We start from the raw sequence: 54,843 nt of genomic DNA, 5'->3' as shown, positions 1-54,843 counted from the left end.
ATGGCCATAAAAAGCGATGCATTAATACACAGCCCTACTATTAAATAATAAAAGCTAACAGGGATGAATTTCCCTAAGCACAGCCGCCAAATAAAAATAACGGCAATGGTGACGACATCAAAGGCAAATAATTGAAGATAAGGCGCTGGAGTATAAGCGTCTATGTATAAACTCAACGTATAAGAGACCATCATAATGAATGACAGTTGAGTTCGGCTATTATCAGGTTTATTAATCGCTGCAGAAAGGTTATATAAAAAAGTAAAAACAAATAACCACGTAATAATTATACCTATGAGCTCGCTTATTGCAGCGAGACTCCACATAAAATCTACCAAACTACACTTTCCTTATTTCACCGGCTTTATTTTTACGATTTATTACTGTATTTTTTAATTTAACCAACCCTAAAATATCTTTATTGACAATAAGTACTACAGCCATCGTTAAATCAACAAGTGGTACCACTAATCCGTATACCGCCCATAACCACCAATATCCACCATAAAGCTGTATTATTGTATCAATATGCATAGCCATAAAAAGCGATGCGTTAATACATAGCCCTACAATTAAGTAATAAAAGCCAATAGGAATAACTTTACCCAAGCACAGCCGCCAAATAAATATGACGGCAATAGTAACAACGTCAAAGGCAAATAATTGCAAAAACACCGATGGCGTATACGCATATATGTACAAACTCAACGAATAAGAAACCATCATAATGAATGACAGTTGAGTTCGGCTATTATCAGGTTTATTAATAGCCGCGGATAAATTATATAAAAAAGTAAAAACAAATAGCCACGTAATAAAAATACCAAGAGGCGCACCAATCTCAGCAATGCTTAGGAATATACTTTCCAAATTACTCCCCATTAAATAGCTGCCGGTGTTTTACGATTCAACATAATGTTTTTTAATTTAACCAATCCTAAAATATCTTTATTTGTAATAAGTACTAGAGCCATTATGAAATCAACAATAAGTGTTGAAAAGCCATAAAGCATCCACAACCACCAAAATTCATAATTTGAGCTTACTATTATATCAATATGCATGGCCATAAAAAGCGCTGCATTAATACACAGTCCTGCTATTAAATAATAAAAGCCTACAGGGATGACTTTACCTAAGCACAGCCGCCAAATAAAAATAACGGCAATAGTGACTACATCAAAGGCAAATAATTGTAGGTACCGTAATGGTGTGTATATGTTTATGTACAAACTCAACGTATAAGAAACCATCATAATGAATGACAGCTGAGTGCGGCTGTTGTCTGATTTATTGATGGCCGCAGACAGGTTATATAAAAATGTAAAAACAAATAACCATGTAATGAGTATGCCCAAGAGCTCGCTAATTTCAGCGAGACTCCAAAAAAAGTCCTCCAAAAAACTACCCATTACCTAGCCACCGGTGTTTTACGATTCAACACAACATTTTTCAATTTAACCAAACCTAAAATATCTTTATTAGCAATAAGTACTAAAGCCATTATTATATCACTAGAAACCTGTCCAATAGCATACAATCCCCAACCCCACCAATAATCATAATTAGCCGAAACAGCATAATCGTAATGCATAACCAAAAACAGCATAGCGTTAAGACTCAAACCAAGAATAAGATAATAATATGCAATTGAGTAAGGCGCTTTGTAAAAGTGTGAAAAGGTCACGATTGCAAAAATAGCAACCACGTCAGATAGAGCAAAATCTAAATAAAACGAAGTCGTAATCATTAACTGCGCTTTTCCCATTATTAAGGTCAGCGTATACGACACCATCATTATTAAAGACAGAAACATAGCGCTTCTGTTTTTAACATTTATGCTTATTGTTAAATTATAAAGAAATGCAACAGTAAAAAACCATGTGATAAAAATACTCAAATGGTCATTGATTGAACCAAGCATTAATGTGGCATGTTCAAGCATTTATAAACTTCGACTCAATTGTTTGTATATGTATGATTTTGCTTTAACCAAACCCAAGAAGTCTTTTTTAATGAAGAAAACGGCAACCATGGCAAAGTCGTTAAAGTTGACTAGCCAAGAGTAAAGTACTGTAAAAAGCCACGGTTCGTAGTTATTATAAACCACGGTATCTAAATGCATTCCTAAAAATAGGATAGCATTCACTGAGAGCCCCGTTGATAAATAGGCGGATATAAGCCTCTCTTTAATAAATAAATTAAGTACCACTAGGGCAAAAATAGTAGCTATATCAAAATAAAAAAAATCGAGGTACTGAATTGTTTGAATATCTATAAAAAGGCTTGATAGATATGAAACCGTCATCACTAGAGATAACCAAACACGCTTTTTGTCAGGTGTATTAATGCTAGAAACGAATGAGTACAAAAAGGCCATTAAAAAACCCCACTGTACCAATGCTCCAATATAAAAACTTACATCTGGGGTTAACATCAGGTCATCTAACATAATAATCGCTAATGTAATAAGAGCAGGTCATTCTGGTCGGTAAGTACATATTTAATTGAATAGGTTTGTATATGCTTGAAGCTAAGGGGGATAAAAAGGACATACAAAAAACCTATATTACAAATACGCTAATATAGAAAGATAGTTGGAACTAGTTTTAAAGCGTTTCATGATTAGGTTGTTTACCAAATTTAAGGAGTATTCTTTTATTTTACAGTCTAAAGCTAAGTGACATGTGGCTTATACTTTATGGTGCGTGTTTGTCGTAACGTAGTCACTTTGAGTAAAGTTACCGCACTTCAATTTATGCTTTGACGTTTTTTCATCGCAAAAATAAAAAATGAATTTTAAGCTAGGGCTCTTTTGAATTAGCGCTTGGATTTAGTAATGTGCGGATTGCATTTTTAAGTTTATGCAGCCCTAAAATATCTCTATCAATTATTAATGCAACAATCATAATAATGTCTATTGAGTTCATAGCGTACATATAAACCTCCCAAAACCACCAATGATGTTTATTTTCATAAATGTCAGTGTCTAAATGCATTAATAAAAAGAAAATGGTATTTATACTGAGGCCTAATACTAAATATAAGAAAGATGGCGTGGTTTTTTTTACTATTTTGTATAAGCACAGAAGAGCGGTAATTGTAGCGATATCATATAAGGCGAAATTTAAGTAGAATGAATTTTTAAAAGAAAGCCAAGTAAAAAAGTAATCTGATAAGGTGTATGAACACATCATTACAAAAGAGCTAAATAAAAGAGTTGTGCCTTTTTTTAAACCGATTGTATAAATAAATACATTAAAAAAAAAGGCCATTAAAAAGCCCCACATAAAAAATGCAGAGAGAGAGAATAGCCCAAATAACTCTTGTAAAAACATTAAACGCCTTAAATTATCACTTTGGTTTAATCATGTCAGGTGGCAAAACACCAGCACGCTGTAGATCAACACTGGCCGCACTTAAACCTTCTTGCGAGAAACTTACTGTATCAGATTGTAGGGTTTTAGTGCTACTAGTTTGTTCAGCCGCAGGCTGTAATTGTTGTGTTTTGTTGTATGCTTGCATTTGCACTTGGCTATTAGCTGAAATTTGCATGTAATTGATCCTTATAAAAGTTTAATTTAATTGGCGTAAAAATAAATCACACCATTGTGTAGGTATATGCACTACTCATGGTAGTAGTTGCTATTTATAACTACATAGCTATTTGCAAGCTATGTACCAACTTTTATTTAAATTTTATTTTTAAGTAAATTTACTAGAAGTTGAGACAACCAAAACACCTCCGACCAGATAAGTTCAGGCATAAAAAAACGCACAGGGGTAACCGTACGTTTTTTGTATCCAGGGAGTTTAAGCCACGAATTTACACGGGATCGCCGCTTTATTACTTGGCTTTAAAATGTATTCCATTGCTACTTCGTCGCAGTTTTCTTTACGAAGGCACAATTCACAATCTTTCATTACTTTTTCTGGCAGGCTGTCTTTACTGCAAAAAGCAAAATCTTGTTTTTCAAAAAAGTCTGGCACGCGAGTAAGTACAATTACGCGATTAAGTGCCAATTTTTTGGCTTTTATTAGTAAATGGTCAACTAATTGCCGCCCTTGCCCAGTTACTGCACTTTGCGGGTCAATACCCAAAGAGCGTATCTCTGCAAGGCCGGTATCGTATATATACAGCGATGCACAGCCCGACACTTTGCCGTCTATTTCGGTTACAGCAAATTCATTAATCGAATGCACCATGTCGCTTTTAGCACGCGGCAAGTTTTCGCCGACAGTTGCCCAGTGTTGAATAAGTTTTGCAATTGATTCAACGTCGTCTAGATTGGCATCACGAACCGTTATCTGCTGTTTTTTTTTGGCTGCTTTAATTGCGCTAGTGACTTGCTCAATGGAGGTGCCGCCAACTGCTTGACGTGCTTTAATACAGGCGTCTATTTCAAGTACAGGATAAACATCGTCTTCAAACACATCATTTACTGATTTATATTGTTCAAGTGAGAGCTCCTCAAGGGTTTTATCTTCACTTATTGCAAGCTGCACCAACACACCTACAATATGATGCCCCTCTCTAAAAGGTACCCCCTTAGCAACTAAGTAATCAGCCAGCTCGGTTGCATTTGCATGGCCACCTTTTGCCGCAGCTAATGTGCGCTCACCTTTTACCTTTACGCCTTTAATACACGCTTGTGCCATGTGAATACACGCAAGCCATGTTGGCATCGCATCAAAAATGCCTTCTTTGTCTTCTTGCATATCTTTATTGTAAGCAAGAGGGAGTGCTTTAAGGGTCATCATCATGGCGCTAAAGGCACCAAATACACGACCTGTTTTACCACGGATAAGCTCAAGTGCATCTGGGTTCTTTTTTTGCGGCATTAAAGACGAGCCAGATGTAACATTGTCGGCAAGCTCAATAAAACCCGCTTCACCTGAGTTATAAAAAATTAAATCTTCAGACATACGCGATAAGTGAATCATTGAAATAGACGCACAACTTAATAGCTCAACAACAAAGTCACGGTCAGATACACCATCAAGGCTGTTTTTAGTTGCACCTGTAAAGCCTAAGCCTTGTGCAAGTGTTTGGCGGTCAATTGGGTAAGCAGTGCCTGCCAATGCGCCGCTGCCTAGCGGGCAATAGTTCATACGGGCTTTAGCGTCCTGCAAACGGCTTTCGTCGCGTTCTAGCATTTCAACATACGCCATACACCAGTGGCTAAATAGTACGGGTTGTGCACGTTGCAAATGGGTATAACCAGGTAAAATAGTACCTAGTTCGCGTTCAGCCAACGCAACAAATTCAGCCTTTAATTGCGCAATGGCTTTTAAAATATGATCGGCAGTATCACGGCACCATAATCTAAAGTCGGTGGCTACTTGGTCATTTCGACTGCGACCTGTGTGTAACTTTTTAGCTAAGTCACCCACTTTCTCAATTAGAGCCGCTTCAACGTGCGAATGAATATCTTCAGCACCTGAGGTAGCTACAGCCATTGGGTCTGCTTTTACCTCTTCGAGTAGCTCGTATAATACCGATACTAATTCTTTGTGCTCATCGTTTGATAGCACGTTAACTTGTTCAAGTGCGCCAGCCCATGCAACAGAGCCAATAATATCTTGCTCTGCTAGTTGGTAGTCAAATGGAAGTGAGTCGTTAAATTGTTTAAACGCCTCGTCTGGACCCGTAGAAAAACGTCCGCCCCATAATGCCATGAAATATCTCCAAACCCTGAAATGCCCCTTTTACAAGGGGCGTAAAATTTACTTTTTAGACAACGCCGAAATTCTGCTTGAAAGCGAGAATAAACGAATAAAGCCTTCAGCATGTGATTGGTCATACACATCATCTTCGCCAAAGGTCGCAAAGTCTTCGCTGTATAGGCTGTTAGGTGATTTTTTCTGAACCGCAGTCACTTGGCCTTTATAAAGCTTAAGTACCACTTCACCCGTTGCTAATGTAGATAACGCCTCGGCGCCCGCTAAAATAGAGTCTTTAAGCGGCGTAAACCAACGTCCGTCGTACACTAGGTGCGAAAATTCGCCGCCTAATACTTCTTTCCACTTACGGCTTGATTTATCAAGTACTAGCTCGTCTATTGCTTGAAGGGCCGCCATGATCACCGTACCACCTGGGGTTTCGTAACAACCACGAGATTTCATGCCGACTAAACGGTTTTCTACTATATCAACACGGCCAACACCATGCGGTGATGCAATGTCGTTTAATTTAACTAAACAATCATAAGGTTTAAGCTCTTCGCCATTGACGGCAACCACTTCACCTTCAACTACTTTTAATGTTACTAGCTCGGCTTTATCGGGTGCTTGCTCAGGAGAGTTAGTCCAAGTCCAAACTTGGTCGCTAGGCTCACACCATGGATCTTCAAGCTCGCCACCTTCGTGGGAAATGTGCCATGCGTTAGCATCACGGCTGTAAATTTTTGTTGCTGAAGCAGAACACGGAATATCACGCTCGGCTAAGTAATCTAGTAGTGATTCACGGCTTGATAAGTCCCACTCTCGCCATGGTGCAATGACTTTTAAATCGGGTGCAAGCGCTGCAAAGCACGATTCAAAACGTACTTGGTCATTACCTTTACCCGTACAACCATGCGAAAGTGCATCGGCACCTACTTTACGTGCAATTTCAACTTGCGCTTTAGCAATGATTGGACGCGCCATTGAGGTACCTAGTAAGTAAGTACCTTCATAAATAGAACCTGTTTTAAGCGTTGGGTAAATGTATTCACTTACCATTTCATCTTTTAAGTCAACTACGTAACACTCTGATGCGCCTGATGCGATGGCTTTTTCTTCAACGCCTTCAAGCTCTTCTGCGCCTTGGCCTACATCGGCAACAAACGCGATTACTTCACAGCCGTAATTTTCTTTTAACCATGGCACGATAGCCGATGTATCTAGACCACCTGAATAGGCTAAAACGACTTTTTTAATTGAACTCATAGGTGTTCCTTAACAAAATTTGGATTTAGTAATGTAACTAGCAGAGCATTTTGCGCATGCATGCGATTTTCTGCTTGTTGAATAATTTTTGATGCTGGGCCGTCCATTACCTCAGAGGTAATTTCAAACTCACGGTGTGCCGGTTGGCAATGTAATACCGTAGTCGCCCCTGTTTGATCTAGCAATGCTTGGTTTAACTGATAAGGCATATATTTTTCTTTAACTTGCTCAAGCGGGGTATCGTCCCCCATTGAAACCCATGTATCGGCGTAAACAACGTTTGCGCCAACCGCCGCCTCAACCCTGTCACTTACCATTACTGATGCGCCATTCATAGCTGCTATTTGCTCTGCTTTTTTAAGAATTTGCGAATCAGGCGAGCTGCCTTTAGGCGTTACTGCCACAAAATCAGTACCAAGCGTTGCCGCTAATAGCATAAGTGAATGAGTTACATTATTGCCCTCTCCTAGGTAAGCTACTTTAAGCTCGCTCACATCGCCATGCACTTCTTGAAGCGTTAAAAAGTCTGCCAATGCTTGGCAAGGGTGATACAAGTCACACAAGCTATTAACCACAGGAACAGAAGAGTACTCACCTAAGGTGGTTAACGTACTATGCTGGTTTACACGCGCTACAATACCGTCGGCCCACGTTGAAATGTTAAGGGCAAAATCTTTTACAGATTCACGTGCGCCCATAGCGCCATTTTGCTGATCTAAATAAACCGCATGACCACCTAAACGATTAATACCAATATCAAACGACAAACGCGTACGTAAGCTCTGTTTTTCAAATAGCGTAACAACTGACTTGCCCGCTAGTACTTGACTGTATTTTTCTGGCTTTGCCTTTAAATCACGCGCCAGCTTTAATAAATTAAGTGCGCCTTGTTGGTCTAATTCTAGACCCGTTAAAAAATTCTCTAACATGGTAACCCTATGGTGTAATCTTTGTTCCGACATGCTCGCCTTGCAGCAAAGCAGTTAAATTTTCTGGCTTTTGCCAGCTGGAAATATACACACCGCGTCGTAAGTGTAGGGCAGCGTGAAGACTGGTCTTAACTTTGACCTCCATCCCGCCCACAATTACTCCCTCTGCAATTAAAGTCTCAATGTGTTTTGTATCTAATTGATGTATTGGCTGCTTATTAGCGTCAAGAACGGCCTCTACGTCAGTCATAAAAATAAGTTCTGCATTTAAATTATTGGCGATAGCTGCCGCTGCCTCGTCTGCATTAACGTTGTACCAAAGCCCTTGCTCGTCAAAACCTATAGAGCTAACAATTGGTAAGCGCCCGACGTTTAGTAAGTCGTTAATAATAGAGTCGTTGTTACTTTCGCACTTTCCTACTAGGCACAATGCTTTGAGCTTTTGCGATGCGGTTACGCCTGCTTCGTAAAGGCTTAAACCAACAGGTTTATGGCCAGAAGCAATAGCTTGAGCCATTAACTGCTTGTTTGCACAACCTGCAAGTGCACCAACTATATGGGGCATTTGCTCTGCCGGGCTAATACGTAAACCTTGATGCTTAGCGCTAACAAAACCGGCTTCTTTTAACCATGTATCGACTAATGCCCCGCCACCATGCACAATTACAAAGTTATGACTTGGCTGATTAGACAACACATCAAATAACGCACGAGCAGCATTTTCAGTATTAAGTACAGCGCCGCCAAGCTTAATAACCCACGTTTTTTTAGCCATTAAAACGCTCCTTTTAAGCCTGTGGAGTGGTCTAAATTCATTGATAAATTAATACACTGCAGAGCTTGCCCTGCAGCACCTTTTAGTAAATTATCAATGGCTGCCATAACAATGAGTTGAGAGCCTTGCTGCTGCCAACCAATATCAACATAAGGCTGCTTTGCAACTCCCTTAATTGACGGGATCTTACTACCTAACAAGCGGATTAAAGGCTCGTTTTCAAGCACGCTGTAGGCCTTAGCCACTTGCTCACTTGTAACATTAGGTTTTAGTTGCACGTAAATGGTTTCTAAAATACCGCGAGCAAAGTTACCTAAATGAGGGGTAAATAAAACCTGGTGACCAAGGTGTTGCTCTATTTCTGGTCCGTGGCGATGATTAAATAAACCATATGGCGCTAGCGACACTTCACAAAAGTGAGTACCTACACTGGCTTTACGCCCTGCGCCAGTTACACCCGACACTGCATTAATAATAATTTTGTCGTCGCTTAACAAACCTGCTTGCTGAAGTGGCTTTAACGCATTCAGCGCCGCGGTAGGATAACAGCCAGCAACAGCCACTAAATTTGCATTTGCAATGTCGTTGCTATTCCATTCAGCTAAACCATAGGCCGATTCATTTAATAACTCAGGGTGCTTATGTTCAAAGCCGTAATAAGTAACGTAATCATCATTGCTTGCTAGGCGATAACCACCCGATAGGTCAAACACCTTTTTGCCCATCGCTAAAAATTGCGGGGCTAAATCTACACTTACTTTATGGTCGGTACACAGGCATACGTAATCTGCATTCGCATTAATGTCGTCGAACGCTGACTTTGTAAGAGGAAGTAAAGGAGTATCAAGTAAACCTAAGTGCTCTGGATATAAATCACTCAGTAATTTGTGTTTATCTAGGCTTCCTTCAGATACATAGCTACCTGACAGTTTTAAATTTGGGTGTTTAGCCACAAGGCTTGCTAGTTCTGCGCCGCTGTATCCACTTGCGCCAATAATCGCTACATTCATTATTTACTCATTCTCTTAAAATCTATTACTACTTATTTGTGTGTTCGCTTACACTAGCTTAGGTGCTAAGTAAGTCTTTTTTGTTAATGAATTTTGATTATCGTCGCATTATCATCATTGCGTTACTTAATATATTTATGCTTAAAAAGTGAATTGATATTCATAATAAATACTTTTATATTGTTATGCAATTAAATTGAATAGTTATTTTGGAATTTTTTATGTCTTTGCCTTCGTTTATTTCTATGTACCAGCAATTAATTGCAGCCCCGTCTATCAGTGCAATTGAAGACAGCGAATGCATGAGTAATAAAAGCGTTATCGAGTTACTTGCCATCTGGTGTGAAACGCTCGGTTTTACTTGTGAAATAATAGAACTGGAAGGTAAAAAAGGGCGTTATAACTTATTAGCTAAACGTGGCGTCGGGGATGGTGGTTTAATGCTTGCTGGGCATACCGACACAGTGCCGTTTGATGACAGCCGCTGGAATCATGATCCGTTTAAATTAACAGAACTCGACAACAAACTGTATGGGCTAGGTAGTATTGATATGAAAGGATTTTTTGCTTTCGTATTACAAGCTATAAGCGAACTAGATGAAAAACAACAAACACAGCCAATTTTAATACTTGCCACTGCAGATGAAGAAACCACCATGGCAGGCGCACAGCAAATTTGCAAACATCCTAACTTAAAGCCGGCACGCTGTATTATTGGCGAACCCACTGATATGACACCAGTATTTACACACAAAGGGCATATGAGTACTGCAATAAGAGTTGTCGGTCGTTCTGGCCATAGCTCCGATCCCGAACGTGGTCTTAATGCCATTGAAGTTATGCATAAAGTGACTTCAAAATTACTGATCTTAAAAGAGCAACTAAAGAATAAGTATTCACTAAGCCACTTTGAAATACCTTATCCTACTTTAAATTTGGGTAATATTCATGGTGGTGACAACGCAAATAGAATATGTGGGTGTTGTGAAATGCATATTGATATGCGCCCATTGCCAGGGTTGAGCGTACAAGAGCTACAAGCACTGCTGCTAGATGCAACAAAAGACATAAACGAGCAATACCCAAACTCAGTAAGTGTTATTGACCTACATGACCCAATACCCGCATTTACTGGCAGAACCGACAGCGCGCTAGTTCAACTAGCTGAAAAGGTAGCGGGCCAAAAAGCCATTGCTGTTAATTACTGCACAGAAGCACCTTTTATTCAGCAACTGGGTTGTGAAACCATAGTTATGGGACCAGGTTCTATTAATCAGGCGCATCAGCCTGACGAATTTTTAGCAATGGAAAAAATAAAGCCTTCACAGCACATCATTAGCAATATTATAAAAGCCTGTTGCTTTTAGCTAAGCAATAAAAAAAGACGCTTAACAGCGTCTTTTTTTATAAATGCTAAATTTACTATTTCATGTATTTGCTTAAATACTTTTTAAATACTGGGTCTGTTTTAGCAAGCTCTTTTTGCTCAGCTAATATCTCTTTTAAAATCACACCCGAGGTAAGCGGATTAGCCAGTACAACCCTAAACACAACCGTAGGTTGATTATCGTATTGAGCTGGAGTCAAACGAGTACGCGATACAAACGAGCGTCCAGATTCACGCTGGCGTTTTTGCATACTGGCTGTAAAACGATTTAGTGAAGCAAAAATATCAATCCGTGTTTTTTCATCAGCCTCAGCAATCGCTTGTTTTATTTGCTTAGGCACATAGCGATAAGTAAGCAAACATAGCTCAGGCTCTGAAATAAGTTCAAAATCTTCGTCTGCCTTGATTAAATCAGCAAAATACTTTGCCTTTTTTATACTTCGATCGATTAGCATTTCATAGCCTTTACGGCCAATAACACGTAAGCAAGCATGCACTAACATAGCCATACCAGGGCGGCTACCCTCTAGTGTGTGGCTACCTAAATCTTTAGAGCCCTTACGCAATATATACTCAGCATGATGCTCTATTGCATCGGTTGCAGCGGGATCTTTAAACAGCACTAAACCTGCACCCATCGGGACATACATTTGTTTGTGGGCATCAATTGTTATTGAGTCTGCTCGCTCAATACCATTGAGCAGAGGACGATAAGTATTAGATAATAACGTTGCCCCACCCCAAGCAGCATCAACATGAAAATGACAGTTAATCTCTTGCGCTAAATCAGCCATTTCGTTGAGGGGATCAATATTGCCGGTTTCGGTTGTGCCTGCAACACCAATAATTGCCATTACTTTAATGCCTTTAGACTCAAGCTCGCGGGCTTTGTCTCGCATGGCATTTACATCGACCTTGTTGTCATCAGTTGTTTTAATACCAACTAAGTTGTCGCGCCCTATCCCTAATAAATCAACCGATTTACCTAATGAATAATGACCACGTTCTGAAATTAATACCGCAAGACCTCTGTATCCATAGTGCAGCATACCTGCCACAATTCCTTGCGATGCAATACCGGTAAATTCACCATCGGCTTTTAACAAACGATTTCGAGCAATCCAAAGCGCAGTAATGTTTGCAACCGTACCACCAGAGCAAAATGCACCTAATGACGTTTTAGCGCTGTGCATCCATTTAGAGTAAAACGCATCGTTTTGGCCATAGGCTAAATGATGCATCATACCTAACACCTGTCGCTCAAGGGGGGTAAACGCCTTAGATGTCTCAATTTTTACTAGATTTTGATTTAGTCCCACCATCAACTTTGAAAGTGGCAGTAAAAAATGCGGTAAAGCTGATGTCATATGACCAATAAAACTTGGTGCAGCCGTATGCACAGAATGAGCAACAAGTTGCTCCATTATGTCTTGAGCATAAGCAGATACAAACGTTGGGTTTTCTGGGATCACCGCAGCTTGAAAGTCTTTTTCAATTTCATGTAATGGTTTTTCGATTGCCGCTATATTTTCGTTTAAAAAACCTGCTAAATTACTCGATATTTCAAGCTCAATTTTGCTTAAAGTTGAGTCAGGCGCTTCAGGTACAGTAAATATACGCTTGAGGCTTTCTTTAGAGGCGACGGCACAACGCTTTTGATCCATCTTAATACCTAGTGTGTGTGTTGCTAAAACACCTGTTTAACTAGTAAAAACGCCCAAATATGGCGGTAAGTTAAGCAATAGTGTTTCTAAATAATTGCTCTAACTGTACTGCAATATAAGTAAAATGTCTCGTTAAAAGCCTTAAAAGCAACACCACGCATGACAAAAAAGTGTTAATTTAATTAAAATTTTATTTAATCTAATAAATACTAATTATTTATTGGGCAATTTTGTATTTTAAGTATAATCATTAAAACAACAAAAAAGGGACAGGCAATGCTTAAGGGAAGAGTGAAAGTGAGCTGGTTAGTGGCTGGTTTTGCTTTATTTTTAGTCAGCTTAGTGGTCTATATTTACTACACCTACCACACAACCCGCGCTGAAATTATGGAATCTGTTGATGCGCGCCTTCTTAATGCCGCAGCCAGTGTTAAGCATATACTCGGTGATGACTACCTAAATACCATGAATCAAAACGGTCAAATTAATTTTTTTGACTATGAAGTCAAAAGCAGGCAACTTTCTGAGTTTGCACAAGCGCTTGATGTGGCATATGTATATGCAATGATATTAAAAAACAACCGCGTATACTTTACTGCATCAAGCTATACGCAAGACGATATGAACAATGGCAAAATAACGCAATATTTAGATATATACCCAGAAGCAACTGATCTCAACATAAGCGCTTTTTACTCCACTGAGCCGGTATTTGAAGTGTCGGCCGATCAATGGGGACACTTTAAAACTATATTTATCCCTTTTGTTGACGATAAAACTGGTAAAACTTACCTTACTGGCGCTGATATAACGATTCTTGATCTTAACCAAAAGCTAAGCGAAAGCGTCTCCAAAGCAGCAGCTATGGCAAGCTTCTTCTTTTTTATAGCTATCCTTGTTGCCGCTATTTATGTTTACTTACTTAAGCGCTCATTAGCAACCGACTCCAGTACTGGGTTTGAAAACCACATTGCGTTGGAGTACTTACTTAAAAAAAGTAACAGTCATCATATGCAGTTAGCTGTTGTCTGGGTTAATGAAATTGAAGATATAAATAGCTTTTACGGCACCGAAATTGGCGATAAAGTAATGAAAAACTTGCTTATGCATTTTAAGAGCCGCTGCTCTGCCAACTGTCATTTATACCGCTTAGCCACCAATAAATTGGTGCTGCTATCACCTAAAGAAACACCTTATGAAGAGCTGAGCGATTTAATCGAAACCTATAATGCCAATACGCCTTTATTAACTGATCCATTTATATACATTACATTGTGTGCTGGTATTGCGACGGGTAATAAATCGCTATTACTTGAAAATGCTCATATTGCTGCACTACAAGCAAAGCAAGGTAGGCACACAGTTATTAATTATTCTAAAGCACTTCACGATGTTAAAACTCAATATCAATATAATGTAGAAATGGCCAAAGAAGTGCATGATGCATTTGATAACAACCGTATTGTGCCTTACTTTCAGCCAATAATAGATACCAAAACAAATCAGATAGTTCAGTACGAATGTTTGGCGCGAATGGTTACTGCAAGCGGAGAAATTTTAAAACCCGATGCGTTTTTAAATGTAGTTACTCGCTCCAGAATGGACGGGTTATTAACCCGCACTATATTTTCACAGTGCATTAGCCGCTTTAGAAAAACAAACATTTGTTGGAGCTTAAATATAACAGCGCAAGACATGTTAGACCCAAGCTTGAATGAATTCATCACAAACGAGCTTAAGCGCTATCCGCACCCAAGCAATATCACTTTAGAGTTAATAGAAACCCAAGCGATTGCAAATTATTCTGAAGTTAAAGCATTTATTTCTATGGTTAAAAGTAAAGGCGTTAAGGTAATAATTGATGACTTTGGTAGCGGTTATTCAAATATTTCAAATGTCCTAAAACTTGAAGTTGACGGTATTAAGTTAGATGGCGGATTGATAAAACAGATAATACACGATAACGACATTTACTTGTTTATTGAGCATATAGCGGCATTTGCTAACCAATTAGATTTACTGCTTATAGCTGAATCTGTCGAAAATGCAGCCATTGTAAATGCGTTAGAAAAAGCAAATGTGACGCTCATGCAGGGTAACCATTTTGCCCAACCTGCGCCACAATTTGCTACACCAGAAAATGCTGACTTAATCAGTTAATTAACCAAACGTTAGTGATAAAGCTATTTTTAGCCGATAGAAAAACGCTTAAACATAACTTAGGTTAAATCAATAACAAGCCGGTGACTTTGTTGGCCACTGGCCCAATACTTTCGCTCAAATGGGGTGATTGCATCGTCGCTGTGATAAGGCTGCACTTCGCAAATATGGCTGGTTAGTTCAAGCGCCCTTGCAAATTCTTTAACATATATATCCCAGTTACTGCGTACTTCTAATAAGCCACCTAACTTAACAATATAAGGAAATATAGCTGCTCCGTGCCATCTGCGTTGAATATGTTTAGATTTAGGCCATGGATTTGGATACAACAAATAGTGGTGGCTAGGCTGCCAATTTGCTGCAACTGCTAAGCGCCAAAAATCATTTAAATCAGCCTGTACCAAAATATACTGACCACTGTCGCTTTGCTTATATTGAACGTCGTGTTTATCAAGCCTATGCGACGACTTATCAATCCCGACCACAAGAGCTTCAGGGTGAAGCTTAGCTAAGTTAGCTGTACTTTCACCTACACCACAGCAAGAGTCTAAAATAAGAGGGCCATTGAATGCCTTAACTTTTTCATTAACCTCATCAAATGCCGCTTGCGTGTGTGCTGCAATGGGCTTTTTAAACTCGGCGCTTAAATGCTTATTTACTATTTCATCAAGCTTTTCGTGAATACCGGCCTGATTAGATACAATACTTCGAGAATTTGCATCACTCATTAGTGTCTTAGCCCCACACCTTTTTTGATTAATGTAAGCGCAACAGTAAATAGCACGGTAATAAACACTAAAATAACACCTAATGCGACGGTTAAATCAACATCCGATACACCTAAAAACCCGTACCTAAATGCGTTAACCATATAGATGATGGGATTGATTTGCGATACGTTTTGCCAAAACTCAGGTAGCAAAGTAATTGAATAAAATACGCCACCTAAGTACGTTAGCGGAGTAAGTATAAATGTAGGAATAATACTAATGTCATCAAAGCTATTAGCGTAAATAGCGTTAATTAAACCACCTAGCGCAAACACCGCCGAGGTTAAAATTACCGTTGCCATAATTACAAATATATTGTGTATTTGAATATCAACAAACAACAGCGATACACAGGTAACAATAAAGCCCACCATCATGCCGCGAGTCATACCACCGCCCATATAGCCTAGTACTATTATGTAATTAGGCACTGGCGCAACAAGCAGCTCCTCTATACTTTTTTGAAATTTAGTTGAGTAAAAACTAGAAGCTACATTAGAGTATGAATTTGTAATAACCGACATCATTATTAAGCCCGGTACAATAAACTCCATATAACTAAACCCACCCATTTCACCAATGCGCGAACCTATGAGGTTACCAAAAATAACAAAATACAAACTCATTGTTATGGCAGGTGGTACTAGAGTTTGCACCCAAATACGTAGAAAACGAATACACTCTTTAATCCATATACTTTTTAGCGCTACGCCATATTTAAACATTTATTCGCCCCGCCCTTGCTCTAGTAATCCTACAAATAGCTCTTCTAATCGATTGGCCTTATTACGCATACTTAATACAGTATTGCCTTGCTCTGTAAGCGCACTAAACACTGCATTTAAGCCCTGTGATTTAGCTACTTCAACCTCAATTGTATGATCGTCCGTCATGGTAAATTTATAACCTTGCAACGTGACTGGCTTAGCTGGCATTTTTAAATCAAGTACAAACGTTTCTTTATCAAGCTTTGCAAGCAGTGCTTTTATCGTCGTGTTTTCAACAATGCGACCGGTATCGATAATGGCAATGTTTTTACACAATAGTTCTGCTTCTTCTAAGTAATGGGTAGTTAAAATAATAGTTACGCCTTGTTCATTAATTTTGCGTAAAAACTCCCACATAGAGCGTCGTAACTCTATATCTACACCCGCTGTTGGTTCATCAAGTATAAGTAGCTTTGGCTCGTGCATCAGTGCGCGTGCAATCATTAAACGACGCTTCATACCGCCTGATAAAGTACGCGCTTGTTTATCTTTTTTCTCAAGCAAACCAAGCTGGGCTAAATATTTATCAGCACGCTTATGTGCCTCGCTACGCGGTACACCGTAATAACCGGCTTGGTTTACTAATATTTGGGTCAACGTTTCAAATTGGCTGAAGTTAAATTCTTGTGGTACTAAGCCTAAATGCGCCTTGGCAGCTTCAAGATGGGTATCTATATCGTAACCAAATACCTCCACTTTACCTTCAGTTTTATTGACCAAAGACGAAATAACACCAATCGTTGTTGATTTACCTGCGCCATTTGGCCCAAGTAATGCAAAAAAGTCGCCCTCTTCTACTTGTAAATCAACACCTTTAACAGCCTCTACGCCGTTTTTGTATACCTTGGTAAGGCCTTCAATATTTAATGCAATACTTTGCTTACTCATTACTTACCCTCACCATAACCCCAACGTTTTGTTAGTGTATGCTCAATGTTTAAATGATCTAAAATGCGAGCCACCATAAAATCGACTAAATCTTCTATGCTTTGCGGCTTATGATAAAAGCCCGGCGCTGCAGGCATAATGGTAACGCCCAAACGCGATAGCTTTAACATATTCTCTAGATGAATCTCGCTAAAAGGCGTTTCACGCGGTACTAAAATAAGCTGGCCACGTTCTTTAATCACTACATCGGCCGCACGCTCTAGTAAATTATCAGATGCGCCTACAGCAATCGCCGATACTGACCCCGCACTGCATGGGCACACAACCATTTTTTTAGGCGCTGCAGAACCAGAGGCTACAGGACTAAACCAGTTATCTTTACCAAATACTTGTAATTGTTGTGGCTGTGCATCAAATAGCGTATTTAACTGCTCAGTGGCTTTATCTTCATTTGCCGAGAGCTTTATGTTTGACTCAGTATCGAGCACAACGCGGGCTGCGCTCGAAATAAGTACATACACTTGGTATTGCTGCTCTAATAACACTTCAAGCAGCTTTAAACCATATGGTGCGCCAGAGGCACCACTAAACGCTAAGGTGATTTTATCTTTAAATTGCAAATTATTCTCCGCTGAATTTATCAGCCAAACCATCTACTAGTTGCTGATGAAGGCCGTTAAAACCGCCATTACTCATAATTAAAATATGTTGATAAGGCTGCACATTTTCAAGCACCGTATTTATAATAGCTTGCGTACTATTAAAGCACTGCATGCCCGCTTTTTGAGCTTGCTCGTTAAGCGACCAGCCTAAGTTATCTGGTTCAAACAAAAGTACGTCATCAGCATCAGTTAATGAAGCAAGAAGCGTATGTTGGTGTACACCCATTTTCATGGTGTTTGAGCGAGGCTCTAAAATAGCAATAATTTTTTCATTGCCGACTTTAGCGCGTAAACCCGCCAAGGTTGTTTTAATCGCTGTTGGGTGATGAGCAAAATCGTCATAAACCTTAATACTGTTTATGTCGGCCTTGAGTTCCATTCGCCTCTTCGGACTTATAAACTCGGCAAGTGCCTCAATACTGTGGCTAACAGCAATCCCTACATGGCGCGCTGCAGCAATTGCCATAATCGCATTTTTAACATTATGTTCGCCAATTGCGCCCCAATTAACCGTACCTTGGTGTTCATTATTCAAAAGTACATTAAACTCGCTGCCATCGGGTTTAATTAGTTCGTAACCCCAATCAATGCCTAGCGTTTCGCTTTCACTCCATAACCCTTGCGATATAACATCTTCAAGTGCTTTGTCTTGTTTTGGCCAAATTACTTTACCGCTGTGAGGTAGTGTACGCATTAAGTGGTGAAATTGTTTTTTAATTGCGTTTAAATCATCAAAAATATCGGCGTGATCAAACTCTAAATTATTCAAAATTAATGTACGCGGTAAGTAATGGACAAACTTGCTGCGCTTATCAAAAAAAGCGGTATCGTATTCATCTGCCTCAATAACAAAAAAAGGGGTTTCACCTACCTTTGCCGACACACCAAAATTTTGCACTATGCCGCCAATTAAAAACCCCGGTTTTAAACCAGCATATTCTAATATCCAGGCAAGCATACTCGCTGTGGTTGTTTTACCATGCGTACCAGCTACCGCAAGCACCCACGAGTTTTGCAATAAGTTATGCTTTAACCACTCTGGGCCGGAGGTATAAGGTAAGCTGTTGTCTAACACATATTCAACACACGGATTACCTCGGCTCATCGCATTACCAATCACTACCATATCGGGTTTTGGCTCTAATTGAGATACGTCGTAACCTTGAGTGAGCTCAATACCAAGTTCTTCAAGCTGGGTGCTCATAGGTGGGTAAACGTTTTGGTCTGAACCTGTTACTTTATGGCCAAGCGACTTAGCAATGGCTGCAATACCGCCCATAAACGTACCGCAAATGCCCAAAATATGAATATGCATATACTTTCCTTAAACCGTCTGCTCACTTTGCAGCTGTGCAAAGTTTAATGGCGCTATAATGCCAAATTTCGCGCTTACTTGCCATTATATGTAGGTATTTTACTAATGCTTAAAATCATTATTACAAACAAAAAAGCCTTCTAAATTAGAAGGCTTTTTGCAAAGTAAATTAATCTACATACTTAAAAAAACAATTAAACCCAAGCCTAAAACTAACCGGTAAATTACAAAAGGTAACATTCCCATTCGTTCAATCACTTTTAAAAATAAATAAATACACGCATAGGCAGATAAAAAAGACAGTACCACACCTAGCAGCAATGTACCCCATTCAACAACGTGGTCACCCAATGCAAGTTCTATTGTGTAATAAAGCCCCATCATTGAAATTACAGGAATAGCGAGTAAAAACGAAAAGCGCGCTGCACTTTGCTTATTCATGCCTAGCATTAAACCCGCTGTCATTGTAATACCTGAACGAGAGGTACCCGGGATCATAGCAACGGCTTGCGCCAAGCCAATCATTAAAGCCGACTTCCAATTAAGTTGATAAATTGTTTTAACTTGTTTCCCTTTAGCATCTGCGTACCAAAGCAATAGGCCAAAAATAATCGTCGTGGCTGCAATGACCCATGCACTTCGTAGGTATAACTCAACAAAATCCTTAAGTAACAAACCAAGTACAGCAGCAGGTATTGTCCCTAAAATAATCCACCAGCCGAGTTTACTGTCGTCTGTTTTGCCTTGTGTGCCAAACGATTTAAACCACGCACTAAGAATATCAGCCACCTCTTTACGAAAATAAATAACAACCGCTATTAATGTCCCTACATGCACTGCAACATCAAAAGCAAGTCCTTGGTCTTCCCACCCTAATATTTGTGAGGGTAAAATTAAATGTGCCGAGCTAGATATGGGTAAAAACTCAGTAAAACCTTGAATTAGCGCTAAAATTATTATTTCTAAAATACTCATGGGTTAGAAAACTCCACCTTCCATAGTTTTTGTTGAGGGTTATTATATGCATTCCATAATTGAGCAATTGTTTGCTTAGCTACAGGGTGATAAAAACCGGGGGCAACCTCACTGAGAGGCTGTAATACAAATGCATTCTTAGTTATTTCGTCACGTGGTAATTGCGCGGGGCTATCGCAAATCACATCATCGTAAAACAATAAATCTAAATCAAGGGTTCTTGGGCTGAACTTTTTATCGTTCGGTGTGCGACCATTATCACGCTCTATTTTTTTTAGTAATGCACACACTTCAGCTAACGGCTTATCTGTTTTTGCCCCAACGACCGAATTATAAAAGTTATTACCTACGAAACCGACAGCTTCGCTTTCAAAAACAGACGAGTGCTCTATATTCGTAAAATGCGTTTTAAGTGCTTTTAAGGCACTTTGCATATAGTGCTCTTTGTTAATATTTGACCCAAGGCTAATAAATATTTGCGCCATTTAAACGCTTGCCTTATTACGTGTTATTTCTACTCCAACAGTTTGCGCTTGCGCAACTGCAGCAGGTTTACTCACTCTTATTTTAACTTGTGTTGTATTAAACTCAGTTAAAATAATGTCTGCCAATTGTTCAACAAGTGTTTCAAGTAACTCAACAGGTTTAGCTGTGCTATGCGCAATGACACGCTCGCTTACTTTTGCGTAATCAAGTGCTAAATTAATGTCATCATTTGCGGCGGCTGGTTTAATATCACTTAGCATTTCAATATCAAAATAAAGGCTCTGTTTACTTTCTTTTTCAAAGTCGTACACTCCAATAATAGTGTCGACGTGCAATTGAGATATAAATACCTTATCCATTGATACTCCAAAAGACCAACAACTGTTCTAACCACATAAACTAATTATAAATTAATATTGTATATGCTTTAATCAGTGTTTAAATATGTAAAAATTCCTTCTACAATAGCAAAATAACGCGTTTAGCTAAATTTGGTAGAAGTATATTAATTTTCACGATAAATTTTGCCGCCAATAATAGCCCAAAAACGATGTTAATTGCATTAAATGTAATGGGTATAACGATAAAAATATAAGGAACTATGTGTTAGCTATTTTGATGTTTGTTTTAGCGTACCTACTTGGGTCGATTTCATCGGCTATCTTAGTGTCGCGTCTATTTAAACTTCAAGATCCCCGCACACATGGCTCAAATAATCCAGGCGCAACTAATGTTTACCGCTTAGGTGGCGCTTTTCCTGCTGTTTTAGTTCTTGTTTTTGATATTTTAAAAGGCACGATACCCGTGTGGGGGGCTTATTTTTTACAACTTGAGCCTTTGGTACTTGGCTTAGTTGCCGTTGGCGCCTGTTTAGGCCACATGTACCCTGTATTTTTTAATTTTAAAGGAGGTAAAGCCGTCGCAACAGCATTTGGGGCTTTACTCCCAATAGGTTTATCCCTAGCTGGGTTATTAATTACTACTTGGCTAATTATAGTCGCAGTGAGTCGCTATTCTTCTCTTGCCGCCCTAGTCACCGTTTTACTCGCACCGCTTTATACGTGGTTAATTAAGCCACTCTATACACTGCCAGTGGTTTTTATTACGGTGCTTATTATTTTTCGCCATCGAACAAACATAGTGAGACTATTTGCTGGTGAAGAACCAAAAGTGGGAGCTAAAAAAGCCCCCACTGATGAAAACAAACCAACATAACCAAGCACTTAAATAGGCTCGAGGCTGTCTATTGGCCACCGAGGCTTAGTTTTCATATCAAGGGTTGCAAACTGCCCTGCTTTTAAACGTTGCATACCGGCATAAGCAATCATTGCACCGTTATCAGTACAAAACTCCGTACGCGGATAATACACTTCGCCCTTCATACCCTGCATGACTCTTTCAAGCTGAAGCCTAAGCTGGGTATTTGCACTTACACCGCCCGCAATCACTAAACGCTTGATACCTGTTTGCTTTAGCGCTCGCTTACATTTAATAACCAAGGTATCAATAACAGCGGTTTGAAATGCATGCGCGATGTCTGCTTTAGTTTGCTCGTCATCGTCATTTTCACGAATGGTAATCGACGCCGCAGTTTTTAATCCACTAAAACTAAAATCAAGTCCGGGTTTATCTGTCATTGGGCGAGGAAAGATAAATCGCTTTGGAATACCTTGCTCTGCTAATTTTGCTAAGCGGGGACCACCCGGGTAATCAAGACCTAATAACTTAGCTGTTTTGTCAAAGGCTTCACCTGCAGCGTCATCAACAGACTCGCCCAATACTTCGTATTGGCCAATTCCTTCAACTTTTACCATCATGGTGTGGCCACCAGAAACAAGTAAAGCAATAAACGGAAACTCTGGCACCTTGTCTTCAAGCATGGGAGCAAGTAGATGCCCCTCCATATGATGAACCGCAACAGCAGGGATATCCCATCCGTAAGCCAATGAGCGACCAATTGAAGTACCCACTAATAGCGCCCCAACTAAACCAGGGCCGGCTGTATAAGCAATACCGTCTAAGTCTTCAGGACCACAACCAGCTTGAGCAAAAGCTGCATCAATAAGCGGAAGCGTTTTACGAACATGATCGCGTGACGCCAGCTCGGGAACCACGCCACCGTAGTCAGCATGTACTTTTACTTGGCTATATAACTGATGAGCTAATAAGCCTTTCTCGTCATCATATATTGCTATACCTGTTTCATCACATGACGATTCAATGCCTAAAATTCGCACTGTACTTCTCCTGCTTTTTTATCACTACTTAACCAAAGTTCAAGTTACTTAATTTGTTTATAACGCCAAACCAATATTTGTTTGACCATCAACAACAGCAAATTTTTTCAGCGCCTTTACACTTTCTGAAGTAATACGCCCCATACTTTCAACAAAGTCAATAAGCTCGGCTAGCACTTCAATTTCGTACTGCATTAAAGGGTGCTCCCTAACAGCCGTGTTGTCTGCAATTTCACCTTCAACTGTCATCTGGTATTCAATAAAGCGCGCAACGGTTGCTTGCGAAATTTTACTTACACTTACAAACTCTTTATCGTCTTGTGCCATTAAACCATGCATCAAGCTCAGTAATGACGTTGCCGCATCAATAGCTGGGTATGTACCAAACATATCAAAATCAGCGAGTTCTGGAACATTAGGTTCCACTTTTTCAACTTGCTTTTCTAAGTCAATCTTACTTTTTGGCAGTAAGATTTTTTCCCAACAAACATTAAGCGCATTACGAAGTAACGTTTCATCACCAAACCCCGTAGCCTCACTAAATAAACCATAATTTGGCAACATACGTTCAATTAGCGCACTTGCTAATACCGCTTTTTGTAAATAGTTTAGCTCTCTAATACGCTGAAAATTATTTGCTTTAGTCATTCTTTAACGTCTCACATGACCAACAAAAATCAAATGTTGATCCATTATGCTCATTACAGTTAGGACAAACCCAATCTGGAGCGGATTGTTTTACTTGCTGATAGTTTACCAATATTTGTCGCGCATGGCGCTCTTTTATCGCATAAACCTGCACACTCACTTGCGCCTGATCGAAAGGAATTTCCCCAAGTGCACCTTGAAGCATTTCTCCTGCAACTTTACACTCTATTCCACCCGCTTGAATTAACCCCTTAACAATATTAGCCTCTAACGTGTTGGCTGCCTTATAAATTGTTATCCAATTAAAAGCACTATCTGTTGTGTTTTTATAAGTTTGCAATATCGACCTCGATTATTTTGTGTGTACAATACCTTAAGGTATTGAGAAATTTATTAAACAATATTCAAAAAGGCGCAAGCATGACACTTACAACTCCGGGTCTACTTTTTCCAGCTATATCTTTGTTACTTCTTGCTTATACAAACCGATTTTTAGTACTTGCGCAATTAATAAGAGAGTTAAATGCCAGAGAAGGCGAGTCAATTCGCCCTGTGGTGGTTGCGCAAATTACCAATTTAAGAAAGCGCATAAAGCTCATAAGAACTATGCAAGTTTACGGTGTAGGCTCTTTTTTATTATGTACCTTGTCTATGTTTGCTCTTTTTATTGAGTTTAATACCACAGGAATTATTTTATTTGGCGTAAGCCTAACCTGTTTAAGTTTATCTTTACTAACGTCTTTATTTGAAATTCATATTTCATGTGATGCAATAGAAATTGAACTTCAAAATATTGAAAACAAACCATTAAGTAACAGAGCAAACAAAAACTTTGATAATAAAACAAGCTAAAAGACTAAAATTCGTGCAAATATTTTAATTATTGCTTAATCAATGCCCTACTTTGTGGCATACTTTTTCATTAATTAGCATAATAAATTTACCTAATATTTTTATTTATAGATTTATACCTGCTTTTTAGTATTAACTTTGCCAGATAAGGATGTTAGGTAAATAAAAAATTATTAGTCTTTAGTCTAAAGGTTAATACTTTTTAACATCTTTACACTTTTATTATTGTGCAAACAAATATATTGTGTAGTTTATCTTTTTTAAATTTAGATATATTTATTAATAGCTTAGACTGACAGAAAATTGATGTATTAGTACATCACAACTTACTTATAAAAAGGGACTATAAAGTGAGATTTGACCAATTAGAACAATTTGTAGCACTGGGTGTGTTACGCCACTTCAGACAAGCCGCAGAAAAAACAAAAATTAGTACTTCTGCACTTACCCGCAGTATTCAGACCCTAGAAGATGAAATGGGCTATGAGTTAGTTACGCGCTCAACCCGCTCAGTAAAACTGACTCCTGAAGGCGAACTATTTTTAGATTACGCCAAAAATACACTTGGCGAATTAGAAAACACCAAAAAACGCCTGTTTCAGTCTGTTCATGGCAATGCCGATGAAAAACTCATTATTGGTTATACTAATAAAGCGAGTAACATTGTGCCTATTTCATGCGGTCAATTTTTAGCGCAATACCCACATGTAAAAATCGAAATGCAATTGCAAGAACAGCATGAGTTAACACGCAAGCTTCAGGAAGGTGAAATAGACATTAGCGTTTATTCTCAAGCTGTAAATAGCATTGGTAGTGATATTCATTTACCTGATCAGCTTATTTTATTTGTATCTAAGCATCACCCGCTTGCCCAAAAAAATGACATAAGCAAACACCAACTAGACTCCTATTCAGCCTTTGGTTGTTTCTCTCAATCAAAACAAGTTCAAAGCATGCTGAACGAGGCCATTGATTCTTTAAATAAATCATCAACTATCAAAATGGGCAGTATTGAACAGGTTATCTCTGGCATTATTAAATCCGATAGTTTTGCAATCGCCAGCATTGAGCATGCAAACACTGTGGCAGAACACACCGATCTTGTTCAGTTAAAAACGAATAAAGATTTAAGCCATGAGCAACTAATTGTTCAAACAAACCAACAAACCACAGTTACGGAGCACTTAGCACATTTGCTTTCGCTTATTAAAAAAGCAGCCACAACCCTGAATTAATTCAGCGTTCTTTTTTGAGACAGGTGCGACATAAAACAATAGCTTTTTACTCTTTTTCGGCTAAACTGGCGCACCTTCAAAAAAAGAACCTCCTAAATGATCAACTTTTCAACCGATGGCCCGTTTTATAACGATATTGAAAGCCGCGGTTATACAGTTATTCCCAATGCCTTAAACAAAGAATTGATAGCTAATTTAATGGCTGATTGTTATCGCATAAATCCGCATTTTAGCCATGCTGGTATTGGTCGCTTAAATCATTTACAAATTGACGATAATATTCGAAAAGATAAAACTTATTGGTTTGATGGTTCGTCCCAAGCACAATTAACCTACCTAGCTGTTATGGAAAGTATTCGCACAACGCTCAATCGCACTTTTTTTATGGGGCTGTTTGATTACGAATGCCACTACGCAAAATACACTCACGGTGATTTTTATAAAAAACATGTCGATGCATTTAAAGGACGATCTAATAGAGTATTTACTAGCGTTTTATACTTAAACACGCCCAATGCGGGCGGTGAGCTTGTTATTTATAAGCCTAAAAGCAAAGTGGTTGAAGTGAGCATTTCGCCAGAAGCGGGGACATTAGTTTTATTTGAAAGCGAACGCTTTGTTCACGAAGTATTACCAGCAGTAGATAATCGGTATTCAATTGCTGGCTGGTTTAGAAAAAACGCATCCATTAGCGGAATAGTTGATCCACCTCGTTAATATAGCTAAATGTTAATGGGGTACGAGAGCAATAAACCAATAAAAATAGCCATACCAACATAATGATTATTTAAAAAAGCTTTAAAGCATTCGTTTCTATTACGCTTTAAAATTAATACTTGTTGGTAAACGAGTAATGCTGTGGCTATAAGTAATCCAGCCCAAAAAGCCATATTTAACTGGTTAATTACCCCAATATAAGCAACAAGTGCGATAAATAGAGCATTTAATATAAAAATGATATGGCGGTCAAAGCGACCAAATAAAATAGCGGTAGATTTAACACCAATTTTAATATCATCATCTCTATCGACCATGGCATACATGGTATCGTACGCAACCGTCCAGCATACATTAGCAACAAACAGCAACCAAGCCTGAAGAGGTAATGCATCAATAGATGCCATATAAGCCATAGGAATTGCCCAACCAAATGCTGCACCCAGCACGACTTGTGGCAACTGGGTATATCGCTTCATAAACGGATAGCAAAACGCGAGCGCAAGTGCTCCAACAGACAATAAAATAGTGTTAACGCTCAGCATTAAAACCAAAATAAACGCTAAAGTGATCAGTAATAAAAATAGACTTAGCGCTTCGCCGCTTGCGACAGTACCAGATGCAAGAGGACGTTGGGCTGTGCGTTTTACAGAACCATCTATTTTTCTATCTGCAAAATCATTTATCACGCAGCCTGCACTACGCATTACTACAACCCCCAAAGTAAACACTATAAAATTAATTAAGCTCGGCATCCCACTATTTGCGAGCCATAAAGCCCAATAGGTTGGCCATAAAAGCAATAAAGTACCTATGGGCTTATCAACACGCATAAGCTGTAAATAATAAGAAAAATGTTTTGCTTTTAAACCTGCTAATTTCATGAGTAAAGGTACGCCCCAGGTAAAAATACTTCCGCCACCAAAAATTGGTAATCATTTAACGAAAACACGCTACGCCTGCCTAATAGAGTTTGAGTTGGTAAATTTAGCTGGGTAACCAAATTCTGTAATGAATGTTTGCTATCAAAACGCGCGATTTCAATATTTTGACGAACAAGCTCAGGTTGTTGAAAAATAACATCGCCTAAAGGGCGCTCCCCCATATTATGAAGCGAGTTGTGCGTTTGGTTATTTGGCAGCCAACTTTGAGCGTAAACCATGGGGTTACTATCGCACAACAGAAGCACCTCTCGGTTTAACGCCGATGACGTTTTACAGCCTAGTAATTGCTGTTGTTCATGACTTAAATTAAACGCCTGTTCGCTGAGTACTTTTACACTAAAAGAGGTTGCTTTACTTTTTAGCTTAGCGGTTAAAGAATGCGGCTCAAAAAGCCATTCTTGCTCTGTAGGTGTTAAGTCATCGGTTTGTATATCCGATAGCCAGTTAGCTGATAAAGATAAAGGAAAAGTTGTCACAATAACTCAATAAAATATAATCCAAGCAAATGATAACATTGCCTAAGCATTTGAAAAAGTGCCTATTCACCAACCTAAGTAACTAATATAAATAATTGCTTGGCGCTGTTTATTACCTATTATTAAGTATAAACTATTTACAACAGGTTTTCGGAAACGCTTTAAATATGAAAAAAATAGTATACGTAGGTCTTTTTACATTAATTATGAGTTTAGTGAGCCTAAGTGCCCGTGCAGAGTCAACGGTTGGTTATTTTGGTTTTGAACCTGACATAATTACTAATTATATTGGCGCATCAAGTAAAAAAATGGGTTACGTGCGCGTTACCGTTGACCTAATGCTTAGTAACAATTCAGACATTGCCATTGTTGAACATCATACCCCTTTATTAAGAGATGCTATTGTAGAGATTTTTTCGAAAGAGCCAGAAGAAAAAATAAAGTCATTGACTGGTCGAGAAGAAATTCGCGCAAAATGTATAGAAAAATTAAAAAGCCTGTTAAAAGAAGAAACAGGCCAAGAAATTATACGTGAAGTACTATTTACAAAGTATTTGTACCACTAAATTCAACTATTTGTATGCTTTTTAGTAAACAGTTGAGCGGTGTAGGCAAACGCCATTCCGCTCACTAGCCCTCCTAAATGTGCCCAATTAGCCATTCCAATAAACAACACATCAGCAAAACCAAGTACTAACCAAACAAGCATAAAACCTATAATTGAGGTACTCACCAATGCGGGTTTTTCTGGATTTAAAAAGCTATGGATCCAGCAATACCCCAGTAAGCCGTATACCACGCCACTTAGCCCACCAAAATTAGGCCCAACAATTAAATATTGCGCCCAACTACTAATTAAAGCAGTAATAAAAAACAGGCCAATTAAGCTCAATTTTCCGCATTGTTTTTCAATATTGTCACCAAGCGATATCCACCAAATTAAGTTAAACACAATATGTATAGCACTAAAGTGAACCAAGGCTGGCGTAAACCACGTCAATGGGTATGAGGGGTTAAACTGTAATGCAGAATAAATGCTCTCGAAACCACCCAGTAAAAATGCAACATAAATAACAATACTGAGTACACTTACCGATTGATTAAGCCAACTCAGCGCTTTGAACCGCGCTTTAAGGTTAAGCGATTGCCCTTGGTATTTTAAAGGTGATTGCGTACTACCTACACTCCAAGAAGCTTGCTGGTAACGAGAATGGCCTGGGTTTTGAGTAAACTCAGCCCAAAGCGGCTGTACCTGATGAAAATGCTCTTCAGATACGCTAATAATAACGTGACTACCATCAGTTGAATGTAAGTGCCCGTCTAAACCTTGGCTTTTTAAATAATCTATAAAGCCTTGTGCGGCACGCGGGTTATTTAAACTGCCAAGCTCTATCATCGTTCAACATTCTCGCTGTAGGCCGCTTCCCAGGCTGTAAAACCACCATCCATGCTATATACATCCTCAAAACCTTGCTCAACTAAGTAACTTGCAGCACCTTGCGAGCTCATGCCGTGGTAACAAACAATAATAATGGGCTGATCAAACTCTTTTTCCATCATAAACTGGGCAATATTTGCGTTCGATAGTGCCTCGGATCCCGGAATATGACCTGCTTGATACGAGTTAGGATCGCGTATATCTGCAATTACTACGTCTTCTTTGTCTAATAACTCATGCGTTTGCGCAATAGATATATGTTTAAATGCCATTGAACTCTCTTTAATAAATAAAATAAAAAAGGCGGCCATAGCCGCCCTTCTTGCAATTTTTTATGGAATTAATCCCAGTTTAAAATTACTTTTCCTGACTGACCTGAAATCATCATATCAAAGCCAGCTTGGAAGTCATCTACAGAATATTGATGTGTAATGATTGGGCTTAAATTAAGACCTGACTGTATTAAACTTGCCATTTTGTACCAGGTTTCAAACATTTCGCGACCATAAATACCTTTAATCACTAAACCTTTAAAAATAACTTGGTTCCAATCTACTGCCATGTCTGATGGTGGAATACCGAGCATGGCAATTTTGCCACCATGGTTCATATTGTTAAGCATTGAATTAAATGCACTTGGCACGCCCGACATTTCAAGACCAATATCAAAGCCTTCTGTCATGCCTAGGTCGGTCATAACATCTTCAAGCTTTTCATTTGCAACATTCACCGCGCGAGTTGCGCCCATTTTGCGGGCAAGCTCTAATCGGTACTCGTTAACATCAGTAATTACTACATGACGCGCACCTACATGTTTTGCAACAGCTGCAGCCATAATACCTATAGGACCGGCACCAGTGATTAGTACATCTTCTCCTACTAGATCAAACGAAAGGGCTGTGTGTACAGCATTGCCAAATGGGTCAAAAATAGAGGCTAATTCGTCAGATATGTTGTCTGGAATTTTAAATGCATTAAATGCTGGAATGACTAAGTACTCAGCAAACGCGCCTTCGCGGTTAACACCAACACCTGTGGTATTACGGCATAAATGCACACGTCCAGCACGACAATTTCGACAATGCCCACAGGTAATATGACCTTCGCCAGATACCCGGTCACCCACTGAAAAACCGCGAACTTCTTGACCCATATCAACCACTTCACCAACGTACTCATGACCAACAACCATAGGTGTAGGAATTGTTTTACTCGCCCACTCGTCCCATTTATAAATATGAACGTCGGTGCCACAAATCGCTGTTTTACGTATTTTAATTAACAGATCGTTATGGCCCACTTCAGGCTTAGGTGCATCTGTCATCCAGATACCCGGTTCTGCTTTTAATTTAGATAATGCTTTCATAATTTACGCTCACAAAAACCAAGTCATTTCTTAGTTTTAAAAAATTAAATAACGCCCATTTCTTTGCCAATGCGGGTAAAGGCTGCAATCGCTGTATCTAGCTGCTCTATACTGTGCGCTGCTGATATTTGCGTACGAATACGTGCTTGGCCTTTTGGTACAACAGGGAATGAAAAGCCAGTCACATAAATACCTTCTGCAAGTAATTTATCAGCCATAAGTGAGGCTACTTTAGCGTCACCTAGCATTACAGGAATGATGGCATGATCTTTACCTGCACAGGTAAAGCCTGCTGCTTCCATTTGCTCACGGAAGTACTTCGCATTTGACCAAAGCTTAGCGCGAAGTTCGCCGCCATTTTCAAGCATCTCTAGTACTTTAATTGATGCAGTTACAATTGAAGGCGCTAATGAATTTGAGAATAAGTATGGGCGAGAACGCTGACGTAACCACTCAACAATTTCTTTTTTACCTGAGGTGTAACCACCTGATGCGCCGCCCAGCGCTTTACCCAATGTACCAGTAATTATATCTACACGGTCAAGTACGTTACAGTACTCAGGTGTGCCCTTACCGTTTTCGCCAACAAAACCTACAGCGTGAGAGTCATCAACCATAACAAGCGCATCGTACTTATCTGCTAAATCGCACACGGCTTCTAAATTACAAATTACGCCATCCATAGAAAACACACCGTCAGTGGCAATTAACTTTGTTTTAGCGCCCGCTTCGTCTGCGGCAATTAATTGCTTTTCTAGGTCAGCCATGTCGTTATTTGCATAGCGAAAACGCTTAGCTTTACATAAACGAACGCCATCGATAATCGAAGCATGGTTAAGTGAATCAGAAATAATTGCATCTTCAGCACCTAAAATAGTTTCAAACAAGCCTGTATTAGCATCAAAACAAGAAGAGTATAAAATGGTGTCTTCGGTTTCTAAAAATGCACTAATTTTTTGCTCAAGTGTTTTGTGAATGTCTTGCGTACCACAGATGAAACGCACAGAGGCCACACCAAAACCGTGGTCGTCTAAACCGCCTTGCGCTGCTTTAATTAACTCAGGACTATTTGCTAGGCCAAGGTAGTTGTTAGCACAAAAGTTAATAACTTTATCGCCAGATGCTACTTCAATTTGAGCTTGTTGCTGCGAGGTAATTATACGCTCGCTTTTATAAAGGCCTTGGGCTTTAACGTCTTCAATTTGCTCTTGTAATTGGCTAAAAAAAGCAGATGCTCTCATCTGTAGTCTCCATTTAATTGAACGGGTAAACAACAACGTTTATGCCACTGTTTATGATGGTGTGTATTGTAAAAGTTTAACGAGAAAAATGCACGGTTTGCAGTTCGTCGCAAACGCGCTCAATGTAAGGAATATGTGCCAGTTTACACGCTTAAATAAAGCGTGTTTTCATAACGGTAAACGTTTAGTTAAATCATCTATTGAATCAATCACTAAATCAGCATGTTGCTTTGCGCTTTCGTCAAAGCTTTGCCCCGAGCGCACTAATACTCGGGTTGCAATACCGGCTTTTTGAGCGGCTTGCATGTCACTGAGCTTATCACCAACCATAATACTCTGCTCAGGATCAATATTATGCTCCTTTATGCCCTGCAGCAACATGCCTGGGGCTGGCTTTCTACAATCACATTGCTTTAAATATTCGGGCAACGCCTTTTTAGGGTGATGCGGGCAAAAATAAACATCGGCAATTTTAATGTCGTGGTTACTAAATTGCGTTTTCATCCACTGAGTAAGCACTTTAAATTCAGCCTCAGTATAATAACCTCGCCCAATGCCTGATTGGTTTGTGACTACTATAATTTTATAGCCCGCGTCGAAAAATGTTTTACAGGTACTAAAAATGCCTTTAATAAATTCAAACTTTTCATTTTGATATACATAGCCGTGGTCTACATTTACCACGCCGTCACGGTCTAAAAAAAGCGCTTTATGTAGTTTAATACTCATTCAAGCCCCTCTTTGTTCACAACATGGTCAAACATTGTTTTTACGCTATCTGTCGTTATTTGGCTCATTAAATCATCCCCTTTAACTCGGGTACCCCAGGGGACTTGCTGCGCAGTTTTACCCGTTTGATCAAGTAAATTTTGATGATAAACCTCTACCACATAATCTTGATATAAATAAGGGCCAGTGCGTGCAGGGTTCGAGTGAGCATATAAACCAACAACTGGTGTGCCAACCGTTACTGCCATATGAGCAGGGCCAGTATCGGGGGCAAGGACTAAATCAGCTCTTTTTAAAACACATAGCAGCTCTTTAAGCTTTGTTTTACCAACTAAATTTAAAATTGGGCTATTGCTATGTTTTATAATGTTATTCGCTAAATTTACTTCAAGCTCAGTAGGCCCGCCGGTTAAAGCAACATTAAAACCTTGCTCATGCGCGTAGTCAGCAAGTACAGCATAACGTTCAGGCAACCAGTTTCGCTGAGCTTTACTAGCCGCTGGCGAAATTACAAATAGCTTGTTGGCTAAATACTCTTGCCCTAGTAACTCATCTGCTTTGTTTTGATCTTGTGCGTTGTAAGGCATTCGCCATGTAGGCGTGTAATCATCTACACCAATTGCACCCGCAAACCCTTTAAATCCCTCTAGCACATGCGCTTCTTTTTGTGGGGCTATACGTTTATTTATAAACAAACTGTGTAGTTCTTTTGAGCGTGCCCAATCAAAGCCTATTTTTACTTTTGCAGGTATACAGCGTGCTACAAAGCCTGCTCTTAATGCCACCTGCATATTAAGAAGCACGTCAAACTGCTTACCATTAAAGGTGTTTTTTAATTTTTTAAGCGCAGCCTTACCTTCTTTTTTATCAAAGATCACCAGCTCTACGCCTGGTAAATCAGCAAGTAACATAGCCTCTACTTTACCCATTACCCAGGTTATTTTTGCATTAGGGTGCGCTTTTTGAATTGCTTGAACAGCACTAACAGCATGGCATACATCACCAATAGCAGAGAGTCTTAAAATACAAATAGAGGAGTAGTTAGGCACTTGAGTCACGCATTCCGTTAGGCTTTAAATAGTATGCTGGGATCTTAAATTATACTCGCGTTAATGCAAGCACTTATCCTGCGCCATAAAACACGTTAATATATACCTATTATTGAATTATTTTAACGAGCTATGTTTAAAACACTAACGCAAGGCAAGCACACTATTTTAAGCCATCCAGATTATTTTAACCTTGTTGATATAAGCTGGTTTGATGCAACTTATTGGCAAAAACAAAATAAAATAGTGGGCGCTAAAAAAGGCCGCGCTACAGCATGGTTTTTTAAACACGATGATTTAACTGCTGTACTTAGGCATTATTGGCGTGGCGGTTTGGTTGGTAAGGTATTGAGCGATCAATACCTTTATCCTGGCCTTGAAAGCACCCGTGTGTATAAAGAGTTCAGCTTAATGATAAAGCTTATTGAACTCGGTCTAAATGTACCCAAGCCAATTGCAGCCAGAGTAAGCACAAGTGGTTTGATTTACCGCGGCGATATAATTACACAAGCGGTTAGCGGCGCTAAAAGCCTGCTCGACGTCCTAATTGAGCGCCCTTTAAATAGTAGTGAGCTTGAAAGCATAGCCAACACTATTGCGCTATTTCATAACAAAGGGGTGTATCACGCCGATTTAAATATCAATAATATTTTATTTAATGAAGACGGCGACGTATACATTATCGACTTTGATCGCGGGGAGTTAAAAGCACCTAACCCGCAATGGCAACAAAGTAATATGGCGCGCTTAAAGCGTTCATTCTCAAAAGAGCAACGCCGTAATAGCGTCTTTAATTGGCAAAGCAATGATTGGGCAACGTTAAATGCCCTTTATAGCCAAAAACTATCTGCGTAGAGCCAAATACTGCTGAGCTACTAGCTTAGCATCCACTTTTTGCAAAATATCGGCGCTTTCCACACTCGGCTTATTTGCTAAAACGTGTTTTATTTTAGCCGATAGCTCTTCGCTATTTCCTATAGGTACTAAGTAATTAGTCAGCTCGCCTGTTAATATTTCGCTAGGCCCAAACGTACAATTAGTACTTACTACCGGCGTGCCAACAGCTAATGCTTCAATTAATACTGTTGGCAACCCTTCAAAGTCAGAGCTCAACACCAATGCTTCAGCCTGCTTAATCCAATTATACGGATTTTGTTCAAACCCAGGGACAATCAGCTGCTCTTCAATGCCATACTCTTTTGCAAGCTTAAATGCTTTACTAGGCTTGTTACATAAAAGAACCAATTTGTATTTTTTATCAAGCTTGGCAAATGCCGCAAATAAAATATCGTGGCGTTTTTGCTTAGCTAAGCGCCCTACATGAATCAAATAAGGCGACTGCGGAATAGCTATATTAACGTCATCAGATTGGCGTTTTATTTCGGCTAAATTAAAGGGGTTATAAATAGTGGTTATTGCACTTGGCGTAATTAAATTGCCTTGAGTGATTTCTTGCTCTACACCTTTAGATACACAAACAAGTGACTTACCATTTAAGTTTTGCTTTGATTTTTTAAGATAGCGATAAGAGAACGGACCTAACTTTTTTTGCCTAGCAAGCTCTGAATTTACTGAGTTATGCACAACAAAATGCACATTTTTAACCGTGCTTTTAGCGAGTAAATTATTACTTCTATCGAGGTTTGAAAGTACTAAATCTATAGTACCTATATCTCTTTGTTTATTGTTAAACCAGGCTTCTAACTTCGCAACGCTTTTATTTATGTTCCAAAAGCGATCGACTTTTGAAGCCCTATCAGGAAATAAACTATCGACATTAATGCATTCAGGGATGTCATATTCAATGGAGCTTGCAATTGACAATAAAGTAACGTGATGCTCAAGTTCAACAAGTTGCTCAGCTAAAGTAAGCATAACTTTTTCTGCACCACCGCCAACAAGGGAGTCAATAACAATCACAATGTTCATGCACGGCTTCCTGCAAGCATATTTTTTACCGCACTCGTAATTACGCTATAGCTTTGAGGGCTTTCTAATTTACGATATTTAGCCAAGAGAGGCTCATAGTGCCTATCATCTATTGCGTATTCAATTTTAGACACTATATCGTCAGGATTAAGGCTTGCTTTGATGGCTACGCCTGCATTAACACAATTTTCTAGGCGGGTATGTTGGTCTTTTGAAATAGCACAAGCTATAACAGGAGTTTGCAATGCAATAGCCTGCAACAAAGTATCACCAGCACTCAATAAAGCTAACTTTGCTTGACTCAATAATGCTAAAAAATCAGTTCCCTCTAAACTTGTTAAACAAATAATCTCGCTTGTTTTTGGTAATATTTTTGTATAATTAGAACCAAACACGACCACTGTTTTTAAACCCGTTTTTTTACCCGCTTTGAGCGCGGTATCGAAATAGGTATCTGCACAATTTAAATTATTAAATGTATGCCCACCAGAACCTGCATTTACTAGTAAGTAATTATTCTCTTCAAGCCCGTACTTGTTCAACACTTGCTTTTTTTGCTCCTCTGAAGCGTGTGTAACAAAAGGCCCAACATTGCGTGGATGAGCAAGGGGAAACATGTCTAGCTTTGTAGTTTCCACCCAACTTAAAGGCGCAATACAATAGTCTGGCTGTACAACCCAATGTACATCAATTAAATTTGCACGATTGAGCTTTAACCCTTTTGCGCGCTTTTTTTCATGTTGAGAAATAAAAACAACTTTAGCACCCACCTCTTTTGCCGCTTTCATATGTGCTGCGCGCCCAGCACAATCAAAAACAACAACGTCTGGTTTGTATGCAGTGATAAAGTCACACACTAATGCAACTTCTTTGGTTGCTGAGCTCTCAAGTAAAGTGGTATCAAAGGGGCAAACATCGGCGTAAGTTGTGTGTTTGTTTAAAATAAAATGAATATCAAGCATCCCAGCAAACTCAGCGAGCAACCCATTAGCCAACAACAACGAGCGCATATATTCACCAATTCCTTCTGGTGACGATACTGGAATAAATAAAAGTCGTTTGTTGCTCATTGCATTCTCAATTTCCTATTTGATCTTTAGTATATCAATCAGGCCTTTGTTACGATAGATAGGTTACATTTTTATACATTTAATTGACCCTATAAATTTGAATATTTACTGCAATAACATACTTAGATTGGTAAACTTGCCAGCAATCTTAATCACAAGGACCTGAACTTTGCGACACAGAATTTTTATTCTTTCAACATTATTTAGTGCTATCAGTTTATCTGTTAATGCTGAACCATGGGTTAAACCAGATGACTACGGACTAAAAGCTGACATACAACAGCTAGCCGACGCCGGTATTATTTTAGCGCCGGTAACAACATACCCATTAATGTGGAAGAGCTTTATTAATGATGTTAACAGTATGCCCATCGAGCAATTATCTCCAAGCTTGCAAGACGCATTACTGCGTGTAAAGCATCGTTATAAATCTGAAAACGCAAGTTCACATAGTGTGCAATTATCAGCTTATGGAGCCACAGATCCAATACATACAACGAGCTTTGGCGCGACCAACACTCAAAAATCAGCGCTTTCGGCAGCGTATGACTACCTAGGTGATAATTTTGCCGCCAAAGTTGCACTAAGCTCTAGAAAAGACGGTAAAAAATGCTTCATTAACGGAAAAACTAGCGATGACATTGTAAAAGATGAGCAAGCATTAACTGATTGTGACGATACCTCATTTGATGGTAGTTACGTAGCCTATAGGCTAGGTAATTGGATATTTAGAGGCGGTGCTGTTGAGCAGTTTTGGGGACCTGGTATCGACAATAGCTTGATAATGTCTGGCAATGCAAAGCCGCTTCCCGCTTTAAGTATTTCGCGTGAACAAAGCACCGCCTTTGAAACACCTTGGTTAAGCTGGATAGGCCAATGGAGTTTTACAGCACAAATGGCCAAGCTCGAATCAACCAGAGTGATTCCTGGTGCATTACTGTGGAGTAGTCGCTTAAATATACGTCCACTGCAACAATTAGAAATTTCAGTAAGTTGGTCGGCGCAGTGGGCAGGTGAAGGTCAGCCAAGTTCTGCTGGGGATTTTATTGATGTTATTACAGGGCAAACAACTTGTATCAATGGTAATGAAAATTGCGACAGTCAGCTAGAGTCTAAAATTGGAAATCAACTTGCAGGGCTCGATATTCGCTGGTCTGACACATTGTTTAGCCACCCATACGCCATTTATGCCAGCACTATAGGTGAGGATGCCAGCTCACAATTTAAACCTGCTGACCGAGCTTACTTATTTGGTGCCCAAACGACCCAGCGTATTTATGATCAAAATGTATTAGTGAATGTAGAATACATAGATACGGGTGTTTCGTGTGGTGAATCAGTTGAAGAGAATTGTTATTACGAGCATTCAGATTATAAATCAGGTTACCGCTACCATGGCCGCACCATAGGCTCAACGTTTGATAATGACGCACAATCGGTTGTATTAACCTTATTAGGGCAACTTTCAAACGGTGATGATTGGCAAGTAAAACTACGTAGCGTTGATTACAACAGCGATAATAGTGATTGGTATCCTAATAACCCTGACCTAGGCAATACAATTACTAAAACGAGCTATAACTCAAAACAGGTTGAACTGCGTTACAGGCAACTTGCAATGGGTGGACGTTTAACATTAGGTGCTTTTGCATCTAAAAATGACGATGCAGAAAATGACACATCTGCCTTTGCTAAATACGAATATAACTTTTAGCCAGTATTTTAAATACACTATATTTAGACTTTAAAAAAAGGGATGAAAGCAACACTTTCATCCCTTTTTTATTCGCAAAATATACTTATTGCTTTATTTTGCTAATCACTTTTGACGTTGAACAGCCATCTAAAAATGTCAGCACTTCTACTTTGCCGCCATGGCGCAGTACATGATCGGCACCGGCTATTTGCTCTACGGTATAATCGCCACCTTTCACTAAAATATCAGGGCTTATTTGCTCGATTAATTTAGCGGGTGTATCGTTTTCCTCAGCGCTGCCAAACGGAATAACCCAATCTACAGAGGCAAGTGCACTTAATACCATTGCGCGCTCATCAAGCGGGTTTATCGGGCGCTCGGGGCCTTTTAAACGAGTGATTGAATCATCATTATTTAGCCCAACAACGAGCCTATCTCCACGCGCTTTAGCTTGTGCTAAGTAGCGCACGTGACCTGCGTGTAAAATATCAAAACAACCATTGGTAAATACGATGGTTTCGCCGTTTTGCTTTGCAAACTCAATATGCTGCAGTACATCATCAAACGGAGTTTGGTAGTGCTCGCCATTGGTGTGTAAGTATTGGCCTAGCTTTTGGCTTAGCTCTTCTGGTGACACTGTGGCTGCCCCAAGTTTACTTACTACAATACCGGCGGCTAAATTAGCAATTTCTACTGCATCTTTAGGGGCCATACCTGCCCCAAGCATTACAGCTAAAGTTGCAATTACGGTATCGCCTGCGCCAGTTACATCGCTCACTTCTAATTGCTGAGCTGCAAAGTCGTGTTTTTCATCGGCATTAATTAACGACATACCTTGCTCTGAGCGTGTAAGTAGCATGGCTTTAATACCATTTTTACTAATAAGCTCACGGGCACTTTGCGCTAAAATGTCCTCAGAGCCGGTTTTACCACCTGCTAAATTAAACTCATGCAAGTTAGGAGTAATGTAGTCTGCGCCCTCGTATAAGTGTAAGTCTGGCGATTTAGGATCGATAAGCACGGTTTTACCCGCCGCTTTGGCAATACTCACCATCTCTTTAATTAAGCTGAGCGAGCCTTTACTGTAATCAGAAAACACCACAAAGTCGTACTCATCAAGCACCAGCTCTAAGCGATTTAATAACAGTTGGCTATGCTGCTCGCTAAAGGTTTCTTCTAAATCAAGGCGTACAAGTTGTTGATGGCGGCTAATAACACGCATTTTAGAAATAGTGGGTAAATCACACACACTAACAAGTTGTGAGCTTATTTTTTCACCTTTTAAAATTGTTTCTAAAATTTGCCCGCTTTCATCTTCCCCAATTAAGCCAAGTAGCCCTACTTTGGCATCAAGCCTAGCAATATTTTTAGCAACATTGGCGGCACCACCCGCTTTGTCTTCAAACTTGCTTACCTTAACAACAGGTACTGGCGCTTCAGGCGAAATACGCCCAGTGTCACCATACCAGTAGCGATCAAGCATTACATCGCCCACCACTAAAATACGCGCTTTAGATAAGTTTTTTAATAGCGATAAATCCATTACTGCTGCTCCGCAACAACCATATCTATGGCTTCACATAACCAGTGGCCAATAAACATATGCGCTTCTTGAATGCGTGCTGTTTCATCGTTTTTGATAATAATTGGCAGCTTGGCAATGTCTTTTACTTTTCCGCCATCACGGCCTGTTAATGCAACTGTAAATGCGCCAATTTTGTTAGCGGCTTCAAGTGCTAAATTAATATTTGCACTGGTACCTGAGGTTGTTAAACCAATTACTAAATCTTCTGGTTTACAAAGCGCCTGAACTTGGCGCTCAAACACGGTATCAAAATGGTAGTCGTTACTGTGCGCAGTAAGAATTGACGTATCAGTTGTGAGCGCCATAGACGCAAGCGGTCCGCGCTCTAATTTATAACGTACTACAAATTCGGCCGCCAAATGCTGAGCATCCGCTGCACTTCCGCCATTACCAAACCAAATAACCTTACCACCAGCTTGTAATGCACTATGGCATACTTCTAATAACTGCATAGACTCTTGATGATAAGCCTCCATCGTTTCAAATAAGGCTTGATGGCGGTTTAAACTTTCAACGTAGCTTGTTGCCACAGAATCGATAATTGACATGAAAAATTCCTCTAGGAACTGAAATGGCAGGAAAAAATTAAATCCATTATTCCACAGTTTTATTTAGTTGTGTGTATTTTATAGGAATATAGCTGAACTGGAACATAATTTAGTGCTTCACATGTTCAGAAATTATCACTTTCGCGTTAAACTAAGGGCACTTACCTCAATAAAAGTTCAGTATGGCACGCATTTTTTACTCATTCGCTTTAATTTTAATTAGCCCGCTGATTGTATTTTACTTATATGTATTAAGAGGTAAAAAAAACAAAGGCTACCGCGCACACTTTAAAGAGCGTTTTGGCTTTGTGAGCAAAAGCTTATTTACAAGCAAAGGCAAACCGTTAGTTGTGCACTGCGCCTCTGTAGGTGAAGTACTTGCAGCTGCACCACTTATTAAAGCGCTGCAAAAACAACACCCACAGCTTAATATACTTATTACCTGCAATACCCCTACAGGTCGCGAGCAAATAATTAATCAGTTTAAAAATACCGTGGCGTGTAGTTATTTACCTATGGACTTCCCGTTTTCGACCGCCCGGTTTTTAAAACGTATAAACCCACAAGCGCTATGCATATTAGAAACCGAGCTTTGGCCAAACTTAATGGCAATAAGCCATAAAAAGAATACTCCGGTACTGGTACTTAATGCTCGCTTGAGCGAAAAATCGCAACAAGGGTATCAAAAGGTTGCCAAGTTAACGCAAATAATTATGCGTTCAATCACGGTACTTGCAAGTAACAATAAAAAAGATGCCGAGCGGTTTATTGAGCTAGGTTTAACCTCCTCAAAAAGCCATGTTACAGGCTCAATTAAGTTTGATATAAGCCCAAGCAATGAGCAGCTAGCCTCAGTTGAAGTTCTTAAAGCACAATATAAAACCCAAGAGCGTTTTGTATGGGTGGCAGGCTCTACTCACCCACTTGAACACGAAATGATATTAAATGCCCACCAGCAACTATTAAAAAAACACCCTAATTCGCTTTTAGTTATTGCCCCTCGACACCCTGAGCAATTTGATAAAGTAGCCGATACGTTAGCTCAAAGCACGCTTAGCTTTAGTCGTCGCAGCAACAATAACTATCAAAACGAGCAAGTACTATTAGCTGATACACTTGGCGAGCTGCAATGTTTATATGGGGCTGGTAATGTAAGTTATGTAGGCGGCAGTTTAATTCGCCGCGGCGGGCATAACCCACTTGAAGCGGCTGCTTTTTCGGTCGGTGTTATAACTGGCCCACATACGTATAATTTCGATCATATCTACCCTGAGCTTATAAAATTAAAAGGCGCTGTGGCTGTTGAAAACACCGATGAACTTGCTACACAATTAATTAACTTAAGCCAAAACACTAAAGCTTGCCAAACTTTAGGGAATAAAGCGCAGCAGTGCGTATTAAAAAACCAAGGCGCCATTAAAAAAACATTAACCATAATTAATCAGTATTTAGAGCCACAAGCATGACCAATTTAGCTATTACTCAAACCCGTGAGTGGGTATCGTCTGTTATTGTAAAATATAACTTTTGCCCATTTGCCCGCAAAGAAGTTGAGAACAACTGCATTCATTATGTACTTAGTTCAGCAGTAAAAGTTGATGATGCGGTAATGGATATGCTTGAGCAATGCACACAGCTTAATCAAAATCCAGAGCGCGAAACCACATTAATACTGTTTGATAACGGCTTTAGCGATTTTGAAGACTTTTTAGATTTAGTTGATTTAGCCAATGCACTACTGGTTGCACAAGGCTTTGAAGGTAAATATCAAATTGCTAATTTTCATCCCGATTACGTGTTTGCCGACAGCGACGAAGATGATGCCGCAAATTACACAAACCGAGCTCCCTACCCTACACTGCATTTAATTCGCGAATTAAGTATGAGCGAAGCGCTTGATAATTATAACGAGCCTGAATCTATACCAGAGCACAATATAAAACTTGCAAGGCGCAAAGGATTCGACTTTTGGCAGCAACTTTTAGAAGGCATAAAAAAACCGAGCGCATAACGGCTCGGCTTTTAAGTATCAAATTCAATGTTACTTTTTAACCCAGCTGCCATTTACTTCAACATAATGACCACTTTGGGTTTTTTCGATTGTTTTAGCCGCTGCGAGTGCTTCTACTTGGGCGAGTGATAAATTGTTCTTTTTAGCTAGTTTTAAATACTGAGCTTTACGCTTTGCGTTAATTTCTTCAACAACGGCTTTAGCTTCGCTATTTTGTACTACTAAGCCTAAATAACCCGAACTGTTCTCACCCACTAATCCTTGGCTTTTAGCATCATCTAAACTAATCGCCCACGCCGAAAACGACATACACACTGCACCAATTAAAGTGGCAATACTTAATTTATTTTTTATAGTCATCATTTAGCTCCTAAAATAATTCGCTGTCGTCACTGAACAGGGTATCGAGTTCTTTATCTACCTTTACACGAATTTCGTGATCAACCTTTACATTGAGGTTGATAGTTATTGGCTCTTTAGCTGCTACTTCTACTCTGTGTGTACATGCGCTCAATGCGCTGATAGCAGCAAGGGCTATGATTGCCTTAATGCTTAACGAATTTTTCATCATTAGTTTCCTTTTTGAGAATATTGCTGCTCAACTTTTTGTGTTATTTCGTCACTTAATCTTAGCGCTCTTAGTAGCGTAAACACGTTTTCTTCGTGATTATAATTAAAATTAACTTGCTGCTGTTGTGGCTCATTAAAGCCTTGTAAATTAACACCTAAATTTAACCAACCATCACTGTTAAGTGCTACTGTACTATTAAGTTTTTGTATATCAAGGTTTTTAAGTAAGCTCAGTACAGGCTGTAATTCTTGCTGCTGTTGCATAACAGCGTCAAACGCTGTGTTATTGCTAATAATAAGCTTACCTTCACCTTGGTTTAATAAGTTGCCGTTTGTAACCTCTACGCCACTGTCACTAAAATGAAGTGGCAGCCGCCCTTTTAATCGGCCCATTAAGGTAATTCCCGACTTATCATCAAGGGTAATGAGTTTACTCGCATCAATATCTTTAAAAGTAACATTGGCTGTTTGCTGCGATTTTAAAAGCGTGTATTTATCTAATTCAAAAACTCCATCAAACACATTACCGCTTATATCAAATGCTTGCGCGCTGTTATTAACCACTTTTATTTTACCGTTGATATTATTAACTACTGCGCCAGCTCTTAATTCATTGAGGTTAAAGGTAGTTGGCTCAACATTAAGCTGCCCTGAATCATATTGCCCACTAAGTTGCGCCCTAAACTGATTAGCTAAGTAATCGTTATAAAGCGCGCTGGTATCATCAATAGTTAAATTAAAATTGGCTTTTTGTAAATTCACATCACCACTAATACGCCCACCAAACTCGCCCTGAGTGAGTTGAGCTAACGGTTCAAATTGGCTAACGAGTGAATTTAACGAAAGCACATTTTGCTGCGGTATAGTCACTTCAAACGGATGAGCTACCTTTGAAACATGGTGATTGGCCACCAGCTCAACACCATTTACAAACACATGATGAGACGCTTTAAGCGCGCGACTTTGCAGCCCGGTTGACGTTATGTTTATTGTATTTAAATCGACATTTGGGCTTGTCAGTGTATTTATTTGGGTGTTTGCATTTAAGTGTGCAAATAACTCACCCACACCTAAGTTTGCTCTTGCACTAAGAGTGTTATTAATACCGGTGAGTTTATACTCGTTGTATTGCACGCTTTTAAGCTTACTTTTAAGCGTTACTTTTGCATCGAGCTTTTCATTCATACTTGCTTCAAGATTACCTGTGTAGCCGTTAAGAGCGCTGCCATAAGCAGCTGCGCTATCAACACTAAACTCAATACGTGCGCTACCTTCAGGCTTAAAGTCAATAAGTTGAGTAACTGCAAAGTCCCCTTTAGCTTTAATATTATTAACCTCAGCCGGTAAAAATTCAGGCAAAGAGGTAAGCGCAATATCGTAATTACCGCTTAGTTGAGCGTTTTTAAGCTGCGTACTTAGCGTTATAGCGTCTATTTCATCCGTATGTAGCTGTGCCTTTAGCTGTATGCGTGCGCTTTGTAACGGTGCAGCAGTATTTATAAACGTATCTGTAACCGTTATATCTATATTTTGCTTGGCTTGCGCTGCACTTTTGAGCGTTATTAACGGTAAGGTTAGGTTGTTATGTGCAAAATTAATTGGTTTAGCTAAAGCCCATTGCCAATTAAGTGGAAGCTGCTTTATAGCAAATGACTTGTAGGCACTTTCAGGAATAAGAGATTGGCAGTTATTACTAAGTTTCACATTGTTTTTAAGCTTGCTTAGGTCAAGCTCAAGGTTTTGGCTATTTAAATTATAGGTAGCACTTAGCACACCTTTGGAGCTGTTTGTTATATCACAGCTTTGTATTTTGTAGTCATACTGGGCTTGTAGATCACCAGCAAGGCTTGCCTCTACTCCGTTAAAGCTAAATGCCTGCGCTGTATTAAAACTAAGCCCATTTAATAACTCGTTATCTGTTTTAAGTAACTGTTTAAGCAATTCATCACTAACTTTAAGCTGCCCTTGTACCTTATTATTGTAAAGCGTAGCACTGGCACTTAAATCACCATTTACGACAAACTGGTTAAGCTTAGGCTCGTTAATGCTTATAATTAAAGGCTGATTTAAAAACTCACTGTTTATACTTAGTTGTTCAACTGTAATTGTTGGTCTTTTTTCGGGCAGGACTAAATCTAAAATTGTTGCAGGGCTGCTTACTTTATTACTTTGAGGAAGTGGATTTACATTAAGCGCTGCATGTTTAATTTCAACATGGCGAGTATTTGCGGTAACGCCTTCAACAACAAACTTTTGATTTTGGTAACTTAAACAGGCTTTTTGTACGTGCACATTTAACTTACTCGTAAGCGAAAAATCTAAGCAGCTTAAGGTAACACCTGCTTTTTCAAGCTCAGGCGCTACAGCCCATTGTAATAGTGGCAAACGAAATGCATAGCCAAGCAAAACTATACTTAGCAATACAGCCCCCATAATTAAACCAACGCGCTTTAACATACTGTCCTTATAAGCTTTTATTTATACCTTACAAACTATCGTAATTTTAAATCTACGCAATCAAAAAAGGCTGCACAGTGCAGCCTTTTTTATTTTACAGCTAGATTATGAATCTAACTTGTATATGTCGTTTTTAACCTACATTTTTACGTGCGTTGCGGAACATACGCATCCATGGGCTATCCTCTTTCCACTCATCTGGGTGCCACGAGTTAGCAACAGCGCGGAATACACGCTCTGGGTGCGGCATCATTACAGTGGCACGGCCATCAGTAGAGGTAATACCGGTAATACCCTCTGGTGAACCATTCGGGTTAGCCGGGTATTGCGTTGTCGGATTACCGTAGTTATCTACAAATTTAACCGCAACAGTGCCGCTTTCAAGCGCAGCTTTAGTGGCGGCATCGTTTGCAAATTCTGCATGGCCTTCACCATGAGATACAGCAATTGGCATACGCGATCCCGCCATTCCACTGAAGAACACAGACGGGTTTTCTTGTATTTCAACTAAGCTAAAGCGTGCTTCAAAACGCTCTGACTTATTTGTTACAAAACGTGGCCAATGCTCAGTACCCGGAATTAACTCTTTCAATGTTGATAACATTTGACAACCATTACACACACCTAAGCTAAAGGTGTCTTCACGGTGGAAGAAGTTTTGGAACTGATCGCGTGCCATATCGTTAAACAATATAGACTTAGCCCAGCCTTCACCGGCGCCTAATACGTCACCATAAGAGAAACCACCACATGCCACTAAGCCTTTAAATTGCTCAAGGGTTAAACGCCCTTCGAGGATATCGCTCATGTGAACATCAACAGCGGCAAAACCAGCACGGTTAAACGCAGCAGCCATTTCTAGGTGCGAGTTAACGCCTTGCTCACGCAAAATAGCCATTTGTGGTTTAGCACCCGTTGCAATGAATGGCGCAGCTATATCTTCGTTTAAGTCAAAGTTAAGTTTCACGTTTAAGCCTGGGTCTTTTGCATCAAACTTGGCATCAAACTCCTGCTTAGCACAATCAGGGTTATCACGACGTGCTTGCATTTGGTACGTTGTTTCGGCCCAAATAGTACGTAATTCAGTACGAGTATGATTAAGTACAGTTTGCTCACCACGGTTAAATACAATGTTGTCGTCGCTATTGAGCGAGCCAATCACGTGGCTAATTGCAGCTACACCATGTTGTTCAAATACAGCATTTACGGCATCTAAATCGCTGTTAGCAACTTGAATTACCGCGCCAAGCTCTTCGTTATAAAGTGCTTCTAAGTCTGAGCCTGTTAAACCCGCTAAATCAACGGTCACACCAGTGTGCCCAGCAAATGCCATTTCAGTTACAGTAGTAAATAAACCACCGTCTGAGCGGTCATGATAAGCAAGTAACTTACTATCAGCGACAAGTGCTTGCATGGCATTATAAAAGCCTTTCAGTAACTCAGGGCTGTCAACATCTGGAGTAACATCACCAAGCTGTTTATAAACCTGTGCAAGGCTTGATGCACCCATGCGGTTTTTGCCAGCACCTAAATCAACTAAAACAAGCGAAGTGTCGCCTTTATCAGTGCGTAACTGTGGCGTTACTGTTTTACGTACATCGTCAACACGGCCAAAGGCTGTAATAATAAGCGATAACGGCGACGTTACTGATTGCTCAGCACTATCGTCTTCGTTTTTCCATGTCGTTTTCATCGACATAGAATCTTTACCTACAGGTATAGTTAAACCAAGTGCTGGGCAAAGCTCTTCGCCTACCGCTTTTACGGCTTCGTAAAGGCCTGCGTCTTCACCTGGGTGACCCGCTGCAGCCATCCAGTTAGCAGATAGCTTAATGTTCTCAAGGCTGCCAATGTTTGCACAAGCAATATTAGTGAGTGACTCAGCCACAGCCAAACGCGCCGAAGCTCCATAATTTAATAGTGCCGCCGGCGTGCGCTCACCCAGAGACATAGCTTCACCGTGGTAAGTGTCGTACGTTGCCGCAGTAACCGCACAGTTAGCAACAGGTACTTGCCAAGGGCCAACCATTTGATCACGTGCTACTAAACCGGTAACCGAGCGGTCACCAATAGTAATTAAGAATGTTTTTTCTGCAATTGTAGGTAAGCGTAACAAACGCTGCGCGGCATCAGCTACGTTAATATCGTTTGCATCAATGGCAGTGCCCGTTACTTGCTGAGATGTTACATTGCGGTGCATTTTAGGCGCTTTACCTAACAATACATCTAGCGGTAAATCAACAGGGCTGTTATCAAAGTGGCTGTCTGCTACGGTTAAATGGCGCTCTTCTGTGGCTTCACCAATTACTGCATACTGTGCACGTTCACGCTTACAAATTGCTTCAAAGCGATCAAAATCTTCAATACCTACAGCAAGTACATAGCGCTCTTGCGATTCGTTACACCAAATTTCATGTGGTGCCATGCCAGGCTCATCGTTAGGGATATCACGTAGTTGGAATTTACCACCACGGCCACCATCGTTTACCAGTTCAGGAAACGCATTTGATAAACCACCAGCGCCTACATCATGTATAAACGCAATTGGGTTTTCGTCGCCTAACTGCCAGCATTTGTCGATGACTTCTTGGCAACGACGTTCCATTTCAGGGTTTTCACGCTGTACAGAAGCAAAGTCTAAGTCTTCGTTTGATTGGCCCGACGCCATACTTGATGCAGCACCACCGCCTAAACCAATGTTCATAGCAGGGCCGCCTAGCGCAATTAGTTTTGCGCCTACTGGAATCTCGCCTTTTTGAACATGATCAGCACGAATATTACCTAAACCACCGGCAAGCATAATTGGTTTGTGGTAACCACGTACCTCTTCACCATTGTGGCTTGTTACTTTTTCTTCATACGTGCGGAAGTAACCCAATAAGTTAGGACGACCAAACTCATTATTAAATGCAGCACCGCCCAGTGGGCCATCCATCATAATATCAAGCGCGTTGACTATACGACCTGGCTTACCAAAATCGCTTTCCCACGGTTGCTCGTAACCCGGAATACGTAAGTTAGAAACCGTAAAGCCAACTAAACCGGCTTTTGGCTTAGAACCACGACCTGTTGCACCTTCGTCACGAATTTCACCACCTGAGCCGGTAGCTGCACCCGAAAAAGGCGCTATAGCCGTTGGATGGTTATGCGTTTCTACCTTCATTAAAATTTCTATGTCTTCTTGATGATACGCATACTCACCTTGCGCATTCGGGAAGAAGCGACCCGCTTTTGAGCCCTTCATTACTGCCGCGTTATCTTTATACGCCGACAATACATTTTCAGGATTGTGCTCAAATGTATTTTTGATCATTTTAAACAGCGATTTTGGCTGTTCAATGCCATCAATTGTCCAATCAGCATTAAATATTTTATGACGACAATGCTCTGAGTTTGCTTGGGCAAACATAAATAATTCGATGTCGTTAGGATTACGACCTAGCTTTTTAAAGTTTTCTACTAGGTAGTCAATTTCGTCATCGGCAAGGGCAAAACCTTGCTCAATATTTGCGGCAGCTAATGCTTCGCGTCCGCCACCTAAAATATCAACTGATGACATTTCACGAGGAGAATCATTACGGAACAACTGTGCTGCAGCTTCAAGCTCAGTGTGTGTAGCTTCAGTCATACGGTCGTGTAATAACGCCGTTGCTTGTGCAAGTTGCTCTGCACTTAGTTCACCTTCTATATAATAAGCAATACCACGCTCTACACGGTGAACCTGTTTAAGGCCACAGTTATGCGCTATATCGGTTGCTTTAGATGCCCAAGGAGAAATGGTACCAGGGCGAGGTGTAACTAAAATAAGTGTGCCAGCTGGGGTATGCTCGGCAATAGTAGGACCGTAAGTTAATAGCTTTTCAAGCTTGGTTTGCTCATCAACACTCAAAGGCGATGTTAAATCGGCAAAATGAGCATACTCGGCATATACGTTGGTGACTGGAAGTTGCGATTGTTTGCAACGCGCTAAAATTTTATTAACTCTGAACTCTGACAGTGCTGGTGCACCACGAAGGATCAACATAGATAATTTCATCCGGGGTTAGGGATTGAACGATATTTTAGGCACGCATTATAGTCCAATTAGCCATCATATTTAACTCCAAATTGCGCTTTTCATAAAATTAACTTTTTAGCTTTATTTATAATCCGTTTTAGCTAATAAAATAAAAGGGAAAGTGACGAAATGGCTAAGTTTTGTTATAACGGGTGTTAGCGTGTTAAAGGGGCACTCAATGTTCAAAGAAAAGCTAATAATAATCATCACTTTAGTTATGCTGTTATGTGCATGTAATATGCAAGAACAGCCAACTCAACTTGCCCACATCAAAGAGCAAAACAAAATACGTGTTGGCACGTTAGCAAGTGCGAGCAATTATTATCAAGCAGTTCAGGGCGAGCAAGGCTTTGAATATGAGCTTTCTCAGGCTTTTGCTGATTACTTAGGTGTTGAGCTTGAAATAGTCCCCTTTTTTAATTTATCTGATATGTTTGATCGCCTTGAAAGTGGTGACTTAGACTTAATTGCCTCAGGACTTACTTACAATAAAACGCGTGCGCAGCAATACAGGTATGGCCCAACTTACAGAACAATTAGTCAAAAATTAGTATATAAACAAGGCCGTGTTCGCCCTCGTAAGTTTGACGATCTAGATGGAAATTTTACGGTTATAGCAAAAAGCAGCCACTCACTTACCCTGCAAAAAGCTCAAAAAAACAACCCATCACTCAGCTGGATAGAAAGTGAAGAATTTGACGAAGAAGAACTTTTACAAGCAGTTATAGATGGTGAAATAGACTACACCCTTGCTGACTCCCACTCTCTTTCGCTATTTCGCCGGTATCACCCTAATTTAAGTATTGGCTTCTCAGTAAGTCATAATGACCCAATTGCGTGGATACTTCGCAAGTCAAAAGATGATTCTTTATATGCGCTGCTCGTGCCATTTTTTGGTGAAGTAAAACAAAACAACCAACTTTATGTACTCGAAGAAAAATATTTTGGTCATGTGCGCCAGTTTAACTACGTAAATACATTGGCTTACATAGAAGCAATAAAAGAAACGTTACCTACATATCAGCCATGGTTTGAACAATACGCAGGAGATCTTGATTGGCGTTTACTAGCTGCATTAAGTTACCAAGAGTCGATGTGGAACCCTCGCGCTAAATCACCAACGGGTGTTCGCGGCATTATGATGCTTACACGTAGTACAGCTAAACAAGTTGGTGTAACAAATCGTCTCGAGCCTGAACAAAACATTCGTGGTGGAGCTCAGTATCTAAGCAAATTAATAACCCGTATTCCTGATAGAATTCCTCAACCAGACAGGACGTGGCTTGCTTTAGCTGCTTATAATGTTGGTTGGGGTCATGTGAACGACGCGAGGATTATCACCCAACAACAAGGGGCAAGCCCGGATAAATGGGCCGATGTAAAAAAACGCTTACCGCTATTAATCAAAAAACGATATTACCGTAATACACGTTATGGCTATGCCCGTGGCGATGTGGCAGTAAAATATGTTGATAATATTCGTAGATACTACGACGCGCTGGTATGGCTTAATGAAAACAATGCGATGACCGAAGAAAATATCACTACAGAGCGTAATGACAACAGCAATATAAAACAAGATGAGTCGCCATAGCGGAGCATGGATTAATGAGAAATTTTTTAATTATGAAAGTTTACGGCTTCAAAGTAGTGGGTAACTAAAATATCTGTTTACTTGTCATTAAATGATCACTAATGTGTGGTAATTGTATATTTCAATTTTTTCAAAGATATACCTTGTGCCTTTCTCACTCTCACGCATTAGGAGAACACATGCTAAAACGTAGACGCACACAAAAATTAAAAAGAAACGTTATTTATTCAACGGCGACACGTCGTCGTATCATGTTACGTGGTTTACACAAAAAAATAATATGGCGTCGCCGTATGTTTGCTATGCAACAAATGGAAGCACAAGACACTATACCAGCGGGCAATTAATAATATTTTTTAAGCCCCTCGAGCAGCCTTCTTGGCTGCTTTAATTTGCGCCCTTCTTCGCTTAAAAAATTCAGATATAGTGTTACCACATTTATCGGCTAATACCCCTCCAACAACTTCAACTTGATGGTTAAGCCTTGGTTCTTGCAGTAAATTCATAATAGATCCAGCTGAACCGGTTTTAGCATCAGGAGCTCCAAATACTAAACGCTTTATTCTGCTATGTACTAATAATCCTGCACACATAGAGCACGGCTCTAGCGTTACATATAACGTGCAGTCAACTAAGCGATAATTATTGAGTGCTTTGCCAGCTTCTCGTACTGCAATCATTTCAGCATGCGCTGAAGGGTCATTATCAGTTATAGAACGATTGTATCCAGATGCTATAAGTTGATTATCTTTTACTAAAACAGCACCTACTGGTATCTCATTAAGCTGCTCCGCTTGTTTTGCATACAAAAGCGCTTGTTCCATCCAATAAGCGTCGTCAAATGGCTTGTTCATTATTTCTTCTTAAATTACGTTTTATGCTTTAATTATACCTAGTTAACATCCTAAAGCCCGGCAATGATTACTTTATTGCAAAAATAAAACACTATTTAGCTGTTAATAATGGCTCACTGCCGCCGATTTACGTTATAATCTCTCGCTTTTTTTATTTAGCTCACAACACGGGTAGCGAATGAAATTTCCTGGACGCCGCAGGCATAAACATTATTTTCCAGTGGAAGCCAAAGATCCACTAACTAATCAACTTAACGCAACAGATAGATTACAACGTAGCTATATTACGGGTATCGATCAAATCGTTGTTGATATAGAAGCAAAAGTTGATCAAGCTTTCCTTGATGAGTTTCAACTACGCAGAGGGATGTCACAAGTTATAGACAGTGACATAACAAATGCTCTGTACGACCGCTTAAAATTAAACGACATGGTTGATTATGAATTTGCAGGTGGAACCATTGGTAACACAATGCACAACTATTCTGTACTTGCAGATGATCGCTCTGTTTTATTAGGCGTAATGAGCGAAAACATTAAAATTGGCAGTTACGCATATCGCTTTTTATGTAATACCTCAAGCCGTGTAGACTTAGATTATTTACAACCTGTTGATGGGCCAATAGGCCGTTGTTTCACACTCATTGATGAAACGGGCGAACGCACCTTTGCAATCAGTGCGGGTTTAATGAATTACCTACGCCCAGAATCAATAGATAAATCGTTGATAGAAAACTCATCGGCTTTAGTCATTAGTGCATACCTTATGCGAACACAAGATGACGAAACCATGACAGATGCAACGATGCAAGCCGTAAAATATGCTAACGATGCTGGCGTACCTGTTGTTCTTACACTCGGCACTAAATTTTTAATTGAACAAGATCCTGCTTGGTGGGCAAACTTTGTTGAAAAGCATGTAGATATTCTTGCTATGAACGAAGAAGAAGGCTTTGCTATTACAGGGTTTGAAGACCCGCTTTTAGCAGCAGATAAAGCACTAGATTGGGTAGATCTTGTTATATGCACTGCAGGTGAAAAAGGGCTATTCATGGCAGGCCATGTTGACGACAGCTTTAAACGTGAAACCGAATACCCATTACTACCTGGTGCTATTGCAGACTTTAATCGCTATGAATTTTCACGCGCTATGCGTAAAGCAGATTGCGAAAACCCTATAAGAGCATACAGCCATACGGCTCCTTTTATGGGCGGACCTGACTCAATCAAAAATACAAATGGCGCTGGCGATTGTGCACTCGCTGCTGTACTACATGACTTATCAGCAAATGTTTATCATAAGCTTAATGTCGCTAACTCAGCAAAGCACGATCAACAAGCTATTACATACTCATCTCTTGCACAAATTAGTAAATATGCAAACAGAGCAAGCTATGAAGTACTTGTTCAGCACTCTCCCCGCTTATCGCGTGGTTTACCTGAGCGTGAAGATTGTTTAGAACAGGTTTATTGGGAGCAATAAGCTCCCTTCATCTCTCTAAAAGATAGAAATATCAAGCTTTTTAGATAGCAGCTCTAATGCTGCTATTCCTGCTACTGAGTTACCAAACGAATTAAGCCCTGGGGAATAAACGGCTACTGTAAACTTATTAGGTAATACCGCAAGAATAGTTCCTGACACCCCTGATTTACCTGGCATACCGACCCTATACCCAAAATCACCCGCAGCATCATATAAACCACTGGTAAATAATAATGAATTAAGCTGTTTATTTTGACGACTACTTAAAACCTGCTCACCAGATAGCTGATCAACTCCTTTATTTGCCAAAAAGCTATATGCCTTAGCGAGTTCAACACAATTAAGCTCAATAGAGCAAAAGTTGAAATACGACCAAAGCACATCATCAACGTCATTCTCAAAATTACCAAACGATTTCATCAAATGCGCCATAGCAGCATTGCGGTGTCTAAATTCATACTCAGAATTAGCCACTTTTTTATCAATCACAATGCCGCGATTACCTGATAGTAATCTGAATGTTTCGAGCATCGAGTGCATTGGTGCAGACAAGCGGCTATAAAGCGCATCACAAGTAACAATAGCACCCGCATTTATGAATGGGTTACGCGGCACGCCTTTTTCAAATTCAAGTTGCGTAAGCGAGTTAAACGCTGTACCTGAGGGCTCCTTACCTACCCTGCTCCAAAGTTCGTCACCATAACGCTGTAACGCCATGGTTAATGTCATCACTTTAGATACTGATTGAATGGTAAATCGCTGAGAACAATCACCTGCGCAAATGATTTCACCCTCAGTAGTGTATATAGCAATAGAAAACTGCTCAGGGTCAACCTCAGCAAGTGCAGGGATATAATCAGCTACTTTCCCTTTAGACAGTAAAGGGGAGACTTCTTGAGTAATTTCATTTAATACACGTTGGTAATCTGTAGTAGGCAATTAACACCTCAAATAGATTTAGCTAAATGAAAATATTACCATGCCTCAGATTAAACGAGCTAGTTTAGTTAGATGAAATTAATTGTATTGTGAATTATATTCGCAATAAACATTCTAAAGCGAGGTCAAACGACAAGAAAAAAAATTAATGATAAGTACCACTAATTGGCAAATTCAATAACCTATTTATATCACCTAAACATAAAGCTATTATTCACCAAACCTTAAACTCTTTAACAGTAATATTTAATCAACCCCTGATAGAAAAGCTGACGCTTATAGGGTTAAAGGTATCAGTTATTAGACAGAGATAAATAATATAACCTTGTTGTTTATATTATTACTGAATCGCCCCGTGTTTGCCAGAGACTCAATAACTTGAGAAACTGGAACTATGAAA

55 protein-coding genes and 1 pseudogene are annotated in these 54,843 nt (G+C 39.7%); 14 read left to right on the top strand and 42 right to left on the bottom strand.

The window, feature by feature from the left end:
* The 12 genes and pseudogenes from CWB65_RS19915 to argC form a co-directional block, all read right to left on the bottom strand.
* Positions 1-326 (bottom strand): annotated as a pseudogene (locus CWB65_RS19915) (hypothetical protein); the annotation flags it as partial.
* 13 nt (positions 327-339) lie between these two features.
* On the bottom strand, positions 340-882 hold the full coding sequence (locus CWB65_RS05350) for a hypothetical protein (RefSeq protein WP_138740103.1): 543 nt from the start codon (positions 880-882) through the stop codon (positions 340-342).
* Positions 882-1,412 (bottom strand): hypothetical protein, encoded by a 531-nt coding sequence (locus CWB65_RS05345; RefSeq protein WP_138740102.1) that lies wholly within the window; start codon positions 1,410-1,412, stop codon positions 882-884. Before CWB65_RS05345 ends, CWB65_RS05350 begins: the two co-directional genes overlap by 1 nt.
* Positions 1,412-1,945, bottom strand: a complete 534-nt coding sequence (locus tag CWB65_RS05340) for a hypothetical protein (protein ID WP_138740101.1) — start codon at positions 1,943-1,945, stop codon at positions 1,412-1,414. Before CWB65_RS05340 ends, CWB65_RS05345 begins: the two co-directional genes overlap by 1 nt.
* On the bottom strand, positions 1,946-2,452 hold the full coding sequence (locus tag CWB65_RS05335) for a hypothetical protein (RefSeq protein ID WP_138740100.1): 507 nt from the start codon (positions 2,450-2,452) through the stop codon (positions 1,946-1,948).
* 352 nt (positions 2,453-2,804) lie between these two features.
* Positions 2,805-3,338 (bottom strand): hypothetical protein, encoded by a 534-nt coding sequence (locus CWB65_RS05330; protein ID WP_138740099.1) that lies wholly within the window; start codon positions 3,336-3,338, stop codon positions 2,805-2,807.
* 16 nt (positions 3,339-3,354) lie between these two features.
* The gene (locus CWB65_RS05325) at positions 3,355-3,555 is read right to left on the bottom strand and encodes a hypothetical protein (protein WP_138740098.1); all 201 of its coding nucleotides are present in this window, start codon (positions 3,553-3,555) and stop codon (positions 3,355-3,357) included.
* Between the two features lie 258 nt (positions 3,556-3,813).
* Complete coding sequence (argH, locus tag CWB65_RS05320) at positions 3,814-5,679, bottom strand: argininosuccinate lyase (RefSeq protein WP_138740097.1); 1,866 nt, start codon at positions 5,677-5,679, stop codon at positions 3,814-3,816.
* A gap of 48 nt (positions 5,680-5,727) precedes the next feature.
* Complete coding sequence (locus CWB65_RS05315; RefSeq protein WP_008130621.1) at positions 5,728-6,930, bottom strand: argininosuccinate synthase; 1,203 nt, start codon at positions 6,928-6,930, stop codon at positions 5,728-5,730.
* Positions 6,927-7,859 (bottom strand): ornithine carbamoyltransferase, encoded by a 933-nt coding sequence (locus tag CWB65_RS05310; protein ID WP_039037711.1) that lies wholly within the window; start codon positions 7,857-7,859, stop codon positions 6,927-6,929. The genes CWB65_RS05315 and CWB65_RS05310 overlap by 4 nt, the downstream gene beginning before the upstream one ends.
* 7 nt (positions 7,860-7,866) lie before the next feature.
* Positions 7,867-8,634: an acetylglutamate kinase gene (argB, locus tag CWB65_RS05305; protein WP_138740096.1), complete on the bottom strand. Its 768-nt coding sequence runs from the start codon at positions 8,632-8,634 to the stop codon at positions 7,867-7,869.
* Positions 8,634-9,644, bottom strand: coding sequence for an N-acetyl-gamma-glutamyl-phosphate reductase (gene argC / locus CWB65_RS05300; RefSeq protein WP_138740095.1), 1,011 nt, complete (start codon positions 9,642-9,644; stop codon positions 8,634-8,636). Before argC ends, argB begins: the two co-directional genes overlap by 1 nt.
* 221 nt (positions 9,645-9,865) lie before the next feature.
* Between argC and argE the strand changes: the two genes are divergently transcribed.
* Positions 9,866-11,011, top strand: a complete 1,146-nt coding sequence (gene argE / locus CWB65_RS05295) for an acetylornithine deacetylase (protein ID WP_138740094.1) — start codon at positions 9,866-9,868, stop codon at positions 11,009-11,011.
* 55 nt (positions 11,012-11,066) lie between these two features.
* On the opposite strand, the gene panP is transcribed toward argE, so the two are convergent.
* Positions 11,067-12,695 carry a pyridoxal-dependent aspartate 1-decarboxylase PanP gene (panP, locus tag CWB65_RS05290; protein WP_006791558.1) on the bottom strand — a complete coding sequence of 543 codons (1,629 nt, stop codon included), beginning with the start codon at positions 12,693-12,695 and terminating at the stop codon, positions 11,067-11,069.
* Positions 12,696-12,971: 276 nt separating this feature from the next.
* Here panP and CWB65_RS05285 point away from each other — a divergent pair, with 276 nt between their 5' ends.
* A complete protein-coding gene (locus CWB65_RS05285) occupies positions 12,972-14,855 on the top strand; it encodes an EAL domain-containing protein (RefSeq protein ID WP_008130606.1) in 1,884 nt (627 codons plus the stop codon).
* 59 nt (positions 14,856-14,914) lie between these two features.
* Here CWB65_RS05285 and trmB read toward each other — a convergent pair whose 3' ends face one another.
* The 8 genes from trmB to folB all read right to left on the bottom strand — a co-directional run bounded on the left by trmB (position 14,915) and on the right by folB (position 21,077).
* A complete protein-coding gene (gene trmB / locus CWB65_RS05280) occupies positions 14,915-15,583 on the bottom strand; it encodes a tRNA (guanine(46)-N(7))-methyltransferase TrmB (RefSeq protein ID WP_008130603.1) in 669 nt (222 codons plus the stop codon).
* Entirely contained in the window at positions 15,583-16,350 is a 768-nt protein-coding gene (locus CWB65_RS05275; RefSeq protein WP_006791561.1) for an ABC transporter permease, read from the bottom strand. The genes trmB and CWB65_RS05275 overlap by 1 nt, the downstream gene beginning before the upstream one ends.
* Complete coding sequence (locus CWB65_RS05270; RefSeq protein ID WP_138740093.1) at positions 16,351-17,280, bottom strand: ABC transporter ATP-binding protein; 930 nt, start codon at positions 17,278-17,280, stop codon at positions 16,351-16,353.
* Complete coding sequence (locus tag CWB65_RS05265) at positions 17,280-17,900, bottom strand: flavin prenyltransferase UbiX (RefSeq protein ID WP_006791563.1); 621 nt, start codon at positions 17,898-17,900, stop codon at positions 17,280-17,282. The genes CWB65_RS05270 and CWB65_RS05265 overlap by 1 nt, the downstream gene beginning before the upstream one ends.
* Position 17,901: 1 nt before the next feature.
* Positions 17,902-19,257, bottom strand: coding sequence for a UDP-N-acetylmuramate:L-alanyl-gamma-D-glutamyl-meso-diaminopimelate ligase (mpl, locus tag CWB65_RS05260; RefSeq protein WP_138740092.1), 1,356 nt, complete (start codon positions 19,255-19,257; stop codon positions 17,902-17,904).
* Between the two features lie 174 nt (positions 19,258-19,431).
* Entirely contained in the window at positions 19,432-20,232 is an 801-nt protein-coding gene (locus tag CWB65_RS05255) for an undecaprenyl-diphosphate phosphatase (protein ID WP_138740091.1), read from the bottom strand.
* Positions 20,229-20,717, bottom strand: a complete 489-nt coding sequence (folK, locus tag CWB65_RS05250) for a 2-amino-4-hydroxy-6-hydroxymethyldihydropteridine diphosphokinase (RefSeq protein WP_006791566.1) — start codon at positions 20,715-20,717, stop codon at positions 20,229-20,231. The genes CWB65_RS05255 and folK overlap by 4 nt, the downstream gene beginning before the upstream one ends.
* Positions 20,718-21,077, bottom strand: a complete 360-nt coding sequence (gene folB / locus CWB65_RS05245; protein ID WP_006791567.1) for a dihydroneopterin aldolase — start codon at positions 21,075-21,077, stop codon at positions 20,718-20,720.
* A 244-nt stretch (positions 21,078-21,321) separates the two neighbouring features.
* On the opposite strand from folB, the gene plsY reads away from it, so the two are divergent.
* On the top strand, positions 21,322-21,933 hold the full coding sequence (gene plsY / locus CWB65_RS05240) for a glycerol-3-phosphate 1-O-acyltransferase PlsY (protein WP_006791568.1): 612 nt from the start codon (positions 21,322-21,324) through the stop codon (positions 21,931-21,933).
* Between the two features lie 8 nt (positions 21,934-21,941).
* Here the strand turns inward: plsY and tsaD are convergent, their stop codons facing one another.
* From tsaD to CWB65_RS05225, 3 genes are read right to left on the bottom strand one after another with little or no spacing between them, the layout of a single operon-like run.
* Positions 21,942-22,955 carry a tRNA (adenosine(37)-N6)-threonylcarbamoyltransferase complex transferase subunit TsaD gene (gene tsaD, locus CWB65_RS05235; protein WP_008130598.1) on the bottom strand — a complete coding sequence of 338 codons (1,014 nt, stop codon included), beginning with the start codon at positions 22,953-22,955 and terminating at the stop codon, positions 21,942-21,944.
* A gap of 57 nt (positions 22,956-23,012) precedes the next feature.
* Positions 23,013-23,603: a YjaG family protein gene (locus tag CWB65_RS05230; RefSeq protein ID WP_008130596.1), complete on the bottom strand. Its 591-nt coding sequence runs from the start codon at positions 23,601-23,603 to the stop codon at positions 23,013-23,015.
* Positions 23,596-23,943, bottom strand: a complete 348-nt coding sequence (locus CWB65_RS05225) for a putative signal transducing protein (protein WP_008130594.1) — start codon at positions 23,941-23,943, stop codon at positions 23,596-23,598. Before CWB65_RS05225 ends, CWB65_RS05230 begins: the two co-directional genes overlap by 8 nt.
* Before the next feature lie 80 nt (positions 23,944-24,023).
* On the opposite strand from CWB65_RS05225, the gene CWB65_RS05220 reads away from it, so the two are divergent.
* The 3 genes from CWB65_RS05220 to CWB65_RS05210 all read left to right on the top strand — a co-directional run bounded on the left by CWB65_RS05220 (position 24,024) and on the right by CWB65_RS05210 (position 26,407).
* A complete protein-coding gene (locus tag CWB65_RS05220; RefSeq protein ID WP_006791572.1) occupies positions 24,024-24,455 on the top strand; it encodes a DUF2721 domain-containing protein in 432 nt (143 codons plus the stop codon).
* Between the two features lie 350 nt (positions 24,456-24,805).
* Positions 24,806-25,690 (top strand): LysR family transcriptional regulator, encoded by an 885-nt coding sequence (locus CWB65_RS05215; RefSeq protein ID WP_006791573.1) that lies wholly within the window; start codon positions 24,806-24,808, stop codon positions 25,688-25,690.
* Positions 25,691-25,786: 96 nt separating this feature from the next.
* A complete protein-coding gene (locus CWB65_RS05210; RefSeq protein WP_138740090.1) occupies positions 25,787-26,407 on the top strand; it encodes a 2OG-Fe(II) oxygenase in 621 nt (206 codons plus the stop codon).
* Positions 26,408-26,412: 5 nt separating this feature from the next.
* Here the strand turns inward: CWB65_RS05210 and ubiA are convergent, their stop codons facing one another.
* Together ubiA and CWB65_RS05200 are read right to left on the bottom strand one after the other, a co-directional pair.
* Positions 26,413-27,291, bottom strand: coding sequence for a 4-hydroxybenzoate octaprenyltransferase (gene ubiA, locus CWB65_RS05205; RefSeq protein ID WP_008130671.1), 879 nt, complete (start codon positions 27,289-27,291; stop codon positions 26,413-26,415).
* Positions 27,288-27,827 (bottom strand): chorismate--pyruvate lyase family protein, encoded by a 540-nt coding sequence (locus tag CWB65_RS05200; RefSeq protein ID WP_008130670.1) that lies wholly within the window; start codon positions 27,825-27,827, stop codon positions 27,288-27,290. Before CWB65_RS05200 ends, ubiA begins: the two co-directional genes overlap by 4 nt.
* A 167-nt stretch (positions 27,828-27,994) precedes the next feature.
* On the opposite strand from CWB65_RS05200, the gene CWB65_RS05195 reads away from it, so the two are divergent.
* Complete coding sequence (locus CWB65_RS05195; RefSeq protein ID WP_008130669.1) at positions 27,995-28,393, top strand: flagellar basal body-associated protein FliL; 399 nt, start codon at positions 27,995-27,997, stop codon at positions 28,391-28,393.
* Between the two features lie 2 nt (positions 28,394-28,395).
* Here CWB65_RS05195 and glpG read toward each other — a convergent pair whose 3' ends face one another.
* The 6 genes from glpG to CWB65_RS05165 form a co-directional block, all read right to left on the bottom strand.
* Positions 28,396-29,223, bottom strand: coding sequence for a rhomboid family intramembrane serine protease GlpG (glpG, locus tag CWB65_RS05190; RefSeq protein ID WP_008130667.1), 828 nt, complete (start codon positions 29,221-29,223; stop codon positions 28,396-28,398).
* Complete coding sequence (gene glpE, locus CWB65_RS05185; RefSeq protein WP_033025582.1) at positions 29,220-29,537, bottom strand: thiosulfate sulfurtransferase GlpE; 318 nt, start codon at positions 29,535-29,537, stop codon at positions 29,220-29,222. Before glpE ends, glpG begins: the two co-directional genes overlap by 4 nt.
* A gap of 68 nt (positions 29,538-29,605) precedes the next feature.
* On the bottom strand, positions 29,606-30,631 hold the full coding sequence (gene tdh, locus CWB65_RS05180; protein WP_006791580.1) for an L-threonine 3-dehydrogenase: 1,026 nt from the start codon (positions 30,629-30,631) through the stop codon (positions 29,606-29,608).
* A 44-nt stretch (positions 30,632-30,675) separates the two neighbouring features.
* Positions 30,676-31,872: a glycine C-acetyltransferase gene (locus CWB65_RS05175; protein WP_006791581.1), complete on the bottom strand. Its 1,197-nt coding sequence runs from the start codon at positions 31,870-31,872 to the stop codon at positions 30,676-30,678.
* Positions 31,873-32,040: 168 nt separating this feature from the next.
* Complete coding sequence (gene gmhB / locus CWB65_RS05170; RefSeq protein WP_138740089.1) at positions 32,041-32,601, bottom strand: D-glycero-beta-D-manno-heptose 1,7-bisphosphate 7-phosphatase; 561 nt, start codon at positions 32,599-32,601, stop codon at positions 32,041-32,043.
* Entirely contained in the window at positions 32,598-33,659 is a 1,062-nt protein-coding gene (locus CWB65_RS05165) for a glycosyltransferase family 9 protein (RefSeq protein ID WP_138740088.1), read from the bottom strand. Before CWB65_RS05165 ends, gmhB begins: the two co-directional genes overlap by 4 nt.
* A gap of 123 nt (positions 33,660-33,782) precedes the next feature.
* Here CWB65_RS05165 and CWB65_RS05160 point away from each other — a divergent pair, with 123 nt between their 5' ends.
* Entirely contained in the window at positions 33,783-34,505 is a 723-nt protein-coding gene (locus CWB65_RS05160; RefSeq protein WP_138740087.1) for a 3-deoxy-D-manno-octulosonic acid kinase, read from the top strand.
* On the opposite strand, the gene CWB65_RS05155 is transcribed toward CWB65_RS05160, so the two are convergent.
* Both CWB65_RS05155 and CWB65_RS05150 read right to left on the bottom strand, forming a co-directional pair.
* The gene (locus tag CWB65_RS05155) at positions 34,494-35,579 is read right to left on the bottom strand and encodes a glycosyltransferase (protein ID WP_138740086.1); all 1,086 of its coding nucleotides are present in this window, start codon (positions 35,577-35,579) and stop codon (positions 34,494-34,496) included. The two genes, CWB65_RS05160 and CWB65_RS05155, sit on opposite strands and share 12 nt — an antisense overlap.
* The gene (locus CWB65_RS05150) at positions 35,576-36,649 is read right to left on the bottom strand and encodes a glycosyltransferase family 1 protein (RefSeq protein WP_138740085.1); all 1,074 of its coding nucleotides are present in this window, start codon (positions 36,647-36,649) and stop codon (positions 35,576-35,578) included. Before CWB65_RS05150 ends, CWB65_RS05155 begins: the two co-directional genes overlap by 4 nt.
* Positions 36,650-36,818: 169 nt before the next feature.
* On the opposite strand from CWB65_RS05150, the gene CWB65_RS05145 reads away from it, so the two are divergent.
* Positions 36,819-38,363, top strand: a complete 1,545-nt coding sequence (locus tag CWB65_RS05145) for a capsule assembly Wzi family protein (RefSeq protein ID WP_138740084.1) — start codon at positions 36,819-36,821, stop codon at positions 38,361-38,363.
* An 85-nt stretch (positions 38,364-38,448) separates the two neighbouring features.
* On the opposite strand, the gene hldE is transcribed toward CWB65_RS05145, so the two are convergent.
* Entirely contained in the window at positions 38,449-39,888 is a 1,440-nt protein-coding gene (gene hldE / locus CWB65_RS05140; RefSeq protein ID WP_138740083.1) for a bifunctional D-glycero-beta-D-manno-heptose-7-phosphate kinase/D-glycero-beta-D-manno-heptose 1-phosphate adenylyltransferase HldE, read from the bottom strand.
* The gene (locus CWB65_RS05135) at positions 39,888-40,478 is read right to left on the bottom strand and encodes a D-sedoheptulose-7-phosphate isomerase (protein ID WP_006791589.1); all 591 of its coding nucleotides are present in this window, start codon (positions 40,476-40,478) and stop codon (positions 39,888-39,890) included. Before CWB65_RS05135 ends, hldE begins: the two co-directional genes overlap by 1 nt.
* A 182-nt stretch (positions 40,479-40,660) precedes the next feature.
* Here CWB65_RS05135 and waaA point away from each other — a divergent pair, with 182 nt between their 5' ends.
* Positions 40,661-41,944 carry a lipid IV(A) 3-deoxy-D-manno-octulosonic acid transferase gene (waaA, locus tag CWB65_RS05130; protein WP_138740082.1) on the top strand — a complete coding sequence of 428 codons (1,284 nt, stop codon included), beginning with the start codon at positions 40,661-40,663 and terminating at the stop codon, positions 41,942-41,944.
* A complete protein-coding gene (locus CWB65_RS05125; RefSeq protein WP_138740081.1) occupies positions 41,941-42,489 on the top strand; it encodes a DUF1415 domain-containing protein in 549 nt (182 codons plus the stop codon). The genes waaA and CWB65_RS05125 overlap by 4 nt, the downstream gene beginning before the upstream one ends.
* A 30-nt stretch (positions 42,490-42,519) precedes the next feature.
* Here CWB65_RS05125 and CWB65_RS05120 read toward each other — a convergent pair whose 3' ends face one another.
* The 4 genes from CWB65_RS05120 to purL form a co-directional block, all read right to left on the bottom strand.
* Positions 42,520-42,849 (bottom strand): YdbL family probable chaperone protein, encoded by a 330-nt coding sequence (locus CWB65_RS05120; protein WP_006791592.1) that lies wholly within the window; start codon positions 42,847-42,849, stop codon positions 42,520-42,522.
* Between the two features lie 10 nt (positions 42,850-42,859).
* On the bottom strand, positions 42,860-43,057 hold the full coding sequence (locus tag CWB65_RS05115) for a YnbE family lipoprotein (protein ID WP_010556932.1): 198 nt from the start codon (positions 43,055-43,057) through the stop codon (positions 42,860-42,862).
* Positions 43,058-43,059: 2 nt separating this feature from the next.
* Positions 43,060-45,516, bottom strand: coding sequence for an intermembrane phospholipid transport YdbH family protein (locus CWB65_RS05110; protein WP_138740080.1), 2,457 nt, complete (start codon positions 45,514-45,516; stop codon positions 43,060-43,062).
* 133 nt (positions 45,517-45,649) lie between these two features.
* Positions 45,650-49,540 carry a phosphoribosylformylglycinamidine synthase gene (purL, locus tag CWB65_RS05105; RefSeq protein ID WP_138740079.1) on the bottom strand — a complete coding sequence of 1,297 codons (3,891 nt, stop codon included), beginning with the start codon at positions 49,538-49,540 and terminating at the stop codon, positions 45,650-45,652.
* Positions 49,541-49,751: 211 nt separating this feature from the next.
* On the opposite strand from purL, the gene mltF reads away from it, so the two are divergent.
* Both mltF and CWB65_RS19845 read left to right on the top strand, forming a co-directional pair.
* Positions 49,752-51,167 carry a membrane-bound lytic murein transglycosylase MltF gene (mltF, locus tag CWB65_RS05100; RefSeq protein ID WP_138740078.1) on the top strand — a complete coding sequence of 472 codons (1,416 nt, stop codon included), beginning with the start codon at positions 49,752-49,754 and terminating at the stop codon, positions 51,165-51,167.
* A gap of 179 nt (positions 51,168-51,346) precedes the next feature.
* Positions 51,347-51,514, top strand: coding sequence for a hypothetical protein (locus tag CWB65_RS19845; protein ID WP_006791597.1), 168 nt, complete (start codon positions 51,347-51,349; stop codon positions 51,512-51,514).
* A gap of 9 nt (positions 51,515-51,523) precedes the next feature.
* Here the strand turns inward: CWB65_RS19845 and tadA are convergent, their stop codons facing one another.
* Positions 51,524-52,021 (bottom strand): tRNA adenosine(34) deaminase TadA, encoded by a 498-nt coding sequence (tadA, locus tag CWB65_RS05095; RefSeq protein WP_138740077.1) that lies wholly within the window; start codon positions 52,019-52,021, stop codon positions 51,524-51,526.
* A 178-nt stretch (positions 52,022-52,199) separates the two neighbouring features.
* Here tadA and CWB65_RS05090 point away from each other — a divergent pair, with 178 nt between their 5' ends.
* On the top strand, positions 52,200-53,504 hold the full coding sequence (locus CWB65_RS05090; RefSeq protein WP_010556927.1) for an inosine/guanosine kinase: 1,305 nt from the start codon (positions 52,200-52,202) through the stop codon (positions 53,502-53,504).
* A gap of 15 nt (positions 53,505-53,519) precedes the next feature.
* Here CWB65_RS05090 and glsB read toward each other — a convergent pair whose 3' ends face one another.
* Positions 53,520-54,443, bottom strand: coding sequence for a glutaminase B (gene glsB / locus CWB65_RS05085; protein WP_138740076.1), 924 nt, complete (start codon positions 54,441-54,443; stop codon positions 53,520-53,522).
* Positions 54,444-54,843 lie beyond the last annotated feature (400 nt).

The sequence above is a fragment of the Pseudoalteromonas sp. S554 genome (assembly GCF_005930865.1).
Taxonomy (GTDB): domain Bacteria; phylum Pseudomonadota; class Gammaproteobacteria; order Enterobacterales; family Alteromonadaceae; genus Pseudoalteromonas; species Pseudoalteromonas marina.
The sequence above is the reverse complement of the archived record's forward strand: the minus strand, read 5'-3'. Positions and strand labels throughout refer to the sequence as shown.

Excerpts from the sequence above, each read along its gene's own strand:
- CWB65_RS05155 (WP_138740086.1), bottom strand. The coding sequence starts at position 35,579 with ATGAACATTGTGATTGTTATTGACTCCCTTGTTGGCGGTGGTGCAGAA.
- CWB65_RS05340 (WP_138740101.1), bottom strand. The coding sequence starts at position 1,945 with ATGCTTGAACATGCCACATTAATGCTTGGTTCAATCAATGACCATTTG.
- CWB65_RS05330 (WP_138740099.1), bottom strand. The coding sequence starts at position 3,338 with ATGTTTTTACAAGAGTTATTTGGGCTATTCTCTCTCTCTGCATTTTTT.
- argH (WP_138740097.1), bottom strand. The coding sequence starts at position 5,679 with ATGGCATTATGGGGCGGACGTTTTTCTACGGGTCCAGACGAGGCGTTT.
- CWB65_RS05350 (WP_138740103.1), bottom strand. The coding sequence starts at position 882 with ATGGGGAGTAATTTGGAAAGTATATTCCTAAGCATTGCTGAGATTGGT.
- CWB65_RS05175 (WP_006791581.1), bottom strand. The coding sequence starts at position 31,872 with ATGAGAGCATCTGCTTTTTTTAGCCAATTACAAGAGCAAATTGAAGAC.
- CWB65_RS05120 (WP_006791592.1), bottom strand. The coding sequence starts at position 42,849 with ATGACTATAAAAAATAAATTAAGTATTGCCACTTTAATTGGTGCAGTG.
- CWB65_RS05335 (WP_138740100.1), bottom strand. The coding sequence starts at position 2,452 with ATGTTAGATGACCTGATGTTAACCCCAGATGTAAGTTTTTATATTGGA.
- mltF (WP_138740078.1), top strand. The coding sequence starts at position 49,752 with ATGTTCAAAGAAAAGCTAATAATAATCATCACTTTAGTTATGCTGTTA.
- CWB65_RS05125 (WP_138740081.1), top strand. The coding sequence starts at position 41,941 with ATGACCAATTTAGCTATTACTCAAACCCGTGAGTGGGTATCGTCTGTT.
- glpG (WP_008130667.1), bottom strand. The coding sequence starts at position 29,223 with ATGATAGAGCTTGGCAGTTTAAATAACCCGCGTGCCGCACAAGGCTTT.
- CWB65_RS05220 (WP_006791572.1), top strand. The coding sequence starts at position 24,024 with ATGACACTTACAACTCCGGGTCTACTTTTTCCAGCTATATCTTTGTTA.
- tdh (WP_006791580.1), bottom strand. The coding sequence starts at position 30,631 with ATGAAAGCATTATCTAAATTAAAAGCAGAACCGGGTATCTGGATGACA.
- mpl (WP_138740092.1), bottom strand. The coding sequence starts at position 19,257 with ATGCATATTCATATTTTGGGCATTTGCGGTACGTTTATGGGCGGTATT.
- tadA (WP_138740077.1), bottom strand. The coding sequence starts at position 52,021 with ATGAACAAGCCATTTGACGACGCTTATTGGATGGAACAAGCGCTTTTG.
- waaA (WP_138740082.1), top strand. The coding sequence starts at position 40,661 with ATGGCACGCATTTTTTACTCATTCGCTTTAATTTTAATTAGCCCGCTG.
- CWB65_RS05310 (WP_039037711.1), bottom strand. The coding sequence starts at position 7,859 with ATGTTAGAGAATTTTTTAACGGGTCTAGAATTAGACCAACAAGGCGCA.
- argE (WP_138740094.1), top strand. The coding sequence starts at position 9,866 with ATGTCTTTGCCTTCGTTTATTTCTATGTACCAGCAATTAATTGCAGCC.
- folK (WP_006791566.1), bottom strand. The coding sequence starts at position 20,717 with ATGGCGCAAATATTTATTAGCCTTGGGTCAAATATTAACAAAGAGCAC.
- glpE (WP_033025582.1), bottom strand. The coding sequence starts at position 29,537 with ATGGCATTTAAACATATATCTATTGCGCAAACGCATGAGTTATTAGAC.
- purL (WP_138740079.1), bottom strand. The coding sequence starts at position 49,540 with ATGTTGATCCTTCGTGGTGCACCAGCACTGTCAGAGTTCAGAGTTAAT.
- CWB65_RS05230 (WP_008130596.1), bottom strand. The coding sequence starts at position 23,603 with ATGACTAAAGCAAATAATTTTCAGCGTATTAGAGAGCTAAACTATTTA.
- CWB65_RS05135 (WP_006791589.1), bottom strand. The coding sequence starts at position 40,478 with ATGTCAATTATCGATTCTGTGGCAACAAGCTACGTTGAAAGTTTAAAC.
- CWB65_RS05275 (WP_006791561.1), bottom strand. The coding sequence starts at position 16,350 with ATGTTTAAATATGGCGTAGCGCTAAAAAGTATATGGATTAAAGAGTGT.
- CWB65_RS05090 (WP_010556927.1), top strand. The coding sequence starts at position 52,200 with ATGAAATTTCCTGGACGCCGCAGGCATAAACATTATTTTCCAGTGGAA.
- CWB65_RS05255 (WP_138740091.1), bottom strand. The coding sequence starts at position 20,232 with ATGAGTATTTTAGAAATAATAATTTTAGCGCTAATTCAAGGTTTTACT.
- ubiA (WP_008130671.1), bottom strand. The coding sequence starts at position 27,291 with ATGAAATTAGCAGGTTTAAAAGCAAAACATTTTTCTTATTATTTACAG.
- CWB65_RS05115 (WP_010556932.1), bottom strand. The coding sequence starts at position 43,057 with ATGAAAAATTCGTTAAGCATTAAGGCAATCATAGCCCTTGCTGCTATC.
- hldE (WP_138740083.1), bottom strand. The coding sequence starts at position 39,888 with ATGGATTTATCGCTATTAAAAAACTTATCTAAAGCGCGTATTTTAGTG.
- CWB65_RS05325 (WP_138740098.1), bottom strand. The coding sequence starts at position 3,555 with ATGCAAATTTCAGCTAATAGCCAAGTGCAAATGCAAGCATACAACAAA.
- CWB65_RS05160 (WP_138740087.1), top strand. The coding sequence starts at position 33,783 with ATGTTTAAAACACTAACGCAAGGCAAGCACACTATTTTAAGCCATCCA.
- gmhB (WP_138740089.1), bottom strand. The coding sequence starts at position 32,601 with ATGAGTATTAAACTACATAAAGCGCTTTTTTTAGACCGTGACGGCGTG.
- CWB65_RS05345 (WP_138740102.1), bottom strand. The coding sequence starts at position 1,412 with ATGGGTAGTTTTTTGGAGGACTTTTTTTGGAGTCTCGCTGAAATTAGC.
- CWB65_RS19845 (WP_006791597.1), top strand. The coding sequence starts at position 51,347 with ATGCTAAAACGTAGACGCACACAAAAATTAAAAAGAAACGTTATTTAT.
- CWB65_RS05150 (WP_138740085.1), bottom strand. The coding sequence starts at position 36,649 with ATGAGCAACAAACGACTTTTATTTATTCCAGTATCGTCACCAGAAGGA.
- CWB65_RS05270 (WP_138740093.1), bottom strand. The coding sequence starts at position 17,280 with ATGAGTAAGCAAAGTATTGCATTAAATATTGAAGGCCTTACCAAGGTA.
- argB (WP_138740096.1), bottom strand. The coding sequence starts at position 8,634 with ATGGCTAAAAAAACGTGGGTTATTAAGCTTGGCGGCGCTGTACTTAAT.
- panP (WP_006791558.1), bottom strand. The coding sequence starts at position 12,695 with ATGGATCAAAAGCGTTGTGCCGTCGCCTCTAAAGAAAGCCTCAAGCGT.
- CWB65_RS05110 (WP_138740080.1), bottom strand. The coding sequence starts at position 45,516 with ATGTTAAAGCGCGTTGGTTTAATTATGGGGGCTGTATTGCTAAGTATA.
- CWB65_RS05210 (WP_138740090.1), top strand. The coding sequence starts at position 25,787 with ATGATCAACTTTTCAACCGATGGCCCGTTTTATAACGATATTGAAAGC.
- CWB65_RS05195 (WP_008130669.1), top strand. The coding sequence starts at position 27,995 with ATGAAAAAAATAGTATACGTAGGTCTTTTTACATTAATTATGAGTTTA.
- folB (WP_006791567.1), bottom strand. The coding sequence starts at position 21,077 with ATGGATAAGGTATTTATATCTCAATTGCACGTCGACACTATTATTGGA.
- argC (WP_138740095.1), bottom strand. The coding sequence starts at position 9,644 with ATGAATGTAGCGATTATTGGCGCAAGTGGATACAGCGGCGCAGAACTA.
- CWB65_RS05285 (WP_008130606.1), top strand. The coding sequence starts at position 12,972 with ATGCTTAAGGGAAGAGTGAAAGTGAGCTGGTTAGTGGCTGGTTTTGCT.
- CWB65_RS05315 (WP_008130621.1), bottom strand. The coding sequence starts at position 6,930 with ATGAGTTCAATTAAAAAAGTCGTTTTAGCCTATTCAGGTGGTCTAGAT.
- trmB (WP_008130603.1), bottom strand. The coding sequence starts at position 15,583 with ATGAGTGATGCAAATTCTCGAAGTATTGTATCTAATCAGGCCGGTATT.